The following is a 55,324-nucleotide window of genomic DNA, read 5'->3' as shown; positions in this document are numbered from 1 at the left end:
CCGGGCCCGGAAGGCGACGTACGCCCTTACCGGCCTCACAGCACACGCTCTTTGTCGGTACCACCTGAGTCACGCATCCGACAGCGACGGCGCCGGGAAGTCCATACCCGGCCACTACCTCGTATGCGGCCAGCACAAGCACGGTCGCCGCCAGATATGCCCGACGAACATCAACGCCCGGAGAGTCGACGTCGAGCAAGAAGTGCGTAAATGGCTCGAACGGGAAGCCGCTGCCGGCATCGACACCGCGCCGGCCACCGAGCAAGCCCCCGCCGTCGTAAATGAACGAGCCGCCGCGGCCCGCGAGCGGGCCCAGCTGCAAGCCGAGCTGAGCAAGATCGAGAAGGCGCTCGACCGGCTCGTCACCGACTACGCACTCGACCCGGACAAGTACCCCGACGACTCGTTCGCCCGCGTGCGCGACCAGTTCACCAACAAAAAGGCCAGCCTCACAGCCGCGCTGAGCAAGATCGCCGAGGTGGAAAGCGCACCAACAGCCGAGGACTTTCACCCGATCGTCGTCGGCCTCGCCCAAGAGTGGGACACCCTCCTTGTCCAGGAGAAAAACGCCCTACTCAAGCAGATCACCCGCCGGGTGGCGGTCGGGTACGCCGACGACGGCAAGAAGCGAAACCGCGGCATCGTCGTCGAGGTACACCCCGTGTGGGAACCCGATCCGTGGGCGCCCAAGGAGATCTGCCGCGGACCGCTCGGTACGCGCCCGCACTGGTCGCCTGACGACCTGTGGGAGCGACCGGCCGTGTCTGACCCTGCCCTGCTAGCCCTCGCGAGCTAGTGACTTACCGCCGGGTACCCCAGCAGAATCTCCCGGGAAATACCCTCGCGTAACCGGCTTCCGGGAGGCCCCCGATGCAGAGCACCATGCAGGACGTACCGCTGCTTGTCTCACGAATCACGACCCACGGGTCAACGATTCACGGGCACGCCGAAGTCCGCACCTGGACCGGGGACGCCGCCGCTACCCAGCGGCGGACCTACGCAGAGGTAGGCGCCCGCGCCGCACAGCTCGCACACGCACTTCGTGACGAGCTTGGGGTGCAAGAGTCGGGCGTCGTCGGAACGCTCATGTGGAACAACGCGGAGCACCTTGAGGCGTACCTCGCCATTCCCTCCATGGGCGCCGTGCTCCACACCCTGAACCTGCGGCTGCCCGTCGAGCAGCTCGCCTACATCGTCAACCACGCCGCGGACCGCGTGATCATCGTCAACGGTTCGTTGCTGCCGCTGCTCGCCCCGCTGCTGCCGCACCTCGGCTCCGTCGAGCACGTGATCGTCTCCGGCCCCGGAGACCGGTCCGCGCTGGCCGGCTGTCGGGCGCAGGTGCACGAGTACGAGGAACTCCTCGTCGGCCGGCCGGAGCACTACGACTGGCCGGAGCTGGACGAGCGCCAGGCGGCGGCGCTCTGCTACACGTCGGGGACGACGGGCGACCCCAAGGGGGTGGCCTACAGCCACCGCTCGGTGTACCTCCACGCCATGGAGGTCAACGCGGCGGCCGCCTTCGGTCTCACCCCGGCCGACGTATGTGCCCCTTTGGTACCCATGTTCCACGTGAACGCCTGGGGCCTGCCGCACGCCGCCTTCATGGCCGGGACGTCCCTGCTGATGCCCGACCGCTTCCTGCAGCCCGCGCCGCTCGCCGAGATGATCGCCACCGAGCGGCCCACGGTGTCCGCCGGCGTTCCCACGATCTGGGCGGGCCTGCTCGCCGAGCTCGACGCGCGGCCGCGGGACCTGTCCTCGCTGCGTACGGTCATCAGCGGCGGCTCGGCCGCGCCGCCCGCGATGATGCGGGGCTTCCACGAGCGCCACGGCGTGCGGCTCGTGCAGGCGTGGGGGATGACGGAGACCTCGCCGCTGGGCTCGGTGGCCTACCCGCCGGCCGGTCTGAGCGAGGAGGAGGAGTGGCCCTACCGCGTCACCCAGGGCCGGCTGCCCTCCTCCGTGGAGGCCCGGCTCGCCGGCCCCGGCGGGGAGATCCTGCCCTGGGACGGGCAGTCGGCCGGTGAGCTGGAGGTGCGCGGGCCCTGGATCGCGGGCGCGTACTACGGCGGCGCGGCCGGGGAGCCCGTCCGGCCCGAGGACAAGTTCAGCCCCGACGGCTGGCTGCGCACGGGCGACGTCGGCACGATCACGTCCGACGGCTTCCTCACCCTCACCGACCGCGCCAAGGACGTGATCAAGTCGGGCGGCGAGTGGATCTCCTCCGTCGAGCTGGAGAACCACCTGATGGCCCACCCGGACGTCGCGGAGGCGGCCGTCGTGGCCGTCCCGGACGACAAGTGGGGCGAGCGCCCGCTCGCCGCCATCGTCCTCAAGGACGGCAAGCCCGCCGACTACGCCGCGCTGCGGGCGTTCCTCGGCGAGCGGGTGGCGCGCTGGCAGCTGCCCGAGCGGTGGGTGCGGATCGCGACCGTACCGAAGACGTCGGTGGGCAAGTTCGACAAGAAGGTGCTCCGCAAGCAGTACGCGGAGGGCGAGCTGGAGGTCACCGTCCTGGGCGGCTGACCCGCCGCGGGCGGATGACACGCAAACGCCGGGCAGGGGGCCGCCGATGAGGCCTCCTGCCCGGCGTCGGCGCAGCTGCCGCCGGTGCGCTGCCGTCAGCGCCTCGTCAGCGCTTGGCGCCCACCAGCGCGCTGCCGGCCCAGCCCACCGCCACGGCGGCCGCCGCGATCGCGCAGACGCCGTTCCAGCCCCAGTGGGCGTACGCCGGGCCCGCGAGGGCGGAGGCGCTCGCGCCGCCGACGAACGCCGTGACGACGTAGGCCGTGTTGGCCGCCGCGGGCGTGCCGGTCGAGGCCAGTGCCCGCGTCTGGTTGGCGACCTGACCGGCCATCAGGCCCGCGTGGATCAGCACGGCCGCCGCGCACAGCGCCCACAGCCGGTGCCCGCCGAGCCAGAACAGCGGCAGGGAGAGCGCCGTGAGCACGTAGGACGCGGTGACGACCCGGGTCGCGCCGAAGCGGTCGATGAGCGACCCCGACACGGGGGCGACGGCGGTCGAGACGAGGCCGAACAGGCCGAAGAGACCCGCGGTCGCCGTCGACATGCCGAACGGCTCGTCCGCGGTCAGCAGCAGGGCGAGCGTCGTCCACAGCGAGCTCCAGGCGCCGAAGAGACCGCCCTGGCGCAGGCACGCGGCCCGCAGCTCGGGGGAGCGGCGCAGCAGGCCCGGCAGCCCCGCGATGGCCTTGAGCGGCTGGGCGGCGCGGCGCGGCCGGGTCTCGGCCGGGAGCAGTACGGCGGTCAGCAGGCCGACCGCGACGGTGAGCGCGGCGGCGCCGAAGAAGACGGCGCGCCAGCCGTACGCCTGCCCGGCCAGGGAGCCGAGGACGCGGGCCGCGACGATGCCGGTGAACAGCCCGGCCACGACCGCGGCCACGTGCCGCCCGCGCCGGTCGGCGGGCGCCCGCTCGGCGACCAGCGGGACCAGCAGCTGCGGCACGACCGTCGCGGCGCAGGCCACCAGGACGGCCGCGGCCAGCGCGGGCAGGCCCGGCGCGAGGGCGGCCGCGACGAGGGCCGCACCGGCGACCGCGGACAGCACGGCCACCAGGCGGCGGCGGTCGGCGGTGTCCCCGAGCGGGGCGAACGCCAGCAGGCCGACGGCGTAACCGAGCTGGGCCACGGAGGCGATCCAGCCGGCCGCGGAGGGCGCGGCACCGAAGTCCTGCGCGATGAGGCCGAGGAGCGGGGCCGCGAGGTAGATGTTCGCGGCGGTGACGGCGGTGCAGAGGGCGATGACCGCGAGGAGGACGGTGTTGCCGCCGCGGGCGGGGGCGGGGGCGGCAGGCGGCGCCGGCCGCACGGGCGTGGCCGTGGCCGCGGGTGCGGGTGCGGGTGACGGCGTGGGCGTCGGCATGAGTGGTGTGGCTCCCCCGGGTGATGCGGTTCAGGCTGATGACCAACCGGCTTATAACCAACTGGTTGGTTATAAGTTTCACGTGAAACGGAACGTGCTGTCAACTGAATAGTTGGTTACTCTGGGTGTATGGCAGTCGTAAGGGACCCAGAGGCCACCAAGGCGCGCATCTTCGCGGCGGCCACCGCCGAGTTCGCCGCCCACGGCATCGCCGGCGCGCGCATCGACCGCATCGCCCGCGAGGCCAAGGCGAACAAGCAGCTCATCTACGCCTATTTCGGCGACAAGGCGGAGCTGTTCTCCCAGGTCCTCCAGCGGGCCCTGCTCGAACTCGCCTCCGCCGTGCCCGTCGACGCCGACGACCCCGACTGCTACGTCGACCGCCTGATGGAGTACCACAAGGCCCACCCCGAGCTGCTGCGGCTGCTCCTGTGGGAAGGGCTCGAGTACGGGGAGGGCGAGATCCCGCACGAGGCCGAGCGCCGCGCCCGCTACGACTCCAAGGCCGCGGCCTTCGCCGTCGCCCAGGAGGAGGGCACGGTCGACGCCGGGCTGCCGCCGCGGCACCTCGTCTTCCTGATCAGCGCGCTCGCCGGGTGGGCCACGGCCGTGCCGCAGTTCCGCCGGCTGCTCGTCGGCGGGGAGGACGGGGACCTGGACGCGCTGCGCGAGTCCGTGCGGACCGCGGCGCGCAGGATCACCCAGCCGGGCGGCGCCTAGGCCGCCCGACCGGGCACCGGTCAGTCCGTGCCCACCTTCGACAGCAGGTCCACGATCCGGCCCTGCACCTCCGCGCTCGTCGACCGCTCGGCCAGGAACAGCACCGTCTCCCCGGCCACCAGCCCCGTCAGCTGCGCAGGGTCGATCCCGGCCGAGGTGTAGACGACCAGCGGCGTGCGCTTGAGCAGGCCGTTGCCGCGCAGCCAGTCGACGATGCCCGCGCGGCGGCGGCGCACCTGCATCAGGTCCATCACCACCAGGTTCGGGCGCATCTGCGTCGCCAGCGTCACCGCCTCGGCGTCCGTCGCCGCACGGCCCACCTGCATGCCGCGCCGCTCCAGCGTCTCCGTCAGGGCGACCGCGATCGGCTCGTGCTCCTCGATCAGCAGCACGCGCGGCGGGTGCATCTCGCTGTCGCGCGGCGCCAGTGCCTTCAGCAGCACCGCCGGGTCCGCCCCGTAGGCCGCCTCCCGCGTCGCCTGCCCGAGCCCGGCCGTCACCAGGACCGGGACACCGGCCGCGACGGCCGCCTCGCGCAGCGACTGCAGCGCCGTGCGCGTGATCGGCCCCGTCAGCGGGTCCACGAACAGCGCCGCCGGGTACGCCGACGTCTGCGCGTCGACCTCCTCGCGCGAGTGCACCAGCACCGGCCGGTAGCCGCGCTCGGTCAGCGCCGCCTCCGTGGACGCGTCCGGAGCGGGCCACACGAGGAGCCGGCGCGGGTTGTCCAGCGGCTCGGGGGGCAGCTCGTCGTCCATCGGCGGGCGCGGCGCGTTCACGACTTCCACCGCACCGTTGGGGCCGTCGAGGGGCTCGGGCCCCTCCGAACCCTCGTCCGGAGCTCCTATGGTGAAGGCACGCCCTGACGGGGCGTCGAGCAGGGGCGGGCGCGGTGCCGGCTGCGCCGGTGCCTGCGGCTGGCCCTGAGCGGGCGCCTGCGGCTCGCGCTCGCCCTCGGCCGGGTTGCCGAGCCGGCGGCGGCGGCCCGAACCGCCCGGCGCCGGCTCCTGGCCGGGCTGCTGGGCGAACGGCGGGGCCTGGCCCAGGGCGCGCACGCTGATCGGGCGCCCCGAGGTGTCCGTGCCGGGCGCCGCGGCGGCTCCGGCCGCGCCGGGCTCCTCCGCCAGGGCCCGGCGCGCACGGCGGCGGCCCGTCGGGGCGGGGACGGCGGGCTGCTCCGCACCGGCGGCGGGGCCGCCCGAGCGGGACGGGTCGGTCTCGCGCACACCCGTGGCGCCGTACGACGCGGGGGCGCCTTCCGGCGTCGGCCCATCGGTGTGCGGCGCTGCGCCGCCGTTCTGCCCGGGCCGGTCGTGCTCACCGCGGAAGGGGCCGGGCCCGTTCGGCCCGGACTGCGTCTTCGCGGCGTCGGGCCCGCCGGGCGGTCGCGTCGGGGCGCTGCCCGGCCGGGGGCCCTGACCGCCGGCGCCGGCAGGTCCGGATCCGGGCGCGGAACCGCCGGGGCGCGGGCCTGCCGCCGGGTCGCCCGGCCCGTTCGGGCCGGGGAACGGCGCGGGGGCGCTTCCCGCTTCCGCGGGAGTGGGGCCGTTCGGCCCGAGGAAGGCGGACGTGCCGCCGCCCTGCCCGGGGGTGTCCGGGCCGGTGGGTGCGGGTCCGTTGGCCCCGGGGAAGGGCGCGGGGACGCTTCCCCTGTTGGCGGGTGCGGGGTTGTTCGCGCCCAGGAAGGCGGAGGTGCCGCCCTGCCCGGGGCTGTCCGTGGCGCCGGGGCCGGGGAACGCTGCTTGCGGTGCCCTCGCGTCGGTGGGCGCAGGGCCGGTCTGGCCAGGGAACGGCGCGGGGGCGCTTCCCCTGTCGGCGGGTGCGGGGCCGTTCGTCCCGAGGAAGGCGGAGGTGCCGCCGCCGCTCTGTCCGGGGTGGTCCGTGCCGCCGGGGGCGGGGAACGGTGCCTGCGGTGCCCTCGCGTCGGCGGGTGCAGGGCCGGGTCGGCCCGGGAACGGTGCGGGAGCGGTACCTGCACCGGCGGGTGCGGGACCGTTCGGCCCGAGGAAGGCGGACGTGCCGCCGCCCTGCCCGGGGCTGTCCGTGGCGCCGGGGCCGGGGAACGGTGCCTGCGGCGCCCTCGTGTCGGCGGGTGCGGGGCCGGTCTGGCCAGGGAACGGCGCGGGGGCGCTTCCCCTGTCGGCGGGTGCGGGGCCGTTCGTCCCCAGGAAGGCGGACGTGCCTCCCTGCCCGCCGGGAGCGGGGAACGGTGCCTGCGGTGCCCTCGCGTCGGTGGCCGCGGGCGCGTTCCCGGGACGGCCCGGGAACGGTGCGGGAGCAGTCCCCGTACCGGCGGGGGCCGGTCCGCCCGGGGCGGGGAACGGCGCCGGGGCGCCTCCCCTGTCCGCCGGCGCGGGGCCGTTCGATCCCAGGAAGGCGGACGTGCCGCCCCGCCCGGCCTGGGCGTCCGGGCCGCCCTGGCCCGGGAAGCGGCCCGCGGACTCCGCCTCGGCGTGCCCGGCGCCGCTCCGGTCGCGGCCCGCGGGGCCCTCGTCGTCGGCGGGCTTGCGGGGGGCTCCCGGCAGGCCGCCGGGTTCGCGGGAGCGGTCGGCGTCGGCCGGGGGAAGGGCGAAGGGCGCGCGCGGGACGGAGGGTTCCGCGGCGGTCTGGCCGGGGATCGGCCGCTCGGGGGACTCCGCGAGGGCCCGGCGCGCCCGGCGCCCGGTGGGGGCGGCCGCGGCGGCGGACTCGGGCGTGCGGTCGGCCTCGGCGGGCGGCAGGGCGAACGCCGTGCGCGGCGCCTCGGCCTGCTGCGGCTGTTCCCTGCGCGCGCGCCGGCCCGTCGGCCCGGCCGGCGAGCCCTGCGGCGGCACGAGGCCGCTCGCGTCGCCGTCACCGGCCGGCTTCGGCTCCGCTCCCGGCGCCGGGCCCGGGCCGGACCCGCCGCCCCGGCCCGTACCGGAGGCGTCCTCGGGCCCGCCGCGCCCGTGCCGGGCGGCACGGGCCGCGGCAGCGCCGTCGCCCTCGGCCGCCGCCGACGGCACCGGCGGCTCCTCGTCGGTGCGCGGCTTGGCGCGCCGCCGCCCGGTGGGCGGGGTGTCGTCGTTCTGCGCGGGCGGTGCCGGCTGCGCGGCGCCGTCGCCCGCGGTGTCGCCGTCCGCGCCCCGGCGCGCCCGCCGCCCGCTGCCCGGTGCGGCGGAGGCGTCGGCGGCACCGGAGGAGGCGGACGCTTCCGCCGTGCCGCGCGCCCGCTGGGACGGCACCGGCATGACGGTGGTGGCGTTCATCGTGTCCGTGGCGGAGCGGCGCTCCGTGGCGGCGGGGCTGACGGGCCCGCCCTTCGCGGAGACGGGCACCTCCAGGACGTACGCGCTGCCGCCCGACGCGCCCGGCACGTCGTGGGTCTGCAGCACGCCGCCGTGCGCCCGCACGATGCCGCGCACGAGGGGTCCGTGGACGGGGTCGCCCCCCGCGTAGGGGCCGCGGACCTCGATCCGTACGACCTCGCCGCGCTGTGCCGCCGCGACGACGATCGTGGAGTCGCCGCTCGGCGCGGCGCCCGCGGGGGCGTTGCCCGTGGCGTCGACGCCCGCGACGTCCGCGATCAGGTGCGCCAGGGCCTGGGCGAACCGCTCGCGGTCGACCTCGGCCTCGATGGCCGGCGCGTGCACGGCGAACTGCGCCCGGCCGGGGCCGATCAGCTCGACCGCGCCGTCGACGCCCGCGGCCACGACCTCGTCGAGGGCAACGGTCTCCCGCTCCAGCTTGGCCTCGCCGGAGTCCAGCTCCTGATAGGCGAGGACATTGTCGACAAGGGTCGTCATCCGGGCGTATCCGGCGGACAGGTGGTGCAGGATCTGGTTGGCCTCGGGCCACAGCTGTCCGGCCGGGTCGGCGGCCAGGGTGCCGAGCTCGGCGCGCAGTTGCTCCAGCGGGCCGCGCAGGGACTCCTGCAGGACGGCCTGCAGCTGCGCGTGGCGCGCGGCGAGCGCGTCGTACGCACGGCGGTCGGTGAAGGTCATCACCGCGCCGACGAGCTGGTCGCCGTCGCGCACGGGCGCCGTGGTGAGGTCGACGGGGACCGCCCGGCCGTCCTTGGCCCACAGCGCCTGCCCGCGCACCCGGTGCTTGCGCCCCGAGCGCAGCGTGTCGGCGATCGGGGACTCCTCGTACGGGAACGGCGTGCCGTCCGGCCGGGAGTGGTGGATCAGGGGGTGGAGCTCGCGGCCGCCGAGGTCGCTGGCGCGGTAGCCGAGGATCTGCGCGGCGGACGGGTTGACCAGCACGACCTTGCCGGCGGTGTCGACGCCGACGACGCCTTCCGCGGCGGCGCGCAGGATCATCTCGGTCTGCCGCTGCTGCCGGGCGAGTTCGGCCTCGGTGTCGAGCGTGCCGGTCAGGTCGCGGACGACGAGCATGAGCAGCTCGTCGCCCGTGTAGGGCTGGTGGTCGGCGTACGGGGTGCGGCCGTCCTCCAGGTTCGCGCTCGTCACCTCGACGGGGAACTCCGAACCGTCCGTGCGCCGGGCGACCATGCGCGTCGGCTTGGTGCGGCCGTCGTCGCTGTCGGGCAGGCGCATGGAGCCGGGGATGCGGCGCGAGTCGAAGTCGGGCAGCAGGGAGAGCAGCCCGCGCCCGACGAGCCCCGTGCCGGGAACCTCGAAGGTCTCGAGAGCTATGTGGTTGGCGTTGACGACCGTGCCGTTGCAATTGACGAGCAACAGGGCGTCGGGGAGGGCGTCGAGTATGGCTGCGAGGCGAGCAGCGCCTCGGGATGGCCTGCTGCTCACGACGACGCTTCCTCCCTGGTTACCGCACCTTGCCGACCTCGCCGGGCGGGCGGTCCGCCGCGCCGTGGCGTGTCACTGGAGCGCAGTCTACGGGCTGCCGGGGCGGGCGCGGCGGCGGACGAGGCGTGCGGCGAGGCGCGCCGGACGGGCGCCGTGGGGCGTCCTGCCGCAGGCCCGACATGTCTTACGTGTCAGCCCTTGTGGTGGACGTGGGGGGTACCCGCGGGCGTGCCGAGCAGACTGGAGAAGCGGTCCCAGCGGTCGATCTCGCACCCGTTCTTCCGCGTGAACTCGGCCTTCACGGGGCGGCCGGCCCATTTGCCGGTGACCGTGGCGCGCTGCGGCCCGCCGTAGATCATCGTGCACACCGAGTCCTTGGGGACGGGGGCGAACGGGTCCTTGCCCCAGGTCGTCCGGCTGTCGATCTGGCCGCACGCCTCTCTGACGCGCGGGTGCGTGCCCCCGGCCGGGTGGCAGTACAGCTCGTAGGTCCGTACGCCCGCGACGGAGGGGCCGAACTTCCCGGTGTCGCTGACGGTCACCGTGAGGTGGTCGTTGCTCTCGGGGTTGGCCGGGGGCATGGGGAGCCCGGCGGCCGAGGCGGACGGGAGGGTGAGCAGGGCCGCCGGAGCGAGCGCGGCGGCGGCGAGGGCGAGGCGACGGAGCAGCATGCGGGACTCCAGGGTCCGGGGGGCAGGAGAGGCGGAACGGGGGGCGTGCAGGGCCCGGCCGATCCCTTCACCCGTCTAACGCGCCGGGCGGCAACGCGTTGCGCTCCGGAAAACGTCTTTGCCCCGCCCGGTGAAAGCCCGGTACCGTAGGGGTGCGATTGGTGAGCGACCGCGAGGTTGTGCCATCATCTGCATCGCACCACCCGCGCATGCGTGGGTGGGCTGGAGGCGTCGCCTAGTCCGGTCTATGGCGCCGCACTGCTAATGCGGTTTGGGCCTTAAAGCCCATCGAGGGTTCAAATCCCTCCGCCTCCGCAGTCGCCGGAAGCCCCGGTCGTCCTTGAGACGGCCGGGGCTTCCGCGTTGTCGGGTGTCTGTACGGGTGGTGGCGCCGGGGCCGCCGGGCGATCTTGTCCGCAGGGGGTCGCCGGGGCCGTTCCGGAAGCGCTCCGGAGGGTGTTTTCGCAGGCCGGAGCGGGTGCGGGGAATGGATTTCGCGTGGCGGCGGAGTTCATGTAATGTTGTCCACGCAACGCCGACCGGCAAGAAAACGCCGGGAAGCCGAGCGCTCGTAGCTTAACGGATAGAGCACTTGACTACGGATCAAGAGGTTGCAGGTTCGAATCCTGCCGAGCGCACTGACGGGAGTCTTTCTCCCGTTCGTCGCGGGGTGGAGCAGCTCGGTAGCTCGCTGGGCTCATAACCCAGAGGTCGCAGGTTCAAATCCTGTCCCCGCTACTAAGACCGAAGGCCCGGTACCTCAGGTACCGGGCCTTCGGCGTATCCGGAGTCTTCCGTCCCGTCCCGTCCGGGACGGAAGAGCGCGTGGAGCGCGCGCGATTCTCAGGAGAATCACAGAGAGCCGAAAGACGCCTCTCACGCGCCGCTCGCACCCTCGTCCCATGACGGCCGACCCCTCCCTCACCCCAGCCCCTGCCGCCCCCGCCCCCCTCCTGCGGGACGACGGCGGCCCCGTCAGGGTCCTCGTCGTGGACGACGAGGCCTCCCTGGCCGAGCTGCTCCGGCTCGCCCTGCGCTACGAGGGCTGGGACGTGCGCACCGCGGCCGGCGGCGCCGAGGCCGTGCGCGTCGCGCGGGACTTCCGGCCGGACGCCGTCGTCCTCGACGTGATGCTGCCCGACATGGACGGGCTGACCGTGCTGGGGCGGCTGCGCCGCGAGCGCGCAGAGGTGCCGGTGCTCTTCCTCACCGCCAAGGACGCCGTCGAGGACCGCATCGCCGGCCTCACCGCCGGCGGCGACGACTACGTGACCAAGCCCTTCAGCCTGGAGGAGGTCGTCGCCCGGCTGCGCGGGCTGCTGCGCCGGGCCCGCGCCGTCGCGCCGCGCCCCGGCTCCGTCCTCACCGTGGGCGACCTGGTCCTGGACGAGGACAGCCACGAGGTCTCCCGCGGCGGCACGGACATCCACCTCACCGCCACCGAGTTCGAGCTGCTGCGCTTCCTCATGCGCAACCCGCGGCGCGTGCTGAGCAAGCCGCAGATCCTCGACCGGGTCTGGTCGTACGACTTCGGCGGCCAGGCCAATGTCGTGGAGCTCTACATCTCCTACCTGCGGCGGAAGATCGACGCCGGACGCGAGCCGATGATCCACACGCGGCGCGGCGCCGGCTACCTCATCAAGCCGGCCGCGCCGGCGTGAGCCGCCCGCGGCCGCTGCGGACGCGCCTCGTGCTGTCCACCGTCGTGCTGGTCGCCGTCGTCTGCGCGGTGATCGGCACGGTCACGGCCATCGTGCTGCGCAGCTACCTGTACGGGCAGCTCGACACGCAGCTCGGCGAAGCGGCGCGGCGGGCCGCGGCGCCCCACCCGCCGGACATCCAGGCCCGCAGGGGCGGCCCGCTGAGCTTCGTGCAGGGCGGCGGCCAGCCCATCGGCACCGTCGGCGCGCTCACCGCGCCCGACGGCCGCATCGCCGACTCGGCCGTCAGCACGCCCGCCCGCACCACGCGGGGCGGCGAGCCCGTGCGCGAACCGCTGACCTCCGCCCAGAGCGAGGCCCTCGCGGCGCTCCCCCGCGACGGCAGGCCGCACGACGTCGGACTGCCCGGGCGCGGACAGTACCGCGCCCAGTCCGTCACCGCCCCCGACGGCACGACGTACCTGGTCGGCATCCCCGCCGCCGGCGTTCAGGAGACCCTCAACACCCTTGTCGTGGTGGAGGTATGCGTGACCGCGGCCGGGCTCGCAGCCGCCGGGATCGCCGCCGCGGCCACCGTACGGATCGCGCTGGGGCCGCTGCGGCGGGTCGCCGCGACGGCCACGCGCGTCTCCGAACTCCCCCTGCACAGAGGGGAAGTGGCCCTGCACGAGCGCGTGCCCGAGGCGGAAGCCGATCCGCGGACCGAGGTCGGTCAGGTCGGCGCGGCGCTCAACCGTATGCTGGGGCACGTGGGTTCGGCGCTGACGGCGCGCCAGGAGAGCGAGACGAGGGTCCGGCAGTTCGTCGCGGACGCGAGTCACGAGCTGCGGACGCCGCTCGCCTCCATCCGCGGCTACGCCGAACTCACGCGCCGGGCCGTGCCCGGCGGGGGCGCCGGGGAAGGCCGCGAAGAGATCGGGCCGGTCACCCGGCACGCGCTCGGCCGCATCGAGTCCGAGGCGCACCGGATGACCGGGCTCGTCGAGGACCTGCTGCTCCTCGCCCGCCTGGACGCCGGCCGCCCGCAGGCGCTCGCGGACCTCGACCTCTCTCCGCTCGTGGTCGACGCCGTGAGCGACGCGCGGGCGGCCGGGCCGGGCCACGCGTGGCGCCTCGACCTGCCGGCCGAGCCGGTGACGGTACGGGGCGAGGCGGCCCGTCTGCACCAGGTCCTCGTCAACCTGCTGGCCAACGCCCGTACGCACACGCCGGCGGGGACGACGGTGACCGCTCGCGTACGGGTTGCCTCCGGCGGTGGGCTCGTGGAGGCCGAGGTGGAGGACGACGGGCCCGGCATCCCGGCGGAGTTGCTGCCGCACGTCTTCGAGCGGTTCGCGCGGGGGGACGCGTCGCGGACGCGGACCGGGGCGGGGGGTTCGGGGCTGGGGCTCGCGATCGTACGGGCGGTCGTTGCGGCGCACGGGGGACGGGTGGGGGTGGCGAGCGTGCCCGGGCGGACCGTTTTCACGGTGGAACTGCCGGTGCGGCACCGCCGGGTCCATCGACAGGACCGACAGGGCTGAGCGCCGTCGCGGCGGGGGATCAGTACCGATTCACAGGCCCGGCACAGGGCGCCCACACGCTCGCGACAGGCGCCCCCGGCACGGTCGGCTCATGACTGCCGACAGCCCGCCTCTTCCCGCCCGCGCGCCCCTCCCGGTGAGCGGTCACGGCACCGTGCTCGACGTCGTGATCCCCGTCCACAACGAGGAGGACGACCTGGAGGCGTGCGTGCGCCGGCTGCACGCGCACCTCACGGCGACCTTTCCGTACGGGTTCCGGATCACCGTCGCGGACAACGCGAGCACCGACCGCACGCCCGAGGTCTCCGCCGCCCTGGACGAAGCCTTCGACGAGGTGACCGCCGTCCGGCTGGAGGAGAAGGGGCGCGGGCGGGCGCTGCACACCGTCTGGTCGCTGTCCGAGGCGCCCGTGCTCGCCTATATGGACGTCGACCTGTCCACCGGTCTCAACGCCGTGCTTCCGCTCGTCGCCCCGCTGGTCTCCGGCCACTCCGACCTGGCCATAGGGACCCGGCTCGCGGGGGGTTCGCGCGTGGTGCGCGGGCCCAGGAGGGAGTTCGTGTCCCGCGCCTACAACGTCCTGTTGCGGACGGGGCTCGCGGCGCGGTTCTCTGACGCGCAGTGCGGGTTCAAGGCGGTCCGCAAGGACGTCGCCGAGCGGCTGCTGCCGCTCGTCGAGGACACGGGGTGGTTCTTCGACACCGAGCTGCTGGTGCTGGCCGAGCGGGCGGGCCTGCGGATCCACGAGGTGCCGGTGGACTGGGTCGACGACCCGGACAGCTCCGTGCGGATCGTCCGCACGGCGGCCGACGACCTGCGGGGCGTGTGGCGCGTGGGGCGCGCCCTCGCCACGGGGGCGCTGCCGCTGGACCGGCTGCGCCGCCCCTTCGGGGACGATCCGCGCGACCGGGCGGTGCCGGGCGTGCCGCGGGGCCTGGCCCGGCAGCTGCTGGGCTTCTGCGCGGTGGGCGTCCTCAGCACGGGCTTCTACCTGGCGCTGTACTCGCTGCTGCGCACGGCCACCGGGCCGCAGGCGGCGAACGCGGCCGCGCTGCTGCTGTCGGCCCTCGCCAACACCGCGGCCAACCGGCGGCTGACCTTCGGGGTGCGCGGGCGTGACCGCGCGGTGCGTCACCAGGCGCAGGGCCTGGTGGTCTTCGCGATCGGCCTGGTCCTGACCAGCGGTTCGCTCGCCGCGCTGCACGCGGCGGGCGGCTCCCCGGCCGCCCAGGGCGCTTCTCCCGGCCCTTCCCACGGTGCCGAACTCGCCGTGCTCGTCACGGCCAACCTCGCGGCGACGGTGCTGCGGTTCCTGCTGCTGCGGGCGTGGGTGTTCCCGGCGGCGGCCTCTGCGACAAGGAACGAACGATGACGACGTCGACCACTTCGACCACGTCGACCACTTTGACCACGACGGTCACGTCTACCTCGTCTACCTCGTCTACCTCGTCGACCTCGATGACGAAGGGCGCGAAGCTGCGGCTCGTGGCGCTCCTCGCCGTCACCGGCGCGCTCTACCTCTGGGACCTCGGCGCGTCCGGCTACGCCAACCAGTTCTACGCCGCGGCCGCGCAGGCGGGCGGCGCGAGCTGGAAGGCGTTCTTCTTCGGCGCATCCGACGCCGCCGGGGCGATCACCGTCGACAAGCCGCCGGCCGCGCTCTGGCCGATGGGCCTGTCCGTACGGCTCTTCGGGCTCGGCCCGTGGGCGATCCTCGTGCCCGAGGCCTTGATGGGTGTGGCCGCGGTGGGGGTGCTGTACGCCTCCGTGCGGCGGTACTTCGGGGAGGCGGCCGGGCTGCAGGCGGGCGCGGCGTTCGCGCTGACGCCCGTCGCCGCGCTGATGTTCCGCTTCGACAACCCCGATGCGCTGCTGTGCCTGCTGATGGTGTGCGCCGTGGCGTGCGTCCTGCGGGCGCTGGAGGCCGGGCGGACGGGGTGGCTGCTCCTGGCGGGGCTCTGCTTCGGTCTCGGTTTCCTCACCAAGACGCTGCAGGCGTGGCTGATCCTGCCGCCGCTCGCCCTGCTGTACGCGGTGTGCGCGCCGGTGCGGCCGCTGCGGCGGGCGGGGCAGCTGCTGCTCGCGGGGCTGGTGACCGTCGTCTCCGGCGGCTGGTGGGTCACCGTGGTCGAGCTGTGGCCCGCGGATTCGCGCCCGTACATCGGCGGCTCGCAGCACAACAGCTTCCTCGAACTCACCTTCGGCTACAACGGACTCGGCCGTCTCAACGGCAACGAGACCGGGAGCGTGGGCGGAGGCGGCGGCCCGGGTGGCGGCGGGCGCTGGGGCGAGACCGGCATCCTGCGGCTGTTCGGGACGGACATGGGCGGCCAGATCGCCTGGCTGCTGCCCGCGGCGTTCGCACTGCTGCTGGCGGGGCTGCTGCTGACGCGGCGCGCCGGGAGGACGGACATCCGCCGGGCGGCGTTCCTGGCGTGGGGCGGGGCGCTGCTGATGACCTTCGCGGTCTTCAGCTTCATGTCCGGGATCTTCCACCAGTACTACAACGTCGCCCTGGCGCCGTACGTGGCGGCGCTCACCGGCATGGGATCCGTACTGCTGTGGCGGCGCCGGGCGTTCGCCCCGCTGGCCGCGGTGGTGACGGGGACGGCCGCCTGGGCGTACGTCCTCCTCGGCCGCACTCCGCAGTGGCTGCCGTGGCTGAAGTGGGCCGTGCTGCTGGGCGGTGTCGCGGCGGGGTGTGCGCTGCTGCTCGTACGGCGAGGGCGGGTGCGGGGGAGCGGGCGGGACGGTGCGCCGGCGCGCGGGGCCGTGGCGGTGGCCGTGGCCCTGTCCACCGGCAGCGCGCTGGCGGCGCCGCTCGCGTACACGCTGAACACCGTGCGCACGCCGCACGGCGGGTCGATCGTGACGGCCGGGCCGGCGGTGGAGGGTGCGGGGCGGTTCGGTGGCGGTGGCGGAGGTGGCGGCATGCGGGCGGCCGGGCGGGGCGGCGAACGGTTCGCAGGGCCGGGGGGTGCGCCGCCCGGCCCCGGCGGCAAGGGTCCGCGGGGGGACCGCGGTTCCGGGGGCTTCGGCGGCCCTGGGGGTCCCAGTGGTCCCGGCGGTTCCGGTGGTCCCGGTGGGGCCGAGGGGTACGGCCGGCCCGGCGGCGGAGCCATGGGCGGTCTGCTCGGCGGTCAGCGCGTGGGGGCCGCCGCGGCCGCCGCGGTGAAGAAGGACGCCGCGTCGTACACCTGGGCGGCCGCCGCCGTCGGCTCGCAGAACGCGGCCGCCTACCAGCTCGCCGCGCAGGTGCCGGTGATGGCCGTCGGCGGCTTCAACGGGAGCGATCCGTCGCCGAGGCTGCGGCAGTTCGAGGCGTGCGTGGCGGCCGGGAAGGTGCACTACTTCATCGCCTCCGGCGGCGCGGAACGGCGGGGCGGGCCCGGCGGCGGCGCGCGGGGGAGCTCCGTCTCCGCGGAGATCGCGGCCTGGGTGGAGGCGCGTTTCACCAAGGTCGCGGTGGGTGGGGCGACGCTCTACGACCTGACGAGGCCGGTGCGGAAATAAAGCCTTGTACGGCGTAGAGGAGTTCTTGTACGGTGTACGACGCAAGCCAGTCATACGCTGTACAAGGGGGATCGCGCATGTCAGCGCCGACCACGGAATCACCGAGCTCCGCCGCCGCACCGCGGCCGGAGCGCAACCCCACCCGGTGGGTGGTGCTCGCCGTGATCTGCCTCGCCCAGCTCACGGTCCTGCTCGACAACACCGTCCTCACGGTCGCCATCCCCTCCCTCACGGAGGAGATGGGCGCCGCGACGTCCGACATCCAGTGGATGATCAACGCCTATTCGCTGGTCCAGGCCGGGCTCCTGCTCACGGCGGGCAGCGCCGCCGACCGCTACGGACGCAAGAAGCTGCTCGCCGCCGGGCTCGCCCTCTTCGGCATCGGCTCGCTCGCGGCGGGCCTGTCGGAGACCACCGGGCAGCTGATCGCCGCCCGCGCCGGCATGGGCGTCGGCGGGGCGCTGCTCATGACCACCACGCTCGCCGTGATCGTCCAGGTCTTCGACGACGAGGAGCGCACCAAGGCGATCGGGCTGTGGGGCGCGGTCAGCTCGCTCGGCTTCGCCGCCGGGCCGCTGATCGGCGGGGCGCTCCTCAACCACTTCTGGTGGGGCTCGATCTTCCTGATCAACCTGCCGGTGGCGGTGCTCGGACTGCTGGCCGTCCTCAAGTGGGTGCCGGAGTCCAAGAACCCGGCCGGTGAGCGGCCCGACCTGCTCGGTGCGCTGCTGTCCACGATCGGCATGACCGGCGTCACCTTCGCGATCATCTCCGGGCCCGAGCACGGGTGGACGTCCGCGCGGGTGCTCGTCTCGGGCGCCGTGGGCGTCGTGGTGCTGGCGGCGTTCGCCGTGTGGGAGCGGCGGGCTCCGTACCCGATGCTCGACATGCAGTTCTTCCGCAACCGGCGGTTCGTGGGCGCGGTCTCCGGCTCCATCCTCGTCGCCTTCGGCATGGGCGGGTCCTTCTTCCTGCTCACGCAGCACCTGCAGCTCGTGCTCGGCTACGACCCGCTGCAGACCGGTCTGCGGATGTCGCCGCTGGCGCTCGTCATCATCGTCCTCAACCTGACGGGCGTCGGGGCGCGCCTCCTGCCGAAGGTCGGCACGCCCGTCTCGATCGCGGGCGGCATGGGGCTGCTGGCGGCGGGGCTCGCGGCGATCGCGGTCCTCGGGGCGGACGGGTACGGCGGGATGTTCTTCGGACTCGTGCTGATGGGCACCGGCATCGCGCTGGCCATGCCGGCCATGGCCACCGCGATCATGTCCGCGATTCCGCCGGAGAAGGCGGGCGTCGGCGCGGGGCTCAACGGCACGCTGCAGGAGTGCGGCAACGGGCTCGGCGTGGCCGTGCTCGGCGCGGTGCTGAACTCGCGCTTCGCGGCGCTGGTCCCTGCGGTGGCCGCGGGGGCGGGCTCGCTTCCGGCGGCACTGGCCGGTGCCCGCACGGACGGGGACCGCGCGGCGATCGCCGACGCGTTCGCCACGGGGGTGCACACCAGTCAGCTGGTCGGTGCGGCGGCGGTCCTGGCGGGCGGCCTGATCGCAGCGCTCCTGCTGCGCAGGGCGGAACGCTCGGAGACACCGCAGTAACGCTTCCCTCGCGGGGCGGGCCCTTGAATCCGCGGCGGTGCCGTTCCGGCTGCGCCGGGCAGGCGGGGTGGGGCTTGGCCCCTTGTTTCCGCCGCGGCGGCGCTCAGCCGTTGCGGCGGGTTTCGGCGGTGCCGTTCCGGCCTGAGGTGGGTCCGGCACCGCCGGGTGGGTGGTGTGGGGTTGCTCGCCGTTGCGGCGGGATCGATGGGCCGGACCCATCGGGCCCCTCGGGCGGGGGCGCGTCGCAGGGCCCGGCCCCTGTATTCCGCCGCGGCGGTGTTCAGCTGTCGCGGCGGGTTTCGGCGGTGCCGTTCCGGCCTGAGGTGGGTCCGGCACCGCCGGGTGGGTGGTGTGGGGTTGCTCGCCGTTGCGGCGGGATCGATGGGCCGGACCCATCGGGCCCCTCGGGCGGGGGCGCGTCGCAGGGCCCGGCCCCTGTATTCCGCCGCGGCGGTGTTCAGCTGTCGCGGCGGGTTTCGGCGGTGCCGTTCCGGCCTGAGGTGGGTCCGGCACCGCCGGGTGGGTGGTGTGGGGTTGCTCGCCGTTGCGGCGGGGTTGATGGGCCGGGTGGTCCATCGGGCGTGTGGCCCTGAACCCGCCGCGGTGGGGGTGATGGGGCGGGGTGGCCCGACGGGTCCTCGAAGGGGGTTGCGGGAGCTGGGGCATGTTTCGGGGGCGCCCGGGGGGCGTGGGGCAGGGCCTAGCATTTGGTGCGGATGGGAAATGAGAGGGAGGCGCAGGATGGCGGGCGGCGGTAAGGGCGCGGCGAGCGGGCCGCGGGCCAGTGTGTGGCTGGCCGGGAAGCCCGATCCCGCCCCACGGCGCGGGGACGACCAGGGCGCGGGCCTCGACCGGCGGCGCATCGTCGCCACCACGATCCGCCTGCTCGACGCCGAGGGCCTGGAGAAGTTCTCCATGCGGCGCCTCGCCGCCGAGCTGGGCGTGACCGCGATGTCGGTCTACTGGTACGTCGACAACAAGGACGACCTCCTGGAGTACGCCCTCGACGAGATCTGGGCCGAGGTGCCGCTCCCGGACCTGACCGACGAGGGCGCCGACTGGCGCGACCAGCTCCGCGGCCTGGCCGAGGCCTACCGCAGGTGCCTCGCCGGCCACCCGTGGGTCTCCAGCCTGGTGGGCCGGTACCTCAACCTCGGCCCCCGCTCCATGGCGTTCTCGAACTCCACCCTCGCCGTGATGGGCCGCAGCGGCATCCCGCAGGAGCGCATCACCGGCGCGCTCGCCGCCCTCTTCCAGTTCGTCTACGGCTTCTGCACGGTCGAGGGCCTGTACAAGGAGCGCTGCCGGGCTGCCGGCGTCACCGAGAACGAGTACTTCCGGGACGTCATGAACGTGGTCTCCGCGAGGCCCGAGTGGGCGGAGACCTACCGGGAGGCCGCCGAGGTCACCGAGGTCTGGGAGAAGGCGGGGTCCGTCGCGGAGATGCGGCAGCGCGACTTCGGGTACGCGCTCGACACGGTGATCGCCGGCATCGAGGTCATGCGGGACCGCGGCTCCCACAGCTGAACGGCTCCCACAGCTGAACGGCTCCCACGACTGAAGGCCCCGGCCGGTGGCGCGCAGGCCGTCCCCTGCCTGTGCGCGCGCCACCACCCGGGGCCCGTCTCCGGGACCTTCATGCCGTTCCGGTCCCGGTTTCCGTCCGCCGGGGGCGCGTCTCCGCTCGATTCCGCGCCCCGGCCGACGGGGTCTGTCAGCCGCCCTGCCGGGCGGGTTCCGCCTCCTGCTCCACGGCGGCGGCGCCGGCCGCCGGGGCCCCGGGCCGTCCCTGCAGGGCGACCTCCTTGATGAACAGGGTCAGGACGAAGGCCAGCAGCGCGCACGGCGCGGCGTAGAGGAACACGTCGCCCACCCCGTGCCCGTAGGCGCTCTCGACGACCGTCCGCAGCGGCGCGGGCATCGCGTCCAGCTTGGGGATGCCGCCGCCGGAGCCGCCGCTCCTGGCCGCGGCGGCCGCGGCCTGCGGGCCGAGCGCGGCGAGGCCGTCCTTGACGTAGTCCGTCACCCGGTTGCCGAGCACCGCGCCGAGCGCGGAGACGCCCACCGCGCCGCCGAGGGAGCGGAAGAAGGTGACGACGGAGCTGGCGGCGCCGAGGTCCTTGGGGGCGACCTGGTTCTGCGTGCAGAGCACCAGGTTCTGCATCATCATGCCCATGCCGAGGCCGACGAGGGCCATGTAGACGGCCAGGTGCCAGTACGGCGTGTCGTAGCGCATGGTGCCGAGCAGCCCGAGGCCCGCGGTGAGCAGCACGCCACCGCTGACCAGCCAGGCCTTCCAGCGGCCGGTCTTGGTGATGATCTGCCCGGAGATCGTCGACGACAGGAACAGGCCGGCGATCATCGGGATCGTCATCACGCCGGACATCGTCGGCGACTTGCCGCGCGCCAGCTGGAAGTACTGCGAGAAGAAGACCGTGCCGCTGAACATCGCGACACCGACGAAGAGGCTCGCCGCCGACGAGAGGGTGATCGTCTTGTTGCGGAACAGCCGCAGCGGGATGATCGGTTCGGACGCCTTGGACTCGACGTAGACGAAGACCGCACCGAGCACGATCGAGCCGCCGACCATGGCGTACGTCTGCCACGAGATCCAGTCGTAGTTCTTGCCCGCCAGGGTCACCCACACCAGCAGCAGCGTCACCGAGGCGCTGATGAAGAACGCGCCGAGCCAGTCGACCTTCACGTTCCGCTTCACCACGGGCAGCTTCAGCGTCTTCTGCAGCACGATCAGCGCGATCACGGCGAAGGGCACGCCGACGTAGAAGCACCAGCGCCAGCCGAGCCAGTCGGTGTCGGTGATGACGCCGCCGAGCAGCGGGCCGCCGACCGTCGCGACGGCGAAGGTCGCACCGAGGTAGCCGCTGTAACGGCCGCGCTCGCGCGGGGAGATCATCGCCGCCATGATGATCTGCGCCAGGGCGGACAGGCCGCCGACGCCGATGCCCTGCAGGGCCCGGCAGGCGATGAGCGTGCCGGTGTTCTGCGAGAGGCCGGCCACGACCGAGCCCGCGACGTAGACGATCAGGGCTATCTGGACCAGCAGCTTCTTGCTGAACAGGTCGGAGAGCTTGCCCCACAGCGGGGTGGACGCGGTCATCGCCAGGAGCGAGGCCGTGACGACCCAGGTGTAGGAGGACTGGCTGCCGTGCAGATCGGAGATGATCTCGGGCAGTGCGTTGGAGACGATCGTCGAGGACAGGATGGCGACGAACATGCCGAGCAGCAGCCCGGACAGCGCCTCCATGATCTGCCGGTGAGTCATGGGGGCGCCGGCGTCCTGGCCGCCGTGCTTGGCGTGGCCGCCCCCCACACCGGCCGGTGTGGTCGAAGCCATGAAGTTCCTTTGCGGTGCGAGTGTGGCTTGAGGTGTGTGTACGTCTGCGGGGTCTTACGGGTCTTGCAGGTCTTGCGGGTTCTACGGGTCCTGCGGGTCTACGTGGTGCCGGTCTACGCGGTGCGCGTGGTCCGGCAGCCGTCGAAGCTCTCGCGGAAGCGTCCGAGCAGCTCGATGAGCCGGCCGACGTCCTCCGACGACCAGTCCTGCAGGCAGGTCGCGAGCGCCTGGGTGTAGCGCCCGGAGACCTGCCGGAGCAGGGCCTCGCCGTCGGGGCTGATGCGCAGCAGCCGGGACCGCCGGTCCGCGGGGTCCGGGTGCCGTTCGAGCCAGCCCCGGGCCTCCGCGTAGGCGACGTGCCGGCTGGTCACCGACATGTCGATCAGCAGCAGTTCGGCCAGCTTGCCCATGCGCATCTCGCCGTACTGCCGCAGCATCGTCAGCACGACCGCCGCGGCCGGCGAGCAGTCCGCCGGGAGTACGCGGGCGAGGTCGCGCCGGACGGCGGCGACGGCGCTGAGCTGCCGGGCGAGCTCTTCGTACTGCTCCTGCTCGGCCACCCGCGCCGCCCTCCCCACTACAGTTGCTTAGGGCAACGATGTAACCAGGAGTTGGTTGCTACAGGCAAGTGAAATGGAGTTTCCATGGGTAAAGGTAGGGCCAAGGATTTCTAGAGGGGTGTAAAGCCGCAGGTCGGAACGGAAACGGACGGAGCGCCTCAGTAGAGCGGGGCGCTGCGCGCCATCCGCCCCTCCTTCGCTAGGGTCCTGGCCTATGGCCAACCCCCATCAGCAGAACCCCGAGAGCTACGACCCCGCGGGCAGCACCCAGATGTTCCGCGCCTTCGTCGACGAGGGCCAGGGCGGCCCCTCGGGCAGGCGCGCGGCGGCGCCCGCCCCCGCCCGGTCGTCCGGACCCCGCGCCGGCCTGATCGCCGGCGTGATCGCGAGCATCGTGGTCGTCGCGGCCGTGGTGTGGCTCGCGCTCGGCTGAGCCCGGGCTCGGACGATCACCCGGGAGACTCCCCGGACCAACCCCACTCCACCTTCACGTCGCGCGTCTCGACGTGCATGCCCCACGGCACGCGCCAGGCGTCGACGCACACCGTCCACGCCCCCTCGACCGCCGCGCCCGCCTCGATCGGCACGGGGAGCGGCTGCGCCGAGGTGATCGTGGACCAGTCCAGGCCGAGCAGGTCGATCACGTGGCTGCCGAAGGTGATGGTGCCCGTGGTGACGGGGCTGCCACCGGAGTTGGCGAGCGGCACGGTGACCTTCTCGCACCAGCGCCGCCCCTCGTCGTCCGCGGACCGGCGCGCCTCGCCGGTCTCCAGCCGGGCGGCCTCGGGTGTGTGCGACGGCTGCCCGGGGCGTGAGGGCGGCGCGGGTGGTGACGGCGGCGACGGTTTCACCGGCGGTGCGGGGCTCCCGGTGCGCGGACGGCCTCCGGCGCCCGTACGGGGATCCGTGCCGTCTCCGGAGCCCTGCGGGCTGCTGCCCCTGCCGGACGGCGGCAGCGGCGACTGGGGCGATGGCAGCGATTGCGGCGAGTGCGGGGCCTGCGGGGACGAAGAGGCCGGCGGCCGGGAAGAACCCGGAACCGGAGAGCCCGGTGAGTGGCCCGGGGAGCGGCCGGAAGGCGGCGCTGCGGGCAAGGAGTGGAACTCGACGCCCTCGTCGGGCGGAACGGCGCCGCCCACCGGGTGGGAGGACGAGCCGGGGCCTGCCGCCTCGGAGGCGACGTAGGCGTCGCGGTCGGTGCCGCCGCAACCTGCGAGAACAGCTCCCAGGGCGAGTGCGGCCGCCGCGGCTGAGGCGGATGCGGAGACGATCGTCTTCCGACGCATCGGCCCAGTGTGGCTGACGGTCAGTCAGGAGTACAGAGGTGGGTGGTGCAGAGGTGGGTGCTGCAGGCCGGCGATCCCCCGTGCGACTCGCCGAATGGTGGATGTTCCCCCGTGAGATCCCCCGTGGTGGTGCGTCTAGTCCGCGATGAGGCCCTCGCGGAGCTGCGAGAGCGTCCTGGTCAGGAGCCGGGATACGTGCATCTGCGAGATGCCGACCTCCTCGCCGATCTGCGACTGCGTCATATTGGCGAAGAAGCGCAGCATGATGATCTGCCGTTCCCTGGGGGGCAGTTTGGCCAGGAGGGGTTTGAGGGACTCGCGGTACTCGACGCCCTCCAGTGCGCTGTCCTCATAGCCGAGCCGGTCCGCGAGGGAGCCCTCGCCGCCGTCGTCCTCCGGGGAGGGGGAGTCGAGGGAGCTCGCGGTGTAGGCATTGCCGACGGCCAGGCCGTCGACGACGTCGTCCTCGGAGACGCCCAGGCACAGGGCCAGTTCGGGCACGGTGGGCGAGCGGTCGAGCTTCTGTGCGAGCTCGTCGCTGGCCTTGGTGAGGGCGAGGCGCAGCTCCTGCAGCCGGCGCGGCACGCGCACCGACCAACTCGTGTCCCGGAAGAACCGCTTGATCTCGCCCACGACCGTCGGCATCGCGAAGGTGGGGAACTCCACGCCCCGTTCGCAGTCGAACCGGTCGATCGCCTTGATCAGGCCGATCGTGCCGACCTGGACGATGTCCTCCATGGGTTCGTTGCGGCTGCGGAAACGGGCGGCCGCGTAGCGCACGAGGGGGAGGTTGAGCTCGATCAGGGTGTCGCGGACGTAAGCGCGCTCCGCGCTGTCCCGGTCGAGGGCGGCCAGGCGCAGGAAGAGTGAACGGGAGAGGGTGCGGGTGTCGATGGATTCGCAGTCGTCGAGCACGGCGTGTGGTGCGTCGGTGGCGAGCACCTTCGCGCTGCCCAGGTCTACGGACATGCCACCCCCTTGAGGTCGCGGACGGGTCACAGCGGTGCCCCTCGCACGAGGGGTTGGCCCCCACCTGAATACCGGAGGCCGCGCTGTGGCAAACGCAGTTCCTGCAGAATGTCACATGTCGGCAACACGCTGTAGCGTCAAGTCGACATATCTGCTGCCTCGTATGAGGAGGGGGTCACTCGTGAGGGTTAGGCCTCGATCCGATTTGCGGAACGCAGCCGCGCGAAGCTGCGCGAGAGCAGCCGGGATACGTGCATCTGGGAGACGCCCAGCTCCGCACTGATCTGGGACTGCGTCAGATTGCTGTAATAGCGCAGCAGCAGAATGCGCTGCTCGCGCTCCGGCAGCTGCACGAGCAGGTGGCGCACGAGGTCACGGTGTTCGACCCCGGCGAGTGCCGGGTCCTCGTAGCCCAGCCGGTCCAGCAGGCCGGGCAGCCCGTCGCCCTCCTGCGCGGCCTCCAGCGAGGTGGCGTGGTACGAGCGGCCGGCCTCGATGCAGGCCAGCACCTCGTCCTCGGGGATGCGCAGCCGCTCGGCGATCTCGGCGGTGGTGGGCGTGCGGCCGTGCAGCACGGTGAGGTCCTCGCTGGCGCCGTTGACCTGCACCCACAGCTCGTGCAGCCGGCGCGGGACGTGCACGGTGCGCACGTTGTCGCGGAAGTAGCGCTTGATCTCGCCGACCACGGTCGGCATCGCGAAGGTCGGGAACTGCACCCCGCGGTCCGGGTCGAACCGGTCGATGGCGTTGATCAGGCCGATCGTGCCGACCTGGATCACGTCCTCCATGGGTTCGTTGCGGCTGCGGAAGCGGGCGGCGGCGTAGCGGACGAGGGGGAGGTTCGCCTCGATGAGCGCGGCCCGGACGCGGGCGTGCTCGGGCGTGCCGGTCTCCAGGGTGACGAATTCCTTGAAGAGCACCTGCGTGAGGGCCCTGGCGTCGGCGCCGCGGCTCCTCGGGTGATCGGTGCCGGCGTCGTCGGGGTCGTCGGAGTCGTCTCCGGGGCCGGTGGCGGTGTCGGGGCCGGTGTCCCCGGTGGCGTCCCCGGTGACGTCCGCGGCGGAGGCCGCGGCAGCCTTCGCCGCGGTCTGCGCCGGGCCGGCCGTGCCGGTGTCCGGGGCGGCACCCCGGCCGGGGTGCTCGAGGAGCTCGGGGCCGCCGGGGTCGGCGTCGGGTCCGAGGGAGCGCGCGGTGGCACCCGCGGGCGGCTGGTCGCGCTGGGGAGGGGCTTCCTGGAGGGGGGCTTCGGGGACGGTTCGGGCCGACACGGTTCTGCCACCCTTCATGGTCAACTCATCCGGCAAAAGCGGTCATAGCATCACAAGACATGTGCACTGTGTGCAAGAACCCCATAACATCGTGTTGACCATAAAAACGGCCCCTCGCCCAGGTGGCGAGGGGCCGTGCGCAGCGGGCGCTCAGAAGGGGTAGTCGGCGATCACCCAAGTGGCGAATTCACGCCACTGCGCGACACCCGCCTGATGCGCGGGGTGGTCCAGGTAGCGCTGCAGCGCCTCGGCGTCGTCGACGGCCGAGTTGATGGCGAAGTCGTAGGCGATCGGCCGGTCCGAGATGTTCCAGGCGCACTCCCAGAAGCGCACCTCCGGGACGGCGTCACCGAGCGCCTCGAACGCCTGTACCCCGGCGACGACGCGCGGGTCGTCGCGCCGGACGCCCTCGTTGAGCTTGAACAGGACGAGGTGACGAATCACGGCACTGCCTCCACGCCGGGCGGCCGGACCGCTCCGGCTCGGCGGCGCGGCCCGTCAGCTGATCAGTTGGGTCATGAACTCGCCGACGCTCTTGGCGGCGTCCGAGATGCCCTCGAACCCTATCTGGACGAGCTCCGCCGACCGCTTGGGGGAGTGGATGATCGTGTACGACACGAAAATGACGGCAGCCCAGAGCGCGATCTTCTTCGCTTGCGCCACGAGGCACTCCTCCCCCGGTGATCCCTGCGACCGCGTCCCCCGTGATCGCCTCCTACGGAGGCGGAGTCTATCCGCACATTTGCCCGAACCCGCGGTTTCCCCTCTCCGCGCGCCGTCCTCACGCCGGCCGCCACCGCCTTCTTCACACCACCTTTAAGGACCAAAGGCCTGCCAAGCCGGGTCCTTCGCCGTAAGGGGGCCCGTGCGCCGGGGCGGAGGATGGGGGGAGCCCGTACCGGATCTGGCAGGAATCCGGAGGGCCAGGGACATGGCCTCACTGCGGGGTCAGGGCCGCGAGCTTCCCCCCGACTGCGGCCCGGACTTGGAGGCCGTGACCCCGACGGGGGAAGCGGCTGTCCCCCCGATGCCGCTTCCCCCGACCTGCTTTTCCGGAGCCCCGGCCCCGGACCCGTATCGCGCCCGGGTCCGGAGCCGGGGCCTCGTGCGTTCCGCGCCCGCGCGCGCTCCGGCGCGGGCGAATCCGGAGGCGCGATCACAGCTTTGCGACAAAGGTGAGATTCACGTACTGCGGGGGCACCAGAAAGGTATCCGGCGGCCGGTGGATCGCCGGTGCCGGAGATGAGGGGCCGAGGGAGGTCGGTGAGGGGCGACATGGGCGCGGACGAGCCCGCCTTCGCCATGCGGGAGCGTGTGGCGTGCGGCGCGATCATCATTGAACTGCACGGTGAGATGGACATCTTGGCGGAACAGGAACTCGGGCCGCGCATGGACGCGCTGACCGAACGGGGCCGCGCCGATATCGTGATCGACCTCCGCCGCGTGACGTTCCTGGACGCGAGCGGGCTCCGGCTGCTGCTCAGAGCCCGGCACCGCATGCTCTGCCGCGGCGGGCGGCTACGGGTGGTGCGGGGCGTGGCGCGCGTGTCGCGGGTGATGCGCGTGGCCGGAGTGGAGAGCGCCTTCACCATCGTGGACGCGTTTCCGTCCGTACGGACGGAGGAGGTGGGCCCGCAGGACGGCAGCGTCGCCTGATCGGTGACAGCGTCGCCCGAGCGGTGACACGGCCGGCGAGCCCGTCAGGCCGTGGTCCCCGCCGCCTCCACCAGGGCGCGGGCCGTGATCCGGCAGCCCTCCAGGGCGTGTTCGGCCGTGCTCGGGCGGAGGCGGCCCAGCGCCGGGTCGAACTCGCTTCCGAGGACTCCGGCGTGGTCCGTCCGCGGCTCGTCGAGCCGCACCGGCCACCCGTGCCCCTGGAGCGCGGCGGCGAACTCCCACGAGGAGCGGATGTCCACCTGGTCGTCCACCGTGCCGTGCACGAGCCGCACCGGCACGGGTGCGGCCCCGGCCGGCGGGTCCGCGAGGTCCTTCAGGGGGACCGAGGCGGTGGTGCGGGCGGGCACGTCGTAGCGGCCGGCCAGGCCCACGACGGCGGCCGGCCGCCACCCGCCGAACAGGTCCGGCCGCAGCGCGGTGGCCACCGCCGCCCCCGCGCCGGCCGACCACCCCGCGACCACGACCCGGCCCGGGTCGCCGCCGAACTCCGCCGCGCGCTCGCGTACGAACGCCAGGGAGTCCAGCAGGTGCGCCATGCCGCGGTCGGGGGCGTCGGAACGCCAGTCCGCGGCGAGGACCACGACCCCCTGCGCGGCCGCCGCCTCCGCGACGGGCCGCACGATCTCCCGCTCGTCCGGTCCCATGCCGTGCCAGAGCAGGACGGCGGGCGCGCTCCCGGCACCGGGCGTCCCGTAGACGTCCACGGCCTTGCCGGTCGCGGTGCGGGCGAGGGTCCGTGTCACGCCGCTCTCCACGGTCATGCTGATGCGCTCCTGTCGTCGTCCGGCGTCCGGCGTCCGTCGCCAGTCGTTCGCCGTCCTGGCCTCTCCCGTCACTCTTTCACCACGTCTTCACCGCGTCACTCCTTCACCGCGGCCAGGGAACTGTTCACCCGCGCCGCCGCGTTGGCGGCGTCGTCGACGGTGACGACGAAGTGTTTCCCGGACGTCAGCTCCAGCCACAGGGCGTCGCCCGCCCGCAGGGAGACCGCGGTCTGCCCGGGCAGCCAGCGGTACCCCCACCCGCCGAGCTCGCCCGGCCGGGTCTGCCGCGCCGACGCGTGCCGGATCCGGGACAGCCGTATCCGGCGCTGCAGGAAGGGGAGGAGGACGGAGCGGACGGCCACCCCGTGGGGCGTGACCGTGACCCGGACGGCGCCCGTGGCCAGCAGGGCCGCCGAAGCCGCCAGGAGGATCAGGAAGACGGACCGCAAGCCGGCGGCAAGAACGGCGACCACCACGAACACCACGGCGGACACCGCCCCCAGCGCCACCATCCAGCCCGCCACGACCGTACGGCTCCAGGCCGCCGTCTCCGCCCCCGGGCCGCCTTGCGCGTCGCTGCTGTCCGTACCGCCGTCCGTACCGCTGTCCGTACCGCCGTTCGTGTTGCCGTTCGAGCTGCTGGTCATGCTGCCGCCCCCCGATCTCCCCCGACGCCGTCAAGATCGTGCACCTTGTTCGCATCACGCTAGAACAAGTGATCGTCGGCGGCAAGGGCCGTCGTCACGGGACCCGTTGCAGCACCGTGTAGCCCAGCCGGACGTCCGGGTTGTCGGTCAGGACCGTGTCGTGGAGCTCGGCCCACGAGTGGAAGGCCTGGGACGGGGAGGGCGTGGCGCGGCCCCGGGCCACCGTCATGCGCACGGGCAGGCCGAGCGCGCACAGATAGGTGGTCAGGGCCAACGACCTCGCCAGGCAGGGACCGTTGGGCAGCATCGCGCGGAGCACCAGCTGGGCGCCGAGGATCTCCCGGCGGGCCAGCCGCACCGCCGTGCCCGGCGACAGGCCGGACAGGGCGGCCGAGCCCCGGGCGGGCCGGGCCCGGCACAGGTACGGGTACGCCCCGCGCCAGCCGCGCCGCCGGTACAGCCACAGCGCCCGGGCCGTGCGGGCGAGGGCGACGGCCCGCAGGCGGAGCGGGACGGCCGGCGGTGGCGGGCCCTCCCGGGGGCCGTCCAGGAAGAACTCCCAGTCCGCGCTCACCGCTCCGCCCTCCGCAGGAGGCGCCTGCGCGGCGGGCGCTCACCGTCCCCGAGCAGCAGGGACCGCTCGCCCAGCCGGTCGGCGAGCCCGGCCAGCCCGGCGGCGAGCGTGGCGTCGTCCGCGTCGAAGTCCTCGCGCAGCCGGGCGACGGCCGCGGGCACGGAGTCGCACGCCAGGGCGGTGCGCAGCATGTAGGTGGCCGTGGCGTTGAGGGCCAGGCAGACACCGCGGCGGGTGTCGAGGATGAGGCCGGCGTCGTCGGTGTCGTCGAAGACGGCGTGCTCGGCCAGGCCGATCAGAGGCATCGGGTGAATCCCCTCCGGTTCGCGGGCGTGCGCCGCGCGTCGCTGCGCAGGAACAGCTCGGTCATGGCGGTGCTGAGCAGGGCGTCCGCGTTGAGGCGCAGCCGCGCCGGCTCGGCCAGGACGCCGGCGAGCCGGAGGGGGTCGACGATGCCCATGCGGACGAGGTGCGCCTCCGGCCCGCCGATGAGGGCGGCGAGGACGTGGCGGTGGCCGAGGACGTAGTCCTTGTGCGGGGAGCCGGGCCACAGCCGGCCGTGCCGCCGCCAGACGGCCGCGGGGAACCGGCTGGAGAGCATCAGCCGGAGCACCGGCTTGGTGATCAGCCGCCCCTGGTGCGGCAGGAGCCGGTAGGCGTCCGGCATGCGGGCGGAGAGCCGCCGCAGGCCCTTGCTGCCGAGGGGGTTGCACAGCTGGATGCCGCGCGGCCGCCAGAGGGTCAGGTTCGCGCAGTGCTCCTGCGGCGTGGGGCCGGGGTGCTCCGGCGGGGCGCCCGCGGCGGCGGGAGCGCCGTCCCGGCCGGCGGCGGACGGGGTGAGGAAGTCCGCGGGCCGCCCGCCGCCGCGCCCGGGCGCCCCGTCGTCGAGCAGGGAGGAGCCGGGCGCGGCGCTGCGCAGGATGCGGGGGAGCTCCCAGCGGGAGGTGAGCAGCCCCCGGCACAGGACGGCCTTCTCGCGCGCGGGCAGGTCGCCGGTGAGCACGCCGTGCAGGCCGTAGCGCGCCGGGCCGAAGATCCGGTCGCCCTCGCGGCCCCAGGCGAGGAAGGTGATCCCGTCCCGGGCGACGCGCTCGGCGGTCTGTTCGAGCCACCGGTAGGCCGTGTGGTTGTACGGGTGGGGGAACTCCCACCGCTCGTCCAGGTATCCGGCGCCGTGGTCCGTCACGACCGGCACGAACGGCACCCCCAGGTGCTCGCAGACCGCCCGGGCGTATCCGGACTCGTCCGCGAGGGGGTCCCGGGTGGCCCGGTGGTAGGCGACGACGTCGGCGCCGGCCGCCGCCAGGGCCGCGAGCACGGCCGCGGAGTCCAGGCCGCCGCTGAGCAGGATGCCGGTCCGGCCGCGGCCGGCGTAGGGCCGTACGGCTTCCAGCAGGAGGTCCCAGGCGGTCCCGGCGTACTCCGCCATCGTGGTGCGCGCGGGCAGCTCCAGCGGGGTCACCGGGTCGTACGCGGCCGTGGTCACCGCCCCGCGCTCGACGGTGACGATCCGGCCGGGCGGGACGGGGGTGACGCCGGGGTAGACGAAGACCGCCTCGCCGCGGCAGGAGCGCCGGACGGCCTCCGGGTCGAACTCCCCGGGGCCGTCGAGCAGGTCGGTCGGGTCGGTGGAGAACCGCAGCAGGTCCGCGGAGCACCGGTAGTGCAGGCCCTCCTCGCCCGCGGCGCTGCGGAAGAGGAACACCCGGTGGTCGGTGACCAGCGCCCCGGCCAGTTCGCCGGGCATGCGGGCCAGTTCCGCGTGGCGGCCCTCCTTGAGGGCGGACACGAGCCGCCCGACCCACGCGGGCGTGACCGGGCCGTGGACGACGCCGGTCAGCAGGAGTCTCTCCCGCTCGGAGGGGAACGGGACCCGGGCCGTCCCCGGCGCCGCCCACTGGACGAGGTGGCGGCCGGGGTCGGACCAGGACGGGCGCTGCCCGAAGGGGGCGGTCACGTACGAGATGCGGGACGGGCCGCCGCCGAACGGGACGCGTCCGTAGCAGCCCAGGTAGTCACCGACGGGTACAGGGACGGGCTCCATGGCTTCCCTTCCGGGCCTTCCGGGCCTTCCGACGGCCGCCCTGCGGCCTTCCGACGACGCGCGCTGCTCAGAGAAGGGATTCGGACGACCGGGGGAACCCGCCGTGGGCGGTCAGCTGTTCGACCGTGCCGAGCTCGTCTATCCGCGGCTCCACGTAGGGGCGCTTGGCCGCGGGCGGGTCGTCCGGCACCGGCCGGTCGGTGGCGTGCGTGCTCTCCATTGCGGTCCCCCTCTTGCCGCAGGGCACTGTGTCCGTCGCCCCTCCACGGTCGGGCACTCCCGCCGCTCCCGCACAGAGGGTGCTGACGCGCTGGAGCGGCGCCCCGGAGCGGGCGCAGGGGCGCGCGGCGCGCGGACGCTCAGGTACCGGGGCGCGCGCCCGGACGGCGGTCACGCGGCGTCATGCCGCCTCGATGAATCTCCGCACCATCGCCGCGAACACCTCCGGGTGCGACACATGCGGAATGTGGCCTGCACCTTGCAGGCCCCTCAGCTCCGCCCTGCGCATCGTCCGCGAGAGCTCGACCGTGACCGGCGGCAGCCACGACGGGCTCTCCGTCCCGTACGTCAGCAGCGCCGGCCCGGCCCAGGCCGACAGCCGGGTGAGGTCGAGGCTCGCCCAGCCCGGGTCGGACTGCTCGGCCGCGAACGCGCGGCTGTTGGCGACGAGGGTCGCGCGCACCCGGTCGGGCAGGGCCGCCCAGGAGCCCGGGCCGAGGGCGACCTCCTCCGTGAAGCGGCGCACCCCTTCGCCCGCCTCCCCGGCGAGGATCAGGGCCACCGCCGCGTCGATGCCGTCCTGCGCGGCCCGCATCAGCACGTGGACGGGGTCGTCGCCGCGGATGACGCCCAGCAGCGGGGGTTCGTGGGCGATGACGGTGCGCAGGAGGTCGGGGCGGCGGACGGCCAGGCCCAGGGCGGTCGACGCGCCGTAGGAGTTGCCGACGACGTGCGCCGGGGCGAGGCCGAGCGTCTGCAGCAGTGCGGCGAGGTCGTCCTCGTGCTCCCTGCGGGTGCCGCGGCCGGCGCCGCGGGTGCTGGAGCTGTGCCCGCGCCGGTCGTAGACGAGGACGCGGAAGGACTCCGCGAGGGCCGGGACGACCGCCCGCCAGGTGTAGTGGTCGGTCAGCCCGCCGTGGACGAGCACCAGCGGCTCGCCCTCGCCCACGACCTCGTGGAAGAGCTCCGATCCGCGCACCCGGACTCGCGCCATGCGGGGCCTCCCTCGCTCGGACGTGCCGCTCGGGCACCCCGGTGGGTCCGGCCGCAGTCCATCCATGACAGCCGCCGCGGCGCACCGTCCGCAAGACCGCCTCTTCCTGGTTCACCCGTTCGTACAGCGGACGGGAAAGGGTGACACCCCGGGATCCCGGCTCCCTCCCGCGCGGGCGCCGCGGGGCGATCATCGACGCATGGACAAGACCCTTCACCTCGCCCAGCAGTCCGAGGCCGACGCCCTGCTCGGCCGCAGCCCGCTCGCCGCGCTGACGGGGATGCTGCTGGACCAGCAGATCCCCATGGAGTGGGCGTTCGCCGGCCCGTACGCCATCACGCAGCGGATGGGCCGCGACGACCTCGACGCGTACGAGATCGCCGCCTACGACCCGGAGGCGTTCGCGGCGCTGCTGTCGGAGAAGCCGGCCGTGCACCGCTACCCGGGCGCCATGGCCAAGCGCGTCCAGCAGCTCTGCCAGTACCTGGTCGAGCACTACGGCGGCGAGGCGAGCGCGGTGTGGGAGGGTGCCGCGACAGGGGAGGAGCTGTTCCGGCGGCTCAAGGAGCTGCCCGGCTTCGGCGAGCAGAAGGCCCGCATCTTCCTCGCGCTGCTGGGCAAGCAGCTCGGGGTCGCGCCGGAGGGCTGGCGCGAGGCGGCCGGGGCCTACGGCGAAGAGGGCTCCTACCGTTCGGTCGCGGACATCACCGGGCCCGAGTCGCTGGCCAAGGTGCGGGAGCACAAGCAGGAGATGAAGCGCGCCGCCAAGGAGGGGGCGGCCAAGAAGGCGACCGTCCGGCCCGCCAGGAGGACCCCGCGGCAGACCCAGGGCTGACCCCGCCCGCCTCCCGGCCGGACCGTCGCTCGGACTGCCGGAGACCGGACTGCCGGCCGGGCTGCTGCGCTCAGACCAGGCGGGAGACCGCACGCAGGTCCGGCGCGCGCTCGCGCAGCCGGGCAAGGAGGTCGCCGGCGGCGGCGTGCAGCGCGTCGAGCGGCATGGGGCCGAGCCGCTCCAGCAGGAACAGGGCGCTCGTGGACTTCTCGGTGATGCGGGTGCGGACGCACTGGCGGTGGTTCCAGCGGCGGCAGGTGACGCCGAGGTCGTCGCGCCAGATCACCTCGCCGGGCCCGGGGTGCTCGGTGGCCGGCGCGCCGCCCGCCACCGTGTCGAACGGCTCGCCGCCGGTGGCCCGCACCAGGCGCGGCGCCCCGGCGTACGCGGCCAGGTCCTCGCCGCCGACCGGGAGGCGGTGCGCGACGGACACGGCGTTGTAGACGTCGACCAGGAGGTTGACCTCGGGCAGGCCCGCCGGGGCGCGGCGGATCAGGGCCTCGGCGCTGTTGCGCGTGCGGCCCGGCTTGGCGCCGAACGCGCTGTAGGCCGAGCGCCAGGCGGCGATGTGGGGCTCGGCGGTGACGTCGAGGCCCTCGGCGGTCGCGGCGGCGTCGGCGAGCTGCTTGCGCGACCAGGCGTCACTGGGGCCGGCGGGCAGCCCGTCCGCCGCGATCACCAGCACGGCGAAGTCGGGCCGCAGTGCGCGGACGGCCTCCTCCACGTGCACGCTCGCGGCCGCCGCTTCGAGATCCGGGTCCAGGGACATGGACGGTGCCACCCTCCTGCAGTCGCTTCTGCAGGCGTTCCTGCAGTCGTTTCGCTGTCGGTCATTTCAATACGCTCGAAGGTAGCATCAAACGACCGGATCCCGGGAGGCGCGAAGATGACCGGCATGAGCGGGAACAGCGAAGCAACGGCGGACGCGGGCGAGCCCGGCGACGACAGGTCCGTCATGGAGGCCGTCGCCGCCCGCGTGCGGGCCCTGCGCAAGGACCGGGGCTGGAGCCTCGACACCCTCGCCGCCCGCGCCCGGGTCAGCAAGGGCATGCTCGTCGCCCTGGAGAACGCCCGCTCCAACCCCAACCTCGCCACCCTGGTCCGCCTCTGCGACGCCTTCGGCGTCCCCCTGACCGAGCTGCTGCAGCAGCCCGCGGCGCCGCTGCTGCAGCCCACGGCGCCCGACGGCCAGCCCGTCCTGTGGAGCGGCCCGGACGGCGGCAGGGGGCTGCTCGTCACGGGGGCCGCCCCGCCCGTGGGTGCCGAGCTGTGGCACTGGCGGCTCGCGCCCGGCGAGGAGCACCACAGCGAGGCCCACGTGCTCGGCACCGTGGAGCTCATCCATGTGCTGCGCGGCACCCTCGCCGTCACCGTCGGCGGGCAGGAGGTGGTCCTTCCGCAGGGGTACGGTCTCCGCATGGCGGGTGATCACCCCCACTCCTACGCGAACCGTACGGAGTCGGAAGTCGAGTATTCCGGCGTGGTGCTCGTACCGCCGCACGGCTGAGCCCGGGTGGACGGCCGGAGCGCTCCCGCTGTGTCCACAGGCTGTGGGCAATGTCCCGGAAGGTGCGCGGATGGGTCCCCGCTGCTCCTGGTATGCGGCCGATTGTCGCCTTCGCGCTCCCGTGCCGTGGCTGCGCCGGGAGCCTGTCGCCCGGTAGGCTTTCCGTGTGATCTTCAAGCGCATCGGAAACGGGCGGCCGTACCCCGACCACGGCCGGGAGAGCACCCGGCAGTGGGCGGACGTCGCCCCGCGCCCGGTGCGGCTCGACCAGTTGGTGACCACCAAGCAGCAGCTCGACCTGGAAACCCTGCTGGCCGAGGACTCGACCTTCTACGGCGACCTCTTCGCCCACGTCGTCAAGTGGCACGGCGACCTCTACCTCGAGGACGGCCTGCACCGCGCCGTGCGCGCCGCGCTCCAGCAGCGCCAGGTGCTGCACGCCCGCGTGCTCGAACTGGGCTAGCCGGAGCCGTCCGCCCCGCGCGTCCGCCCGGGATCGCCGGCGACCGCCGGGGGCCGGGGCCGTCCGGAGGCTGTTTCCGGCCGTTGTTCGGCCTTTCGGGTTGGGCCGCGCGAACCCATTGATCATTTAGTAGGCAGCGGCCCTGCCCCGCACTACGCTGCGCCCATGAGCATGCTCACCCCTCCCGGCATGGGCAGGAAGTACCGCATTACGGGCAAGCGATTCCCGCACATGCGCCGCCCCAGAAACCGCCGCAGGATCGTGCTCGCCGCAGTCACCTCAACCGCCGCGTTCGCCCTGGCCGGATGGGGGACCTTCCAGCTCGTCGACGTCTTCACCGGGGGCCCCAGCGAGACCCAGGCCCACGGCGCGGGTGCGAAGGGCGGGAAGGGGGCTGAGGACGGCGACTGCAAGGCGGCGGACGAGGGCGAGGAGTCGAAACCGCTGCCACGGCCCTCCGACATCACCGTCAACGTCTACAACGCGACTCCGCGCGGCGGACTCGCCAAGATCACCGCGGACGAGCTCAAGAGCCGCGGCTTCAAGATCGGCAAGGTGGGCAACGCGCCCGCCCTCTACGACAAGAAGGTCGAGCAGGTGGGCCTGCTGATCGGTGCCCCGACGGCCGCGGAGGGGGCGCTGAGAGTCGTCGGCACCCAGATGGCCGGGGCCGAGGTCAAGAACGACCAGCGCGCGGTCGACGAGGAGGTCGACCTGGTCATCGGCAACGAGTACAAGGAGCTCACGGGGCGGCAGGACGCCGACCGGGCCCTGACCGACATGGGCGTCGAACCGGGCGAGGCGCCTGCTTCGGACGCCCCCTCCTCGGCGCCGCCGTCACCGTCGAAGGCGCCGTCCCCGGCGCCGAAGCCCTCGAAGTGCTGAGGGGATGAGGCCTGCGGCCCGGCATGACACCGCCGGTCTTCCACGGCGTGGAAGACCGGCGGGATGCGCGGTGACGGCCCGCGCGTGCGTCGGAGCCGGCGGCTAGCCCGCCGTGCCGTACATGCGGTCGCCCGCGTCGCCCAGGCCCGGGACGATGTAGCCGTTCTCGTTGAGGCGCTCGTCGACCGAGGCGGTGACCACGGTGACCGGGGCGCCCGCGAGCTCGCGCTCCATGACCTCGACGCCCTCCGGGGCGGCCAGCAGGCAGATCGCGGTGACGTCGTCGGCGCCGCGCTCGATCAGCTCGTTGATCGCCGCTACCAGCGTGCCGCCGGTCGCCAGCATCGGGTCCAGGACGTAGACCTGGCGGCCCGAGAGGTCGTCGGGCATGCGCGTGGCGTAGGTCTCCGCCTTGAGGGTCTCCTCGTTGCGGATCATGCCCAGGAAGCCCACCTCGGCGGTCGGCAGGAGCCGGACCATGCCGTCGAGCATGCCGAGGCCGGCGCGCAGGATCGGCACCACGAGCGGGCGCGGGTGGGAGAGCTTGACGCCGGTGGTCGCCGTCACCGGGGACTCGATGTCCACCTGCTCGGTGCGCACGTCGCGCGTGGCCTCGTAGGCGAGCAGGGTGACCAGCTCGTCGGCGAGACGCCGGAAGGTGGGGGAATCGGTGCGCTTGTCGCGCAGGGTGGTGAGCTTGTGCGCCACCAGGGGGTGGTCGACGACGTGGATCCGCATGACATCGACATTAACCGAGCTTTCGGCCCCGAGCCGCCGCCGTGCGGCGTTCGACGCTCCGCCGCAGGTCTGCGGCGGTCTGTCGCCGCACTGGCATCAAACCACCACTTAGGGGGAAAGTGGGCACGTACGCCCGGTCTGTCGCTCCGGGCGTGGCCGGCGAAGCACTCGGCACGAGGTGGTCCTGCCATGGCTGAAGACGCCCCCGAGAAGCCCGACACGACGCGTGGCGCACCGGCGCCCGAACCCCGGACCGGCGCCGAACCCGGCCCCGGGACCGAGGAGGAGGCGGACCGCCGCCGCAGACGCGCCCAGTTCCTGCGCGAGCTCAACGAGGCGAAGGAGCTCCGCGACCGCGTCCAGCCGCGCCGGGCGCGGGCCGCCCGGATGCGCCAGCAGATGCGGATGAGGACCTTCCGCTGGTGACGCGGCCGCCCGGACGGCGGTGCCCGCAGCGCCACGTGAGGCACATCTCTTCGGACTGCTGCACGACGCAGCGCGGAAGACCTCTCGCAACGGCGAGGTTTCTGCCACGATTCCGAGTGGGCGGGGTGGTCCCCGTCCGGCCCGGCACCGCCTATGACCAGTGGGAGAGTCACGGTGTACTTCGCCGCACTGCTCGCGCGCACCGACGACGGATGGGAAGCGAGCGACACAGAACTCGACAACGTGGAAACCCTGGCCGACCTCGCCGACCTGGCCCGGGAGGCCTCGCCCGGGGACGAGACCGTCCTCGCCCTCATCGAGCAGGAGGGCGCCTGGTTCGGCGTCGTCCGCGTCGAAGGTGAGGACGACCCGCGCGTCTTCGTCTCGAACGCCGTCGTCGCGGGCCGCAGCTCGTACGGCGCGATGCTCGTCGACGAGCTGATCGGCCGCGACGACACCGACGCCGACGAGCTCGACGACCTCGACCTGGACGGCACGGAGGACGGCGAGCCCGACCCCGTGGAGGACGAGGCCGAGGGGACGGACGCCGCGGAGCCGCGGCCGGACGGTCCGCTCGGCGACTACGAGCTCCTCTCCGACCTCGGCGTGAGCGGGAAGGAACTGCTCGCCCTCGAAGGGGACGCCCTCGGCGAGATCGCCGACGCGCTCGGCTGCACGGACGTCCTGGAGGCGGTGCGCTGACGCCCGCCCGGGCGGGTTCGCTCACACTGGTGCCATGAACGAAGCCGTCCGCGACCCCGGTCCCTCCCGCGCCGCTCCGGCCGGGGAGGAGCACGACCCCGTACGCGCACCGTGGACCGGCCCCATGCGGGCCGCCCTGGACGAGGCCGTGCGGGCCCCCGCCACCGGCGACGTGCCGGTCGGCGCCGTCGTGCTGGGTCCGGACGGCTCCGTCATCGGCCGCGGCCGCAACGAGCGCGAGGCCACCGGCGACCCCACCGGCCACGCCGAGGTCCTCGCCCTGCGCGAGGCGGCGCGGGCCGTGGGCGAGTGGCGCCTGGCGGGGTGCACGCTGGTGGTGACGCTGGAGCCGTGCACGATGTGTGCGGGTGCGATCGTCCTCTCCCGCGTCGACCGCGTCGTCTACGGCGCCGTCGACGAGAAGGCCGGTGCGGCCGGCTCCCTGTGGGACGTCCTGCGCGACCGCCGGCTCAACCACCGCCCCGAGGTGATCCAGGGCGTCCTCGCCGGGGAGTGCGCGGGGCTCCTGACCGACTTCTTCCGCGGCCGCTGAGCGCCCGGGCACCCCTGATGAGGAGCGTCACACCCCTCCGCCCCCGGACCGATTTCAGAGCACGGCCCACCGTCCGCTAAGCTCTCTCTCGGTAGCGTGTCCGAGCGGCCTAAGGAGCACGCCTCGAAAGCGTGTGTGGGGGCAACTCCACCGTGGGTTCAAATCCCACCGCTACCGCCAGCGACACCCCTTCGCCCGTGGAAACACGGACGGAGGGGTGTTCTGCTTTTCCGGGGTGGGCCGGTTTTCCGGGGTGGGTCAGTGCCGGATTTCCATCGGGATGCCGGTGGGCGTCGTGAAGTAGAGCCAGCGGTCGCCGGTGAGGGGGCCTTCCTCGATGGTCTCCGGGGTGCCGAGGAGACGGACGCCCGGGACCGTGGCCAGGTGCGCGGCTGCGGCGTCCACGTCGTCGACGTCGAAGGCGAGGTGCCGGCCGCCTATGTCGCTGTTGCGCGGCGGGGCGGCCGGGGCGCCGGGGGAGAGCACGATGCGGCCGGCGGGGCCGAAGCGCAGGGCGGCGTCGCCCTCGGGGGTCCGGTGGGTCTCCTCGGCGCCCAGGACGTCCGTGAAGAAGGCGACGGCGGCGTCCACGTCGGCGACCGTGTGGGCGACGTGGTCCACGTGGGGTTCCGCGGGGCCGTCCGGCGGGAGCCGCAGCAGGCGCAGGGTCAGGCCCCAAGGGGTCACGAAGTCGCCCGGCGTCCCGCCCGCCGTGACGCCGGGGACGGCGGCCAGGTGCCGTGCGGCGGCATCCGGGTCGCTGACGCGCAGGGCCAGGCGGTGGTGGCCCGCGGTCCCGGACGGCGGCGGCGCGGCCTTCTGGCCGGGGTCCGTGTACGCGAAGAGCTCGATGCGGGTGACCGGGCCGAGCCGGAGCATCGCGATCCGGGCGACGGCGCGCGGGTGGACGCCCAGCTTGCGGCGCATCCAGTCGCCCGTGGCACGGGCGACGGGCCCTTCCTCGTAGAGGAGTTGCGCGCCGAGGGCGTCGGTGAAGAAGGCGACGGCCCGGTCGAGGTCGGTCACGGTGAAGGCGTGGTGGTCGACCCGGTAGGCGGGGAGGGGATCACGGGCGGCGCCGGCGGGGCGCAGGCGAACCACCGGGATGACCCGGTCCGTGCGCTTCTCGAAGTCCGCGAACTGCGGCGATATCGCGACCTGCGCCGCGTAGAGGCGGTCGCGTTCGGCGGCTTCGGTGAAGACGGCCTCCACCGGGAAGGTGCGGCCCTCGTGCTCCACGGTGGCGACGGGGTGCGCGCGCAGGTTGCGGCACCAGGCGGGGTCGGTGCCGTCGCCTCCGTTGGCGGCGAAGACGACCCAGTCGCCGCCGTCGCGCAGGTACGTCGCCGGGGTGGTGCGGGGGAGGCCGCTGCGGCGGCCGGTGGTGGTGAGGAGGATCAGCGGGACGCCCTCGAAGTCACCGCCCACGCGGCCCGCGCGGGCGCGGAACTCCTCGATGACGCGCTGGTTGAAGGGGTTGGCGTTGCTGTCTGCGGCGCCGGGGGCGGGGGGCCGGGACATGGCGGTCAGTCCTTTCCTACGGGCCCTGCGGGGCCTACAGGTCCTATGGGGCTTGTGGTGCCTACAGGGCTTGCGGTGCCTATGGGGCCGGCGGTCCTGCGGAGGCGGCGGCGAGCGGCGCTCGGGCCGGGCGGCGGCGGGTCCTCAGTTCGTACGCGCACACGGCGAGTCCCATGGCCACGACGGCCGCGCCCACGACCGGCGCCGCCCGCAGCCCCGCGCCGGACTGGACCGCCGCGCCGCCGAGCAGGCCGCCCGCGGCGATGCCGATGTTGAAGGCCGAGCTGTTGACGGACAGCGCGAGCGTCGGCGAGCCGACCTCGGCGGAGGTGACGATGATCGTGTTGAGGCCGGGCACGGTGCCGAAGTAGGCCAGGCCCAGCAGCAGGAGGGCGCCCGCGGTGAGCCAGGGGAGGGAGGCCACCGCGGCCAGCAGGAGCAGCGCGCCCGTCACGGCGGCGAGGATGACGGTGAGGGACGGCACGAGGGACCGGTCGGCCGCCTTGCCGCCGAGCGCGTTCCCGGCGACGCCGCCCGCGCCGTAGAGGAGCAGCAGCGCCGTGACGGCCTGTTCGCTGAAGCCGCTGACGTCCGTGAGCAGGGGCACCGCGTAGGTGAAGGCGGTGAAGACGCCGGCGCTGCAGAAGACGGTGACGGCGATGGCGCGCAGGACCCGGGGGCGGGCCAGGACGCGCAGTTCGGCGAGGGTGCTCCCGCCGCCTTCCGCTCCGCCGCCGTCCGCGGCGGTCTGCCGCGGCGCGGAGGGGAAGCAGCGGGCCAGCAGGGCGAGGCAGCCCAGGCTCATGGCCGTGATGGTCCAGAAGGTGGCGCTCCAGCCGTAGTGCTGACCGACGAAGGTGCCCAGCGGCACGCCGAGGACCATGGCGAGGCCGAAGCCGAGGGTGATCCTGGCGCCGGCGGAGGCGCGCTGCCCGGGCGGGGCGAGTTCGCCGGCGGAGGTCAGGCAGAGGGCGAAGACGGTGGAGTGGGCGAAGGCGCTGACGAGGCGTCCGGTGACGAGGAGGGCGTACGAGCCGGCCGGGGCGGCGAGTGCGGCGATGACGTTGCCGAGGGTGAAGAGCGCCAGCATGCCCAGGAGGAGGGGCTTGCGCGGCAGCCGGCCGGTGGCCAGCGTCATCAGCGGGCCGACGACGACCACGACGGCGGCGTACACGCTCACCAGCAGCCCCGCCGCGGACAGCGGGACGCCGAGGTCGTCCGCGATGCGCGGCAGGATGCCCGCGATGACGGACTCCGCGGTGCCGATGCTGAAGGTGCACAGCATCATGGCCAGGATGGGCAGGGGCATGGTTCTCCGGGGGACGTGCCGGGGCGTGCCGGGGCGTGGAGTGCGGGCCGGCGGCGCGTGGCGGGGGATCCACGCGCCGCCGGCCCGGGTCCGGGTGCCGGGGCGGCCGCTACTCGCGGGCGCCGACGGGGGCGGGGAGGGCGTCGAGCTCGGCGATCTCGGCGGCGGTCAGCTCGACGTCGGCGGCCGCGGCGTTCTGCTCCAGGTAGGCCGGCGTCTTGGTGCCCGGGATCGGCACGACGTGCTCGCCCTGGGCGACGAGCCAGGCCAGGGCGACCTGCGAGAGGGTGACGCCGTGGCGGTCGGCGATCGTGGCGACGGTGTCCACGATGGCCTTGTTGGCGGCCATGGCCTCCTCGGTGAAGCGGGGCATGGCGCGGCGCCAGTCGTCCTCGGTGAGGTCGGCGGGGTTGCTGAAGCGGCCGGTGAGCAGGCCGCGGCCCAGCGGCGAGTAGGGCAGGAAGGCGATGCCCTGCTCGTTGCAGTAGGGCAGGACCTCGCCGAAGGAGTCGCGGGTGAACAGCGACGCCTCGGACTCGACGGCGGCGACCGGGTGCACGGCCTGGGCGCGCTTGACGTCCTCCAGCGCGACCTCGGACAGGCCGATCGCGCGGGCCTTGCCGGCGGCGACGAGCTCGGCGAGCGCGCCCCAGCTCTCCTCGACCGGGACGCCCGGGTCGATGCGGTGCAGCATGTAGACGTCGACGTGGTCGGTGCCGAGGCGCTCGAGGCTCGCGTCCAGGGCCGACTTCAGGTAGTCGGGGCGGCCGTTGAGGGACAGGCCGTTCTCGTCGAGGACCAGACCGCCCTTGGTGGCGAGCACGACCTTGTCGCGTCGTCCTGCAAGGGCCTTGCCGACCAGCTCCTCGTTGGTGAACGGGCCGTAGACGTCGGCGGTGTCCAGCAGCGTGACGCCCAGGTCGATCGCGCGGTGGATGACCTTGACGGAGGCGTCGTCGTCCCGGTTCTGCGGGTCGTAGGCGAAGGACATGCCCATCGTCCCCAGACCGATCCGGCCGACCTCCGGGCCGTTCTTCCCCAGCGTGGTGGTGCGCATCGTCGGACTTCCTCTCTGCCCCCGATCAGGAGCGTTTGAACTTTCAAGTAAAAATCTAGGCGGCCCGGCCGGGACCCGCGACGGGGCCGGACCTGTTTGTCAGGTTCGTTTCCGCGGCCTCGCGAAGCGCATGGCCGGGCGCTCGACGCAGATATAGAGCAGCCAGGCGCAGAGCAGGGCGGCGCCGGCCTCCAGGGCGAGGACGGCCAGGGCGAGCGGCGTGGGCAGGGCCCAGCGGGCGCCCATGCGGCCGCGCGCGAACTCCAGCAGGACCTGCTGGACCATGTAGAACGCGAAGGACACCTCGCCCAGCCACAGCATCACCCGCCCGCGGAAGGGCGACCGCGTGCCGTTCACGTCGGCCACGGCGGCGGCCGGGATCAGCAGGGCGAACGGCGCGATCGTGACCGCGTTGATCGCGTACGGCGGCGGGACGAGCAGGGAGACGCCGTACGCCGCCACGGTCAGCAGGCCGGCGGTCAGCAGGCCCGGGCCGGTCCAGCGGCCTTCGAGGACGATGCGGGCCATGAGGATGCCGAGCACGAAGTCCAGCAGGCGGGTGGCGGGCAGGATGTAGACCAGCCAGAACTGCGGCTCGGAGACCGCGTACGGCACCTCGATCACCGGCGAGCCGGGGACGAACAGGTCGGCGGCGAGGGCGACGCCCACGACGGCGGCCACGGTGCCGCCCGCGTACCACCACAGCCGGTCCGCACGGATGCGCCGCACCAGCCGCGCCCAGAACGGGAACGTCAGGTAGAAGAGCAGCTCGCACGAGAGCGACCAGCTGGGCGGGTTGACGCTGAAGTACACGTCGATGTCGTGGAACCAGGACTGCACCAGCAGCAGGTTCGGCACCGCCTGCGCCGCCCCGGTGGTGGAGGCCGCGATCAGCAGCAGGCCCAGGACCCACATCACCGCGTGGTTGGGGAAGACCTTGAAAAAGCGGCGGCGCCAGAAGGACACCGCGCGGTCGCCGGGGCGCGCCGACCACGTCATCACGAAGCCGCTGAGGACGAAGAAGAACGACACCCCCACCCAGCCGGCCCGGCTCAGCACCTGCCGGTACGTCTCCGCCGCGCCGCCGTCGGCGAACAGATCGGTCGCCACGTGCGGCAGCGACGCGTGGTACAGGAACACCAGCAGGGCCGCGACGAACCGCATGCCCGTCAGGGACGGAAGGCGCGAACGGGAGGCGGGGGCGGCGGCGTTCGGGGACGCGGGCGACGCGGGCGAAGCGGGCGAAGCGGGCGAAGCGGGAGAGGCGGCGGGGGCCGGGGAGGCCGCCGGGGCGGCGGCCTCCCGTACCCGTACGCCGGGCTGCACGGTCACCGCTGATCAGCTCCCACGGGCTGCCGCGAGGCAGGCCCCGCGGGCGCGGCCGGTCCGGCGGATCCGGCGGGCCCGGCGGCGGGCTCCGGCCGGCGGCGCGGGCGGCCGAAGCGCCGCATCGCGGGCCGTTCCACCAGCACGTACAGCAGCCATCCGAAGAACAGGGCCAGTGCGAAGGTCAGGGCCATGATGCCGAGGGCGCCCGGGGTGTCCCACGTCCTGCCTGCCGACGAGTCGGTCGCGGCGAGCCCCATCGGGCCGTACTGGAACACCAGGAAGTGCACGATGTAGAAGGCGAAGGACACCTCGCCCAGCCAGATCATCGGCCGGGTCGCGAACGGCGACCGCCCGCCCTTGGTGTCGGCCACCGCCGCGGCGGCGATCAGCAGGGCGATCGGCAGCGCCGTCGGCGCCACGAGTCCCCACGCGTCCGGCAGGAACACCATCAGCGCGTAGCCGGCGGCCAGGAGGGCCAGGGCGGGCAGCTGCTTCATGCCGATCCAGCGGCCGGTCATCACGACGCGGGCCATCAGGATGCCGAGGGCGAAGTCCAGCACGCGGGTGGCGGGCAGGAAGTAGACGAACCAGTACCGCCACCACGAGACGGGCTGCCACGGGGAGTCGGGGCTGCCGGGGAGCAGCTGCGCGACGAGCGGCACCGCCACGAACGCGGCGATCACGATGCCCACCCACATCCACAGCCGCTCGGGCCGGATCCTGCGGATCAGGCCGTGCAGCAGCGGGAACGACAGGTAGAACAGCAGCTCGCAGGAGAGCGACCAGCTGGGGCCGTTGGTGCCCGCGAGGACGTCGAGCTGCGGCACCCAGCTCTGGACGAGGAAGAGGCTCGGCACGGTGTTGCCGGCCGTCACCGCCGTCCCCGCCCAGATCATCAGCAGCATGCCGGCGAGCCAGGTCACGAAGTGGTTGGGGTAGATCTTCGCCAGCCGGCGACGGTAGAACCGCCGCGGGCCGTCCCCCGCCTTCGCCGACCAGGTCAGGACGAAGCCGCTGAGGACGAAGAAGAACCCGACGCCGAGGTAGCCGGCGCGGCTGGTGTACCGCACGACCACGTCGTTGAGGGAGTCGTCGGCGAAGAGCTTCGCGACGGCGGCGTGGGTGACGAAGACGAGGATCGCGGCGACGAACCGCATGCCCGTCAGGGAGGGGAGTCTGGAGGATCCGGGGAGTACGGGCGAGCCCGGTGGGCTCGCGGAGCTGTGCGGCTTCTGCGACACGGGGATGCCCTATCAGGAGGGGAGCCGGACCGACTGGCGGTGCCGGAAGACGTTCTTCGGGTCGTACTTCGCCTTCACCTTCTGCAGGCGGGCGTAGTTGTCCTTGTAATAGAGGCGGTGCCAGGGGACGTCCGAGGTGTTGAGCTTCGGATCGCCGATGTCGCTGTCCGCGTAGTTGACGTAGCAGCCGTCCGTGACCGCGTTCGGCACGGGCACGCCGCCGGTCTCCGCGTACATGTCGCGGTAGAACTCGCGCAGCCACGCCTGGTTCTTCGCGTCGTCCGCCGGGTCGGTCCAGTACGTCTGGTAGAGCAGCTTGAGGATCGAGCTGCGCTGGGCGACGGGCGTCGCGTCGGGGGCGACCTCGTTGATGCGGCCGCCGAAGGACGTGGCGACGAGGCCGCCGTACTTGTTGGCGTAGTCGCCGCGGGTGAGGTGCTTCCAGATCGCGGCGATCTGGTGGTCCGGGAACCCCTTCTTCATGTACGCGGACTTGTGCTCGCCGCGGAAGGTGGGATTGGTCTGCAGCTCGCTGCTGGTGCCGATGTAGCGGGTGGCCTTGAGCCACGGCAGCCGCTTGGTGCTGGCGAACTCCGGCATCGCGCGCAGCTCGCCGACCTGTTCGCCGAGCTCCTGGTGCGCGACGCCGAGGGCCTTGTTGAGGCCGTTGAGGAAGTCGTCGACGAGCTTCTCGGCGTCCGGCACGCCGCCGTCCATCTGCAGCAGCATGCCGAGGGCGCCCGAGGCCTTGTGGTTGAGGAACAGCCAGCTGCACAGGCCCGCGTAGGGGGAGTCCGCGCCGCTGTTCTTCTCGTGCCACTCGCCGTAGAACTTCACGAAGTCGGTGAAGCCGCGCTGGGTGACCTTCTCCCAGGGCCAGGAGGCGGCCGTGACGAGCACCTCGGCCGGCGGGTTCGGCAGCAGCTTCGCGGGGTCGGAGCCGGTGGCGCCGGGCGAGCGGAACCAGTAGCGGGTGATGACGCCGAAGTTGCCCCCGCCGCCGCCCGCGTAGCCCCACCACAGATCGCGGTCGGGATCGTTCTCCTCGCGCGTCGCGACGACGGCCCTGGCCTTGCCCGAGGCGTCCACGGTGACGACCTCGACCGCGTACAGGTGGTCCACGACCAGGCCGTGCTTGCGGGAGAGCATGCCGTAGCCGCCGCCCGAGGCGTGGCCGCCGATGCCCACGGCGTAGCAGACGCCGCCCGGGATGACGACGCCCCAGCCCTCGTAGAGCGTCTCGTAGACGTCCAGCAGGGTCGCGCCCGCCTCGACGGCGAACGCCTTGCGGTCGGTGTCGAAGTAGACGGCGTCCATCAGGGTCATGTCGAGGACGACCTCGACGTCGGGCCGGAAGACGAAGTCCTCGAAGCCGTGGCCGCCGCCGCGCACGGTGAGCGTCTTCTTCCCGTCGACCGCCTCCTGGACGGCCTTGACGACGTGCTCGGTGGTCGTGGGCAGCCGCACGGCGTCCGGCTTGCCGACCCAGCGCTGGTTGAAGCCGGTGACCAGGTCGCCGTAGCGTGCCTCGCCCCGCTCGACGGTGACGAGGTCGGTGCCCAGGGAGAGGCGGCCCGCCGCGCCCTTGTCGGCGGCCACGGCCGTGGCGCTACCGAGCAGGCCCGGGACGGCCGCGGCGCCGACCGCCGCGCCGGCCGCTCCGCCGGTCCGGGCGAGGAAGCCCCGCCGGCTCACCTTGCTCATGACGTTCCCGCTCCTCTTGTCGGTGTCGGTGTCGATGGCGTCGTCGGTGCCGGTCAACGGACGCACTCCATCCGCTGCTCCTCCGGCAGTTCGGGGATCCGCGCGGGCAGGCGGCCGATGGTCCGCGCGGGCAGGACGCGTACGGTCAGCAGCTCCAGGCCGGTCTCTCCGGCGCGTACGGTCAGCCGGCAGTCGTGCGGCGCGAGCAGCAGGTCGCCCGGGCCCACGGGGCGGACGGTGCCGCCCGAGACGGCCTCGCCCCCGCCGGACAGGACGTACAGGGCCTGCTCGACGCCCTCGGCCGGCCGGTGGGCGACGGTCGCGCCCGGGCCGAGCCGCAGCAGGTCGACTGCCTCGCACTCGCTGTGGAGCATGCCGCGCCGGGCGAGGCAGGCCCACTCGGCCGAGGGGTCGGCGGCGTTCAGGAAGCGGGCGGGGGCGTCCGCGCGCTGGACGATCACCGCGCCTCCCCGGCGGCCGTGGCCGCGGCCGGTACGGCGAGTTCGGCGTGGAAGAACTCCATGCCGTCGTGGTTGGCGGCGATCTCGGCGCTGGTGCCCAGCGGCAGCGTGAGCGCGGTGCCCGGGGTGAGCTCGACGGTCGTGCCGCCCGAGGCGGCCCAGCCGGAGCCGGAGAGCACGAAGACGGTGTGCTCGGCGCCGCGCGAGTGCAGCGTGCGCGTCGCGCTCGGCTCCAGCGCGTCGATCTCGACGGTGCGCAGCGGGCCGGTGAAGACCCGGCCCGGGTCGACCGAGCCCTCGGCGCGCAGGTCGTGCAGTTCGGCATTGGCCGGATTCACAGTCTTCTCCTCCGCCGCGCGCGGCGTGTCGCCCCGCAGCGCGTCGGCCGTGGGGGGTGCGAGCATTTCGATGACGAGCCAGTCCAGGTGGTCCTCGCCGGTGTTCCGCAGGCCGTGCACGGCGCCGGTTCCGGTGAGCAGGAGGGAGCCCGGGCGGGCGGGGTGCGCGGTGCCGTTCAGCAGGAACTCACCGCGGCCGGAGAGGATGAAGTAGATCTCCTCGGTACGGGTGTGCCGGTGTTCGCCGCTCACGCCGCCGGGCGGAATGCTGGCCCATTCCACGGCCTCCCAGTCGCCGCGCAGGTCGCGGCGGGTCGCCAGGCACTTCCAGTGGGTGAGGCCGGCCGCGCCGTGCACGCCGTGGATGTCGGCGGCGCCGGAGACGTCGGCGACGAGCGCGGCAGGTGCGGGAGCGGGTGCGGCGGCCGCGGCGGTCCCGGGTGCGGGCGCGTCGGTGACCTCAGACACGGACGGCCTCCTGCGCGCTGCTCAGGCGGCGCAGGTCGTCGACGGCGACCGTGAGCTCGTCCTCGGTGACGTCGTTGACGAAGACCGCCTCGCCGATGCCGGCCGGGAGCGGCAGCCGCTGCTGCCCGTCGCGGTGGCGCACCGTGTCGGCCAGGGCCTCGGCGAGCAGGCCGGGCTCCAGCAGGGCGTTCCAGCTGGGCAGTTCGAGGGAGCGCATCACGGCCAGGATCCGGTCGCGCTGGCGGGTGCCGACCAGGCCGCGGCGCCAGCCGAGGACGGTGGTCAGCGCCATGTCGACGCACACCGCCTCGCCGTGCAGCAGGGCGGGCAGGGCGTGCATCTCGACGGTGGGGCTGAAGGTGTGGCCGTAGTCGACGACGCGCTCCAGCTCGGTCTCCCACAGGTTGGGCTGGAGCTCCTCCAGCATCCCGTGGATGGCGCGCTGGACGACCTCGGTCGCGGCGCGCTCCAGGGCGGGGGTGGTGCCCTGGAACTTCTCGTCGAGCAGCCGCGGGCCGTACTCCTCCAGCAGGTCGAACAGGCGCGCGTCCTTGATCAGGGCCATCTTGAGGATCTCGGCGAGGCCGTTGGCGATGTGCCGGCGGTCGACGGTGACCAGGAAGGAGCGGTCCAGGAGGGTGAGGGAGGACGCGAAGTAGGTGCCCAGCCGGTTCTTGTGGTTGTTGAAGTTCACGCCGGTCTTGACCCCGACGCCGGCGTCCACGAGGCCGATGAGCGTGGTGGGGACGCGGACGACGGGCGTGCCGCGCCGGTAGAGGTTGGCGACCAGGCCCACGATGTCCATGAGCACGCCGCCGCCGATCACGACGATCGGCTCGCGCCGGCGGTCGATCCCGAAGGCGTCCAGGGCGCGCACGATCTCCGTGGCGGTCTCCAGGCTCTTGACGGTCTCGTCCGCCTGCACGGCGTGCAGCGCGTACTCGACGCCGTGGTGCTCGAAGTAGCTGCGGATGCGGTCGCCGTGCAGCGCGAGGACGTTGGCGTCGACGACGACGAAGCGGCGGATCCGCTCGGCGCGGTGCCCCGCGTGGCCGAGCAGCGCGGTGTTGCCGAGTCCGAAGGCGTCGGCGCACACCTGGATCTCGTAGTGCACGGGCATCGACGCGCTGACCTTCCAGGCGTCCACGCGGTCGCTCCGCGTCACGAGACCCGGCGTCGTCATGGGCGTTTCCATCACGTTCTCTCCCCCGAGGGTTCGGTGTCCTGCGGTGAATCGGTCCTGCGGTGAATCGGTCCCGCAGGGATTCGGTCCTGCGGTGATTCGGGAAGTGATCGTGGAAGGCGGTGGGCCGCGCGGCCAAGCCCGTATCGCGTTGCTGTCAGATAGCAAAGGAGTTGTCAGGTACCGGAATTGGGGAAGATGACACTCCCGTGAATTCCTGACGATTGCGCGCCCCGGAATTGCCGGAGGCGATCCGCGCGCCGCAGAGTTCCGGTCCATGACAGGACCCCTGACCGCGACCCTCGACCGACCGGTCCGCAGCGGCGCGCCGGCCCGCCCGGCCGTGTCCGTATGGATCGAGGACGCCGGCCGTGCCCGGCTCACCCCCGGCGCGCTGCGCCGGCTCGTCCACGACCGGCGGGTCACCGGCCTCGCCTGCGGCCCGCACGTCACCACGGAGGAGCTGCGCCGGGCCTGCGCCGCGCTGTCCGCCGCGGGCGGCGGCCCGGTCTCCGCCGAGCTCACCGTGCGCGGTGCCGGGGACGCCGCCGCGCTGCTGGGCGAGGCCCGCGTCCTGCACGGGCTCGTCGCCCGCCCCGGCCTGCTGGTCTGCGTGCCGGCCGCGCCCCGGGCGCTGCCCGCCGTGGCGGACATGCTGGCCGAGGGCATCGGCGTGCACGTGGCCTGGATCGGCTCGGCCGCCCGCTACGGCCGGGTCCTCGACGCCTTCCGCGCCGGCCTGGAGCGCGCCCGCGCCGCCGGGCTGGACCTCTCCCGCCTGCACACCGCCGCCTCGGTGCCCGTGCGCCGGATCGACGCCGTCGTCGACGCCCGGCTGGACGCGGTCGGCGGGCACGAGACGGCGGCGCTGCGCGGCCGGGCCGGGCTCGCCACCGCCCGGCTCGTCCGCCGCGCGCACCACGACTTCCTCGCGTCGCCGCGCTGGCGCGCCCTGGCCGCGGCCGGTGCGCGGGAGCCCCGGCCCGTCTGGTCCCTCGGCGGCCCGCCCGTCCGCTCCGGCGAAAGTGACATTCTCTCCGGGCTTGCGGAACTCGCGGCGCCGGGCGCGACCGTCGCCCTGCCCGAGGACGCCCTCGGTGCCCTCGACGGGCAGCCGACGGTAACCCCGGCCGGGCCGGCGGGCGGCGGCGCGGATGACCTGCGCCACGCCGACGCGCGACGCACCCTCAGCTTCCTTGACTGGTACGGCATTTCCGCCGAGGATTCCGCGGCGTGCATCGAGCGGCGCGGTCTCGTACGAATGCTGCCGGGAATGTGATGCTGCGGGAAATGTGATGCTGCCGGGAATCCGGCAGGGCAAGGAGTGACAAGGTGTGCGGCGCGGGCGTCATCAGCCTGCTGGCGGACGAGGGCGTCTCGCGCTGGCTGGACGGTGCCGGGTGGCACGAGCCCAACCCGCGCCGGCTGGCCCGGCTCGTCGACGACGGGCTGATCACCGGGCTGGCCCTGGGGCCCGAGCCCCTCACCCGCTCCCTGCGCCGGCGCGCCCGCGCCCCGTGGCCGGGCCGCCCCCTGCGCGAGGCCGGGCCGGCCGCCGAGGCGCTGCTCGCCGCCGAGGCCCGGCGCGCCTGCGACGTGCTGCTGCCCGTCCACGAGCGCACCGGCGGGCGCGACGGGCACGTCGCGGTGGAGGTCGGCCCCGCCGCGGACACGGCGACGGCGCTGCGCCTGTGGCGGGCCGTGGACCGGCCCAACGCCCTGGTCGCCCTGCCCGCCGGCCCCGAGGGGCTGGCCGCGGCCGCCGACTGCCTGGCCGAGGGCGTCGGCGTGGACGTCGGTCCGGTGCTCTCGCCCGGGCACTACGACCTGGCGGCCGCCGCCTGGCTGGACGGCCTGCGCCGCGCCCGCCGCGCGGGCCGCGACCTCTCCGCGCTGCAGACGGTCGTCTCGGTGCCGCTCGCGCCCGTGGACGCCGCCTTCGACGAGCAGCTGTGCCGTTCCTCGTCCGAGGCGGCGCAGGTGATGCGCGGGGAGGCCGCGCTCGCCTCGGCGCGGCTCGTCTTCCACTGCCACGAGCAGCTGCTGGCCGGGCCCGCCTGGCGCGAGCTCGCCTCCCACGGCGCCCGCCCGCACCGGATGCGCTGGACGGACACCGCCGTACGGACGCCGGGCATCCCCGACACCCGCTACGTGGACGAGCTCGTCGTCTGGGACACCATCACCACCATGAGCCCGGCGACCCTGGAGGCCGTCGCAGAGCGCGGCAACCCGCGCGGCGACGCCGTCACCGGCCGGGGCCGCGCCTCCGCCCGGGTCCTGGACTCCCTGGAGATCCTGGGCGCCGGCTACGTGCACACCACGCGCGAGCTCGCCGAGCGCGCCGCGCGGCTGCGGTCCCTGCGCTGGAGCGAGCTGCTCGGCGCCGTCAGCGCCAGCAGCGGGGCCGCCTTCACCACGGTCTCCTCGAACTCCTCCGCCGCGTCGGACAGGTCGACGATCGCGCCGCCCACCCCGTAGCGGACCCGGCCGGGGGTGACCACGGCCGTGCGGATGACGATGCTGAGATCGGCGGCCCCGGTCAGCGAGAACCAGCCGAGGGCGCCGGAGTAGACGCCGCGCGGCCCGTTCTCCAGGTGGTCGATGATGCGCATGGTGCGCAGCTTCGGCGCGCCGGTCATCGAGCCGCCGGGGAAGGCGGTGCGGACGCAGTCCACGGCCGAGACGTCCGGGCGGAGCGCGGCCCGCACGGTGCTCACCAGCTGGTGCACCGTCGCGTACGTCTCCACCCGGAAGCTGCCGGACGCGTCCACGCTGCCGGTCTCGGCGCAGCGGCCCAGGTCGTTGCGGACCAGGTCGACGATCATCAGGTTCTCGGCGCGGTCCTTCTCGTGGCCGAGCAGCTCGGCGCGCAGCGCCGCGTCCTCCTGCTCCGTGGCCCCGCGCGGGCGGGTGCCCTTGATGGGCCGCGACTCGGCCGTGCCGTCCGCGCCGACGCGCAGGAACCGCTCGGGCGAGGTGCTCAGCACCGACAGGTCGCCGAAGCGCAGCAGCGCGCCGAACGGGGCCGGGCTGAAGCGGCGCAGGTACCGGTAGCCCTGCCAGGGGTCGAGGTCGCCGCGCGCCTCGGCCATGTTCGTCAGGCACACCTCGTACGTCTCGCCCGCCGCGATCTCCTCCAGGCACTCGTCGATCAGGCCCAGGTAGGCGGAGCGGTCGTGGCGCAGGCGGGCCTCGGACAGGGGCGCCGGGGGACCGGCGTACGGGGTCTCCTCGCCGGTCGCGGCGGCGAGCCGGCGGGCGGTCGCGGCCAGCCAGGCGCGGGCGTCGCGCTCGTTCCCGCACCCGTCCTCCGCCCCGTCCTCGGCCAGGGCCAGCAGGTGGGTGGTGCCGGTCGCGTGGTCGAGGACGACGGCCCGGTCGGCGAAGACCATGTACGCGTCCGGCTCCTCCGAGCGGTGCACGGCCCGGCCGCCGCACTCGGCCTTCAGCTCGTAGCCCAGGTAGCCCACCCAGCCGAGCGCGAAGTCGAACGGCAGCTCCGGGACGCTCGTGCGCGTCGCCGCGAGGTCGCGGTCGAGCCACTCCAGGAACGCGCCCGAGACGATGTCGGTGACCGCGCCGCCGGCGGAGTGCACCGTCACCGTCGAGCTCCACACGTCGGCCTTGGCGACGCGGGCGAGCGGCCCCGAGGCGTCCCCCATGAAGGAGAAGCGGCCCAGCTCGCCGTCACGGCGGCTGCTGTCCAGCCAGAAGGTGTGCGGATCGTGCGGATCGGCGCCGCCGAAGAGACGGGCGTGGACGGTCTCGTCGTCCCAGCGGGTGGGCAGCTGCTCGGCGAGGACGCGCAGGCTGCGGCGGGGGTGGGGGTGGGGTTGAGGGTGGGCGGCGGCCGGGGCCGGTTGCTGTGCCGGGGGTGCCTGCTGGGGCCGGCTGAGTGCGACCGAGGGCCGGTCCGCGGGCCGCCGCTCCTGCGACAGCCTGCGGAAGTTGGCCAGCAGCTCGACGCCGTAGTGGCTGCCCGCCGACTCGGGGTGGAACTGCACGCCCCACTGCGGCCGCTCCCGGTGCTCCAGGCCCATCAGCACCCCGTCGGGCGTCCAGGCCGTCGCCTTCAGCACGCCGGGCAGGTCGGTGACGGCGAGGGAGTGGTAGCGCACGACCTCGAAGGGCGAGGGCAGGCCGGCGAAGAGGCCGCTGCCGTCGTGCAGGACGGGGGAGGTGCGGCCGTGGTGCGGGCGCGGGGCCCGGCCCACGGTCGCGCCGTGCAGCATCCCGATGCCCTGGTGCCCCAGGCACACGCCCAGCAGCGGCAGGTCGGTGCGCTCGGCGATCGCGCGGCAGATCCCGAAGTCGGCCTCGCGCAGCGGGGTGCCGGGCCCGGGGGAGAGGACGACGTTGTCGAACTCCGCGAGGCGGCCGGGGTGCCAGTCCGGGTCGTCGTTGCGGACGACCTCCGGCGGCCGCCCGTTCACGCGGGCCAGGTAGTGGAACAGGTTGTAGGTGAAGGAGTCGTAGTTGTCGACGAGCAGAGTGCGCACAGTGAATGAAGTCCGTGAAGAGAGTGCCGGGGTGGGGTCGCGGTGCTCAGGCGGCGGGTCTGAGGGCCGCTCGCGCCGCCGTCACTTCGAGGAGCATGTGCTCGACCGTCTCCTGCCCCTCCCGGACCCTCCGGCTGCGCAGGACCCGCAGCCCGCGCCCGCACTCGCGGGCCGTCCGGCGCAGGCCGAGCACGTCGCCGCGGTCGCTGAAGTGCAGCAGGACCCGTCCGCCCGGCGCCAGGTGGTCGTGCGCGCCGGCCAGGTAGCGGCGGTGGGCCGCGTACCCGGCGTCGACGTAGGCGCGCTCGTGCATCGACCCGTAGACGTAGTGCTCCGGCGCCTTGACGAAGTTGGAGTGCCAGTAGACGGTGTCGAAGCGCTCGTCCCCGCCGAGCTCGGCGAGCGGGGCGAACAGGTCGCCGCAGAGGGTGCGGACGCGGTCGGAGACCCCGTGCCGGGCGGCGTTCAGGGCGGTGTTGCGGGCGGCCTGCGGGCTGATGTCGGAGGCGACCACCCGGTCGTGGCCCGTCAGGGCGGCGGTCACGGCGATGACGCCGGTGCCGCAGCCGATCTCCAGCAGGGACCGCCGCCTTCCCTGCCTCCCCTGCTTTCCTCGCGTCCCCTGCTTCCCCGCGCCCGCCGCGGCGTGCTGCTCCGCCGCGAGCAGCTCCATCGCCACGCCCGTCGACGCGGAGAACGGCGGCGCGAACACGCCGTCCAGCAGGTCCCACTCCCGGCCGTCCAGGACGAAGACGTCCGGCCGGTCCGGCCGGTGCAGCGACTCCGCGCTGCGCCGCAGCGAACGCACGTAACTCTGCAGCTGCGCCCGGCCCGCCTGCCTTGCCCGGTCTGCCTGTCTTGCCTGGCCCGCCTGTTCTGATTCCTGCATTTCGTCCCCCCAGTCAGAACGGCGCGCGCTCGCTGCGGCGCGCGCCACGCTTCGTCAACCCTTACCGAAACCGCAGGTCAGGGGAAGGTGGACGGATCACCGCATGAGGTGGGGAGGGCTGTGGACGGTGTACACCCAAGAGCGGGCAAAGTTGACTGGTCCAGTCCAATCCGCTTACGTTCACCGCGGGGGGACGCTTCGCCCGAAGGGTCCTGAGAGACGACTCTGGGGAACTCTGGGGGTACGGAGATGACTCGCGCCGTGCGCTCCACCACGGCAAGTGCGATCACCGTGCTCAGACTGCTGGCGGAGGAAGCCCCGCCCAGCCGCTTCGAGGCCCTCGTCCGCGACGCCCGCCGCGGCGGCCTCGCCGGTTCCGCCCTCGCCGAGCTCGAACAGGCCACGGAGCTCGCCCTCGGCGTCCACTCCCTCTTCGGCCGGCACGAGCAGCGCGAGGCCGGGCTCACCGCCCTCGTCGACACCGCCCGCGACCTCACCCTCCCCTACGACCTGGACACCCTCCTCAAGGTCATCTCCCGCCGGGCGCGCCGCCTCCTCAACTT

50 protein-coding genes, 4 tRNA genes and 1 pseudogene (2 of these 55 cut by a window edge) are annotated in these 55,324 nt (G+C 73.9%); 25 read left to right on the top strand and 30 right to left on the bottom strand.

The annotated features are described in order from the left end of the window. On the top strand, nt 1-796 hold the 3' portion of the coding sequence (locus tag ACFPP6_RS11315) for a recombinase family protein (protein ID WP_382039797.1). The gene continues 611 nt to the left of window position 1, outside the view; 796 of the gene's 1,407 nt are visible here — the last part of the coding sequence; its start codon lies beyond the left edge, outside the window; its stop codon occupies nt 794-796. Nucleotides 797-870: 74 nt separating this feature from the next. Continuing rightward, on the top strand, nt 871-2,529 hold the full coding sequence (locus ACFPP6_RS11310) for a long-chain fatty acid--CoA ligase (protein WP_382039794.1): 1,659 nt from the start codon (nt 871-873) through the stop codon (nt 2,527-2,529). A 106-nt stretch (nt 2,530-2,635) separates the two neighbouring features. Here the strand turns inward: ACFPP6_RS11310 and ACFPP6_RS11305 are convergent, their stop codons facing one another. Further along, nucleotides 2,636-3,886: an MFS transporter gene (locus tag ACFPP6_RS11305; RefSeq protein WP_382039791.1), complete on the bottom strand. Its 1,251-nt coding sequence runs from the start codon at nt 3,884-3,886 to the stop codon at nt 2,636-2,638. A gap of 129 nt (nt 3,887-4,015) precedes the next feature. Here ACFPP6_RS11305 and ACFPP6_RS11300 point away from each other — a divergent pair, with 129 nt between their 5' ends. Continuing rightward, nucleotides 4,016-4,606 (top strand): TetR/AcrR family transcriptional regulator, encoded by a 591-nt coding sequence (locus ACFPP6_RS11300; RefSeq protein ID WP_382039788.1) that lies wholly within the window; start codon nt 4,016-4,018, stop codon nt 4,604-4,606. 20 nt (nt 4,607-4,626) lie between these two features. On the opposite strand, the gene ACFPP6_RS11295 is transcribed toward ACFPP6_RS11300, so the two are convergent. Both ACFPP6_RS11295 and ACFPP6_RS11290 read right to left on the bottom strand, forming a co-directional pair. Continuing rightward, complete coding sequence (locus ACFPP6_RS11295; protein WP_382039785.1) at nt 4,627-9,336, bottom strand: PAS domain-containing protein; 4,710 nt, start codon at nt 9,334-9,336, stop codon at nt 4,627-4,629. Nucleotides 9,337-9,527: 191 nt separating this feature from the next. Continuing rightward, nucleotides 9,528-10,007: an SSI family serine proteinase inhibitor gene (locus ACFPP6_RS11290; RefSeq protein WP_382039782.1), complete on the bottom strand. Its 480-nt coding sequence runs from the start codon at nt 10,005-10,007 to the stop codon at nt 9,528-9,530. A 224-nt stretch (nt 10,008-10,231) separates the two neighbouring features. Here ACFPP6_RS11290 and ACFPP6_RS11285 point away from each other — a divergent pair. The 9 genes from ACFPP6_RS11285 (at nt 10,232) to ACFPP6_RS11245 (ending at nt 19,823) form a co-directional block, all read left to right on the top strand. Continuing rightward, nucleotides 10,232-10,322, top strand: a tRNA-Ser gene (locus tag ACFPP6_RS11285). A 250-nt stretch (nt 10,323-10,572) separates the two neighbouring features. Beyond that, nucleotides 10,573-10,645, top strand: a tRNA-Arg gene (locus ACFPP6_RS11280). 26 nt (nt 10,646-10,671) lie between these two features. Then, nucleotides 10,672-10,745 (top strand) — tRNA-Met (locus ACFPP6_RS11275). 164 nt (nt 10,746-10,909) lie between these two features. Beyond that, nucleotides 10,910-11,668, top strand: a complete 759-nt coding sequence (locus ACFPP6_RS11270) for a response regulator transcription factor (RefSeq protein WP_382039779.1) — start codon at nt 10,910-10,912, stop codon at nt 11,666-11,668. Then, nucleotides 11,665-13,191, top strand: a complete 1,527-nt coding sequence (locus ACFPP6_RS11265; protein ID WP_382039777.1) for a sensor histidine kinase — start codon at nt 11,665-11,667, stop codon at nt 13,189-13,191. Before ACFPP6_RS11270 ends, ACFPP6_RS11265 begins: the two co-directional genes overlap by 4 nt. A 91-nt stretch (nt 13,192-13,282) precedes the next feature. After that, nucleotides 13,283-14,563: a bifunctional glycosyltransferase family 2/GtrA family protein gene (locus ACFPP6_RS11260; protein ID WP_382039775.1), complete on the top strand. Its 1,281-nt coding sequence runs from the start codon at nt 13,283-13,285 to the stop codon at nt 14,561-14,563. Between the two features lie 86 nt (nt 14,564-14,649). Continuing rightward, nucleotides 14,650-16,704: an ArnT family glycosyltransferase gene (locus ACFPP6_RS11255; protein WP_382039772.1), complete on the top strand. Its 2,055-nt coding sequence runs from the start codon at nt 14,650-14,652 to the stop codon at nt 16,702-16,704. A gap of 77 nt (nt 16,705-16,781) precedes the next feature. Beyond that, the gene (locus ACFPP6_RS11250) at nt 16,782-18,296 is read left to right on the top strand and encodes an MFS transporter (protein ID WP_382039769.1); all 1,515 of its coding nucleotides are present in this window, start codon (nt 16,782-16,784) and stop codon (nt 18,294-18,296) included. 741 nt (nt 18,297-19,037) lie between these two features. Beyond that, nucleotides 19,038-19,823 carry a TetR/AcrR family transcriptional regulator gene (locus ACFPP6_RS11245; protein WP_382039766.1) on the top strand — a complete coding sequence of 262 codons (786 nt, stop codon included), beginning with the start codon at nt 19,038-19,040 and terminating at the stop codon, nt 19,821-19,823. A gap of 187 nt (nt 19,824-20,010) precedes the next feature. Here ACFPP6_RS11245 and ACFPP6_RS11240 read toward each other — a convergent pair whose 3' ends face one another. Beyond that, entirely contained in the window at nt 20,011-21,579 is a 1,569-nt protein-coding gene (locus ACFPP6_RS11240) for an MDR family MFS transporter (protein ID WP_465269370.1), read from the bottom strand. Between the two features lie 185 nt (nt 21,580-21,764). After that, nucleotides 21,765-22,211 carry a MarR family winged helix-turn-helix transcriptional regulator gene (locus ACFPP6_RS11235; RefSeq protein ID WP_382039763.1) on the bottom strand — a complete coding sequence of 149 codons (447 nt, stop codon included), beginning with the start codon at nt 22,209-22,211 and terminating at the stop codon, nt 21,765-21,767. 214 nt (nt 22,212-22,425) lie between these two features. Here ACFPP6_RS11235 and ACFPP6_RS11230 point away from each other — a divergent pair, with 214 nt between their 5' ends. Further along, nucleotides 22,426-22,644: a hypothetical protein gene (locus ACFPP6_RS11230; RefSeq protein ID WP_382039760.1), complete on the top strand. Its 219-nt coding sequence runs from the start codon at nt 22,426-22,428 to the stop codon at nt 22,642-22,644. A gap of 16 nt (nt 22,645-22,660) precedes the next feature. Here the strand turns inward: ACFPP6_RS11230 and ACFPP6_RS11225 are convergent, their stop codons facing one another. From ACFPP6_RS11225 to ACFPP6_RS11205, 5 genes are all read right to left on the bottom strand, one after another. Beyond that, the gene (locus ACFPP6_RS11225) at nt 22,661-23,497 is read right to left on the bottom strand and encodes a hypothetical protein (RefSeq protein ID WP_382039757.1); all 837 of its coding nucleotides are present in this window, start codon (nt 23,495-23,497) and stop codon (nt 22,661-22,663) included. 135 nt (nt 23,498-23,632) lie between these two features. Next, nucleotides 23,633-24,466: an RNA polymerase sigma factor SigF gene (locus ACFPP6_RS11220; RefSeq protein WP_058045431.1), complete on the bottom strand. Its 834-nt coding sequence runs from the start codon at nt 24,464-24,466 to the stop codon at nt 23,633-23,635. Nucleotides 24,467-24,654: 188 nt separating this feature from the next. After that, entirely contained in the window at nt 24,655-25,752 is a 1,098-nt protein-coding gene (locus ACFPP6_RS11215) for an RNA polymerase sigma factor SigF (protein WP_382039754.1), read from the bottom strand. Nucleotides 25,753-25,884: 132 nt separating this feature from the next. Further along, nucleotides 25,885-26,178 (bottom strand): Dabb family protein, encoded by a 294-nt coding sequence (locus tag ACFPP6_RS11210; protein WP_058045432.1) that lies wholly within the window; start codon nt 26,176-26,178, stop codon nt 25,885-25,887. 54 nt (nt 26,179-26,232) lie between these two features. After that, the gene (locus ACFPP6_RS11205) at nt 26,233-26,397 is read right to left on the bottom strand and encodes a hypothetical protein (RefSeq protein ID WP_168092965.1); all 165 of its coding nucleotides are present in this window, start codon (nt 26,395-26,397) and stop codon (nt 26,233-26,235) included. Nucleotides 26,398-27,009: 612 nt separating this feature from the next. On the opposite strand from ACFPP6_RS11205, the gene ACFPP6_RS11200 reads away from it, so the two are divergent. Then, nucleotides 27,010-27,390: an STAS domain-containing protein gene (locus ACFPP6_RS11200; protein WP_382039750.1), complete on the top strand. Its 381-nt coding sequence runs from the start codon at nt 27,010-27,012 to the stop codon at nt 27,388-27,390. Between the two features lie 44 nt (nt 27,391-27,434). Here ACFPP6_RS11200 and ACFPP6_RS11195 read toward each other — a convergent pair whose 3' ends face one another. The 7 genes from ACFPP6_RS11195 to ACFPP6_RS11165 form a co-directional block, all read right to left on the bottom strand. Beyond that, nucleotides 27,435-28,172 (bottom strand): alpha/beta hydrolase, encoded by a 738-nt coding sequence (locus ACFPP6_RS11195; protein WP_382039748.1) that lies wholly within the window; start codon nt 28,170-28,172, stop codon nt 27,435-27,437. A 98-nt stretch (nt 28,173-28,270) separates the two neighbouring features. Then, nucleotides 28,271-28,822: a hypothetical protein gene (locus ACFPP6_RS11190; protein ID WP_382039745.1), complete on the bottom strand. Its 552-nt coding sequence runs from the start codon at nt 28,820-28,822 to the stop codon at nt 28,271-28,273. A 94-nt stretch (nt 28,823-28,916) separates the two neighbouring features. Beyond that, entirely contained in the window at nt 28,917-29,396 is a 480-nt protein-coding gene (locus ACFPP6_RS11185; protein WP_382039742.1) for a lasso peptide biosynthesis protein, read from the bottom strand. After that, complete coding sequence (locus ACFPP6_RS11180) at nt 29,393-29,701, bottom strand: PqqD family protein (RefSeq protein ID WP_382039739.1); 309 nt, start codon at nt 29,699-29,701, stop codon at nt 29,393-29,395. The genes ACFPP6_RS11185 and ACFPP6_RS11180 overlap by 4 nt, the downstream gene beginning before the upstream one ends. After that, entirely contained in the window at nt 29,692-31,440 is a 1,749-nt protein-coding gene (locus ACFPP6_RS11175; protein WP_382039736.1) for an asparagine synthase-related protein, read from the bottom strand. The genes ACFPP6_RS11180 and ACFPP6_RS11175 overlap by 10 nt, the downstream gene beginning before the upstream one ends. 67 nt (nt 31,441-31,507) lie before the next feature. Next, nucleotides 31,508-31,660, bottom strand: coding sequence for a hypothetical protein (locus ACFPP6_RS11170; RefSeq protein WP_382039733.1), 153 nt, complete (start codon nt 31,658-31,660; stop codon nt 31,508-31,510). Between the two features lie 180 nt (nt 31,661-31,840). Beyond that, on the bottom strand, nt 31,841-32,653 hold the full coding sequence (locus tag ACFPP6_RS11165) for an alpha/beta fold hydrolase (protein WP_382039730.1): 813 nt from the start codon (nt 32,651-32,653) through the stop codon (nt 31,841-31,843). A gap of 199 nt (nt 32,654-32,852) precedes the next feature. Here ACFPP6_RS11165 and ACFPP6_RS11160 point away from each other — a divergent pair, with 199 nt between their 5' ends. After that, nucleotides 32,853-33,488, top strand: coding sequence for an HhH-GPD-type base excision DNA repair protein (locus ACFPP6_RS11160; RefSeq protein WP_382039727.1), 636 nt, complete (start codon nt 32,853-32,855; stop codon nt 33,486-33,488). Between the two features lie 70 nt (nt 33,489-33,558). Here the strand turns inward: ACFPP6_RS11160 and ACFPP6_RS11155 are convergent, their stop codons facing one another. After that, nucleotides 33,559-34,257, bottom strand: coding sequence for a B3/B4 domain-containing protein (locus tag ACFPP6_RS11155; protein ID WP_382039725.1), 699 nt, complete (start codon nt 34,255-34,257; stop codon nt 33,559-33,561). A 126-nt stretch (nt 34,258-34,383) separates the two neighbouring features. Here ACFPP6_RS11155 and ACFPP6_RS11150 point away from each other — a divergent pair, with 126 nt between their 5' ends. From ACFPP6_RS11150 to ACFPP6_RS11140, 3 genes are all read left to right on the top strand, one after another. Beyond that, nucleotides 34,384-34,995, top strand: coding sequence for a helix-turn-helix domain-containing protein (locus tag ACFPP6_RS11150; RefSeq protein ID WP_382039722.1), 612 nt, complete (start codon nt 34,384-34,386; stop codon nt 34,993-34,995). 166 nt (nt 34,996-35,161) lie between these two features. Continuing rightward, nucleotides 35,162-35,458: a type II toxin-antitoxin system VapB family antitoxin gene (locus ACFPP6_RS11145; protein ID WP_030368795.1), complete on the top strand. Its 297-nt coding sequence runs from the start codon at nt 35,162-35,164 to the stop codon at nt 35,456-35,458. A gap of 165 nt (nt 35,459-35,623) precedes the next feature. Next, on the top strand, nt 35,624-36,343 hold the full coding sequence (locus ACFPP6_RS11140; RefSeq protein ID WP_382039718.1) for a LytR C-terminal domain-containing protein: 720 nt from the start codon (nt 35,624-35,626) through the stop codon (nt 36,341-36,343). Between the two features lie 102 nt (nt 36,344-36,445). Here the strand turns inward: ACFPP6_RS11140 and upp are convergent, their stop codons facing one another. Continuing rightward, the gene (gene upp, locus ACFPP6_RS11135; protein ID WP_058045443.1) at nt 36,446-37,081 is read right to left on the bottom strand and encodes a uracil phosphoribosyltransferase; all 636 of its coding nucleotides are present in this window, start codon (nt 37,079-37,081) and stop codon (nt 36,446-36,448) included. 189 nt (nt 37,082-37,270) lie between these two features. Between upp and ACFPP6_RS11130 the strand changes: the two genes are divergently transcribed. From ACFPP6_RS11130 to ACFPP6_RS11115, 4 genes are all read left to right on the top strand, one after another. Next, on the top strand, nt 37,271-37,507 hold the full coding sequence (locus tag ACFPP6_RS11130) for a hypothetical protein (protein ID WP_382039715.1): 237 nt from the start codon (nt 37,271-37,273) through the stop codon (nt 37,505-37,507). Between the two features lie 174 nt (nt 37,508-37,681). Beyond that, nucleotides 37,682-38,209 carry a tRNA adenosine deaminase-associated protein gene (locus tag ACFPP6_RS11125; protein WP_382039713.1) on the top strand — a complete coding sequence of 176 codons (528 nt, stop codon included), beginning with the start codon at nt 37,682-37,684 and terminating at the stop codon, nt 38,207-38,209. Nucleotides 38,210-38,243: 34 nt separating this feature from the next. Then, entirely contained in the window at nt 38,244-38,762 is a 519-nt protein-coding gene (gene tadA / locus ACFPP6_RS11120; protein WP_168092952.1) for a tRNA adenosine(34) deaminase TadA, read from the top strand. 90 nt (nt 38,763-38,852) lie between these two features. Then, a tRNA-Ser gene (locus tag ACFPP6_RS11115) sits at nt 38,853-38,942 on the top strand. 78 nt (nt 38,943-39,020) lie between these two features. Here the strand turns inward: ACFPP6_RS11115 and ACFPP6_RS11110 are convergent. The 9 genes from ACFPP6_RS11110 to ACFPP6_RS11070 form a co-directional block, all read right to left on the bottom strand. After that, complete coding sequence (locus ACFPP6_RS11110) at nt 39,021-40,283, bottom strand: nitroreductase/quinone reductase family protein (RefSeq protein WP_382039709.1); 1,263 nt, start codon at nt 40,281-40,283, stop codon at nt 39,021-39,023. A gap of 79 nt (nt 40,284-40,362) precedes the next feature. Continuing rightward, the gene (locus ACFPP6_RS11105; RefSeq protein WP_382039706.1) at nt 40,363-41,592 is read right to left on the bottom strand and encodes an MFS transporter; all 1,230 of its coding nucleotides are present in this window, start codon (nt 41,590-41,592) and stop codon (nt 40,363-40,365) included. Between the two features lie 109 nt (nt 41,593-41,701). Beyond that, the gene (locus tag ACFPP6_RS11100; protein ID WP_382039703.1) at nt 41,702-42,649 is read right to left on the bottom strand and encodes an aldo/keto reductase; all 948 of its coding nucleotides are present in this window, start codon (nt 42,647-42,649) and stop codon (nt 41,702-41,704) included. Between the two features lie 99 nt (nt 42,650-42,748). Continuing rightward, nucleotides 42,749-43,981 carry an acyltransferase family protein gene (locus tag ACFPP6_RS11095; RefSeq protein ID WP_382039701.1) on the bottom strand — a complete coding sequence of 411 codons (1,233 nt, stop codon included), beginning with the start codon at nt 43,979-43,981 and terminating at the stop codon, nt 42,749-42,751. Continuing rightward, nucleotides 43,978-45,219 carry an acyltransferase family protein gene (locus tag ACFPP6_RS11090; protein ID WP_382039698.1) on the bottom strand — a complete coding sequence of 414 codons (1,242 nt, stop codon included), beginning with the start codon at nt 45,217-45,219 and terminating at the stop codon, nt 43,978-43,980. The genes ACFPP6_RS11095 and ACFPP6_RS11090 overlap by 4 nt, the downstream gene beginning before the upstream one ends. Before the next feature lie 12 nt (nt 45,220-45,231). Continuing rightward, nucleotides 45,232-46,923, bottom strand: coding sequence for an FAD-binding oxidoreductase (locus ACFPP6_RS11085; protein WP_382040139.1), 1,692 nt, complete (start codon nt 46,921-46,923; stop codon nt 45,232-45,234). Nucleotides 46,924-46,976: 53 nt separating this feature from the next. Then, nucleotides 46,977-47,384 (bottom strand): cupin domain-containing protein, encoded by a 408-nt coding sequence (locus ACFPP6_RS11080; protein WP_382039696.1) that lies wholly within the window; start codon nt 47,382-47,384, stop codon nt 46,977-46,979. Beyond that, nucleotides 47,381-48,190, bottom strand: coding sequence for a cupin domain-containing protein (locus tag ACFPP6_RS11075; RefSeq protein WP_382039693.1), 810 nt, complete (start codon nt 48,188-48,190; stop codon nt 47,381-47,383). Before ACFPP6_RS11075 ends, ACFPP6_RS11080 begins: the two co-directional genes overlap by 4 nt. After that, the gene (locus ACFPP6_RS11070; RefSeq protein ID WP_382039690.1) at nt 48,183-49,373 is read right to left on the bottom strand and encodes a sedoheptulose 7-phosphate cyclase; all 1,191 of its coding nucleotides are present in this window, start codon (nt 49,371-49,373) and stop codon (nt 48,183-48,185) included. The genes ACFPP6_RS11075 and ACFPP6_RS11070 overlap by 8 nt, the downstream gene beginning before the upstream one ends. 277 nt (nt 49,374-49,650) lie before the next feature. Here ACFPP6_RS11070 and ACFPP6_RS11065 point away from each other — a divergent pair, with 277 nt between their 5' ends. Together ACFPP6_RS11065 and ACFPP6_RS11060 are read left to right on the top strand one after the other, a co-directional pair. Further along, nucleotides 49,651-50,652, top strand: a complete 1,002-nt coding sequence (locus tag ACFPP6_RS11065; RefSeq protein ID WP_382039687.1) for a transaldolase family protein — start codon at nt 49,651-49,653, stop codon at nt 50,650-50,652. Nucleotides 50,653-50,705: 53 nt separating this feature from the next. Then, nucleotides 50,706-51,689 (top strand): annotated as a pseudogene (locus ACFPP6_RS11060) (transaldolase family protein); the annotation flags it as partial. On the opposite strand, the gene pabB reads toward ACFPP6_RS11060, so the two are convergent. After that, nucleotides 51,680-53,872, bottom strand: coding sequence for an aminodeoxychorismate synthase component I (gene pabB, locus ACFPP6_RS11055; protein WP_382039685.1), 2,193 nt, complete (start codon nt 53,870-53,872; stop codon nt 51,680-51,682). The pseudogene ACFPP6_RS11060 and the gene pabB overlap by 10 nt on opposite strands. 46 nt (nt 53,873-53,918) lie before the next feature. Further along, the gene (locus ACFPP6_RS11050) at nt 53,919-54,680 is read right to left on the bottom strand and encodes a methyltransferase domain-containing protein (RefSeq protein ID WP_382039682.1); all 762 of its coding nucleotides are present in this window, start codon (nt 54,678-54,680) and stop codon (nt 53,919-53,921) included. A 330-nt stretch (nt 54,681-55,010) separates the two neighbouring features. On the opposite strand from ACFPP6_RS11050, the gene ACFPP6_RS11045 reads away from it, so the two are divergent. Continuing rightward, a protein-coding gene (locus ACFPP6_RS11045) for a helix-turn-helix domain-containing protein (protein ID WP_382039680.1) crosses the window boundary here: on the top strand, nt 55,011-55,324 show its start. 1,615 nt of this gene lie beyond the right edge of the window; the window shows 314 of its 1,929 coding nt (coding positions 1-314); it begins with the start codon at nt 55,011-55,013; its stop codon lies beyond the right edge, outside the window.

This window comes from Streptomyces aureoversilis, assembly GCF_042657885.1.
Lineage (GTDB): Bacteria > Actinomycetota > Actinomycetes > Streptomycetales > Streptomycetaceae > Streptomyces > Streptomyces aureoversilis.
The sequence above is the reverse complement of the archived record's forward strand: the minus strand, read 5'-3'. Positions and strand labels throughout refer to the sequence as shown.

Excerpts from the sequence above, each read along its gene's own strand:
- ACFPP6_RS11310 (WP_382039794.1), top strand. The coding sequence starts at position 871 with ATGCAGAGCACCATGCAGGACGTACCGCTGCTTGTCTCACGAATCACG.
- ACFPP6_RS11305 (WP_382039791.1), bottom strand. The coding sequence starts at position 3,886 with ATGCCGACGCCCACGCCGTCACCCGCACCCGCACCCGCGGCCACGGCC.
- ACFPP6_RS11300 (WP_382039788.1), top strand. The coding sequence starts at position 4,016 with ATGGCAGTCGTAAGGGACCCAGAGGCCACCAAGGCGCGCATCTTCGCG.
- ACFPP6_RS11290 (WP_382039782.1), bottom strand. The coding sequence starts at position 10,007 with ATGCTGCTCCGTCGCCTCGCCCTCGCCGCCGCCGCGCTCGCTCCGGCG.
- ACFPP6_RS11270 (WP_382039779.1), top strand. The coding sequence starts at position 10,910 with ATGACGGCCGACCCCTCCCTCACCCCAGCCCCTGCCGCCCCCGCCCCC.
- ACFPP6_RS11260 (WP_382039775.1), top strand. The coding sequence starts at position 13,283 with ATGACTGCCGACAGCCCGCCTCTTCCCGCCCGCGCGCCCCTCCCGGTG.
- ACFPP6_RS11255 (WP_382039772.1), top strand. The coding sequence starts at position 14,650 with ATGACGAAGGGCGCGAAGCTGCGGCTCGTGGCGCTCCTCGCCGTCACC.
- ACFPP6_RS11250 (WP_382039769.1), top strand. The coding sequence starts at position 16,782 with ATGTCAGCGCCGACCACGGAATCACCGAGCTCCGCCGCCGCACCGCGG.
- ACFPP6_RS11245 (WP_382039766.1), top strand. The coding sequence starts at position 19,038 with ATGGCGGGCGGCGGTAAGGGCGCGGCGAGCGGGCCGCGGGCCAGTGTG.
- ACFPP6_RS11240 (WP_465269370.1), bottom strand. The coding sequence starts at position 21,579 with ATGACTCACCGGCAGATCATGGAGGCGCTGTCCGGGCTGCTGCTCGGC.
- ACFPP6_RS11230 (WP_382039760.1), top strand. The coding sequence starts at position 22,426 with ATGGCCAACCCCCATCAGCAGAACCCCGAGAGCTACGACCCCGCGGGC.
- ACFPP6_RS11225 (WP_382039757.1), bottom strand. The coding sequence starts at position 23,497 with ATGCGTCGGAAGACGATCGTCTCCGCATCCGCCTCAGCCGCGGCGGCC.
- ACFPP6_RS11220 (WP_058045431.1), bottom strand. The coding sequence starts at position 24,466 with ATGTCCGTAGACCTGGGCAGCGCGAAGGTGCTCGCCACCGACGCACCA.
- ACFPP6_RS11215 (WP_382039754.1), bottom strand. The coding sequence starts at position 25,752 with ATGAAGGGTGGCAGAACCGTGTCGGCCCGAACCGTCCCCGAAGCCCCC.
- ACFPP6_RS11200 (WP_382039750.1), top strand. The coding sequence starts at position 27,010 with ATGGGCGCGGACGAGCCCGCCTTCGCCATGCGGGAGCGTGTGGCGTGC.
- ACFPP6_RS11195 (WP_382039748.1), bottom strand. The coding sequence starts at position 28,172 with ATGACCGTGGAGAGCGGCGTGACACGGACCCTCGCCCGCACCGCGACC.
- ACFPP6_RS11190 (WP_382039745.1), bottom strand. The coding sequence starts at position 28,822 with ATGACCAGCAGCTCGAACGGCAACACGAACGGCGGTACGGACAGCGGT.
- ACFPP6_RS11180 (WP_382039739.1), bottom strand. The coding sequence starts at position 29,701 with ATGCCTCTGATCGGCCTGGCCGAGCACGCCGTCTTCGACGACACCGAC.
- ACFPP6_RS11175 (WP_382039736.1), bottom strand. The coding sequence starts at position 31,440 with ATGGAGCCCGTCCCTGTACCCGTCGGTGACTACCTGGGCTGCTACGGA.
- ACFPP6_RS11170 (WP_382039733.1), bottom strand. The coding sequence starts at position 31,660 with ATGGAGAGCACGCACGCCACCGACCGGCCGGTGCCGGACGACCCGCCC.
- ACFPP6_RS11165 (WP_382039730.1), bottom strand. The coding sequence starts at position 32,653 with ATGGCGCGAGTCCGGGTGCGCGGATCGGAGCTCTTCCACGAGGTCGTG.
- ACFPP6_RS11160 (WP_382039727.1), top strand. The coding sequence starts at position 32,853 with ATGGACAAGACCCTTCACCTCGCCCAGCAGTCCGAGGCCGACGCCCTG.
- ACFPP6_RS11155 (WP_382039725.1), bottom strand. The coding sequence starts at position 34,257 with ATGTCCCTGGACCCGGATCTCGAAGCGGCGGCCGCGAGCGTGCACGTG.
- ACFPP6_RS11150 (WP_382039722.1), top strand. The coding sequence starts at position 34,384 with ATGAGCGGGAACAGCGAAGCAACGGCGGACGCGGGCGAGCCCGGCGAC.
- ACFPP6_RS11140 (WP_382039718.1), top strand. The coding sequence starts at position 35,624 with ATGAGCATGCTCACCCCTCCCGGCATGGGCAGGAAGTACCGCATTACG.
- upp (WP_058045443.1), bottom strand. The coding sequence starts at position 37,081 with ATGCGGATCCACGTCGTCGACCACCCCCTGGTGGCGCACAAGCTCACC.
- ACFPP6_RS11130 (WP_382039715.1), top strand. The coding sequence starts at position 37,271 with ATGGCTGAAGACGCCCCCGAGAAGCCCGACACGACGCGTGGCGCACCG.
- tadA (WP_168092952.1), top strand. The coding sequence starts at position 38,244 with ATGAACGAAGCCGTCCGCGACCCCGGTCCCTCCCGCGCCGCTCCGGCC.
- ACFPP6_RS11110 (WP_382039709.1), bottom strand. The coding sequence starts at position 40,283 with ATGTCCCGGCCCCCCGCCCCCGGCGCCGCAGACAGCAACGCCAACCCC.
- ACFPP6_RS11105 (WP_382039706.1), bottom strand. The coding sequence starts at position 41,592 with ATGCCCCTGCCCATCCTGGCCATGATGCTGTGCACCTTCAGCATCGGC.
- ACFPP6_RS11100 (WP_382039703.1), bottom strand. The coding sequence starts at position 42,649 with ATGCGCACCACCACGCTGGGGAAGAACGGCCCGGAGGTCGGCCGGATC.
- ACFPP6_RS11085 (WP_382040139.1), bottom strand. The coding sequence starts at position 46,923 with ATGAGCAAGGTGAGCCGGCGGGGCTTCCTCGCCCGGACCGGCGGAGCG.
- ACFPP6_RS11070 (WP_382039690.1), bottom strand. The coding sequence starts at position 49,373 with ATGACGACGCCGGGTCTCGTGACGCGGAGCGACCGCGTGGACGCCTGG.
- ACFPP6_RS11065 (WP_382039687.1), top strand. The coding sequence starts at position 49,651 with ATGACAGGACCCCTGACCGCGACCCTCGACCGACCGGTCCGCAGCGGC.